Origin of the sequence: Photobacterium lutimaris, from assembly GCF_003025555.1 — a bacterium.
GTDB classification, from domain to species: domain Bacteria; phylum Pseudomonadota; class Gammaproteobacteria; order Enterobacterales; family Vibrionaceae; genus Photobacterium; species Photobacterium lutimaris.
Map to the genome: position 1 here is coordinate 1 of NZ_PYMH01000002.1, position 54,906 is coordinate 54,906.

65 protein-coding genes, 2 tRNA genes and 3 pseudogenes (1 of these 70 only partly in view) are annotated in these 54,906 nt (G+C 42.9%); 43 read left to right on the plus strand and 27 right to left on the minus strand.

Features of this window, described 5'->3' with window-relative positions:
- Positions 1-142 precede the first annotated feature (142 nt).
- The 6 genes from C9I99_RS05495 (at position 143) to C9I99_RS05520 (ending at position 3,577) form a co-directional block, all read left to right on the plus strand.
- On the plus strand, positions 143-589 hold the full coding sequence (locus C9I99_RS05495; RefSeq protein ID WP_107347880.1) for a GNAT family N-acetyltransferase: 447 nt from the start codon (positions 143-145) through the stop codon (positions 587-589).
- 479 nt (positions 590-1,068) lie between these two features.
- Complete coding sequence (locus C9I99_RS05500; RefSeq protein WP_107347881.1) at positions 1,069-1,443, plus strand: nuclear transport factor 2 family protein; 375 nt, start codon at positions 1,069-1,071, stop codon at positions 1,441-1,443.
- A 141-nt stretch (positions 1,444-1,584) separates the two neighbouring features.
- Positions 1,585-1,965: a hypothetical protein gene (locus C9I99_RS05505; protein ID WP_107347882.1), complete on the plus strand. Its 381-nt coding sequence runs from the start codon at positions 1,585-1,587 to the stop codon at positions 1,963-1,965.
- Between the two features lie 47 nt (positions 1,966-2,012).
- Complete coding sequence (locus tag C9I99_RS05510) at positions 2,013-2,501, plus strand: hypothetical protein (protein ID WP_166645529.1); 489 nt, start codon at positions 2,013-2,015, stop codon at positions 2,499-2,501.
- A 143-nt stretch (positions 2,502-2,644) separates the two neighbouring features.
- Complete coding sequence (locus tag C9I99_RS05515) at positions 2,645-2,995, plus strand: hypothetical protein (RefSeq protein ID WP_107347884.1); 351 nt, start codon at positions 2,645-2,647, stop codon at positions 2,993-2,995.
- 156 nt (positions 2,996-3,151) lie between these two features.
- Positions 3,152-3,577, plus strand: a complete 426-nt coding sequence (locus tag C9I99_RS05520) for a GNAT family N-acetyltransferase (protein WP_107347885.1) — start codon at positions 3,152-3,154, stop codon at positions 3,575-3,577.
- Between the two features lie 723 nt (positions 3,578-4,300).
- On the opposite strand, the pseudogene C9I99_RS05530 reads toward C9I99_RS05520, so the two are convergent.
- Positions 4,301-5,325 (minus strand): annotated as a pseudogene (locus tag C9I99_RS05530) (IS110 family RNA-guided transposase).
- Positions 5,326-5,433: 108 nt separating this feature from the next.
- Between C9I99_RS05530 and C9I99_RS05535 the strand changes: the two are divergent.
- Complete coding sequence (locus C9I99_RS05535) at positions 5,434-5,862, plus strand: hypothetical protein (RefSeq protein WP_107347886.1); 429 nt, start codon at positions 5,434-5,436, stop codon at positions 5,860-5,862.
- Between the two features lie 113 nt (positions 5,863-5,975).
- On the opposite strand, the gene C9I99_RS05540 is transcribed toward C9I99_RS05535, so the two are convergent.
- Positions 5,976-7,163, minus strand: a complete 1,188-nt coding sequence (locus C9I99_RS05540) for an IS4 family transposase (RefSeq protein ID WP_107347887.1) — start codon at positions 7,161-7,163, stop codon at positions 5,976-5,978.
- A 243-nt stretch (positions 7,164-7,406) separates the two neighbouring features.
- Between C9I99_RS05540 and C9I99_RS05545 the strand changes: the two genes are divergently transcribed.
- A complete protein-coding gene (locus tag C9I99_RS05545) occupies positions 7,407-7,823 on the plus strand; it encodes a hypothetical protein (protein ID WP_107347888.1) in 417 nt (138 codons plus the stop codon).
- A 19-nt stretch (positions 7,824-7,842) separates the two neighbouring features.
- Complete coding sequence (locus C9I99_RS05550; protein WP_107347889.1) at positions 7,843-8,283, plus strand: hypothetical protein; 441 nt, start codon at positions 7,843-7,845, stop codon at positions 8,281-8,283.
- A 273-nt stretch (positions 8,284-8,556) separates the two neighbouring features.
- Here C9I99_RS05550 and C9I99_RS05555 read toward each other — a convergent pair whose 3' ends face one another.
- Both C9I99_RS05555 and C9I99_RS05560 read right to left on the minus strand, forming a co-directional pair.
- Positions 8,557-9,054 carry an IS91 family transposase gene (locus C9I99_RS05555; protein ID WP_107347890.1) on the minus strand — a complete coding sequence of 166 codons (498 nt, stop codon included), beginning with the start codon at positions 9,052-9,054 and terminating at the stop codon, positions 8,557-8,559.
- Positions 8,961-9,821 carry a site-specific integrase gene (locus tag C9I99_RS05560; protein WP_107347891.1) on the minus strand — a complete coding sequence of 287 codons (861 nt, stop codon included), beginning with the start codon at positions 9,819-9,821 and terminating at the stop codon, positions 8,961-8,963. Before C9I99_RS05560 ends, C9I99_RS05555 begins: the two co-directional genes overlap by 94 nt.
- Before the next feature lie 45 nt (positions 9,822-9,866).
- Between C9I99_RS05560 and C9I99_RS05565 the strand changes: the two genes are divergently transcribed.
- A complete protein-coding gene (locus C9I99_RS05565) occupies positions 9,867-10,598 on the plus strand; it encodes an NAD(P)H-dependent oxidoreductase (RefSeq protein WP_243734690.1) in 732 nt (243 codons plus the stop codon).
- Positions 10,599-10,729: 131 nt separating this feature from the next.
- Positions 10,730-11,086: a hypothetical protein gene (locus C9I99_RS05570; RefSeq protein ID WP_107347892.1), complete on the plus strand. Its 357-nt coding sequence runs from the start codon at positions 10,730-10,732 to the stop codon at positions 11,084-11,086.
- Positions 11,087-11,441: 355 nt separating this feature from the next.
- Here C9I99_RS05570 and C9I99_RS05575 read toward each other — a convergent pair.
- Positions 11,442-11,639, minus strand: a pseudogene (locus tag C9I99_RS05575) (IS110 family transposase); the annotation flags it as partial.
- A gap of 5 nt (positions 11,640-11,644) precedes the next feature.
- On the opposite strand from C9I99_RS05575, the gene C9I99_RS05580 reads away from it, so the two are divergent.
- A complete protein-coding gene (locus C9I99_RS05580) occupies positions 11,645-12,001 on the plus strand; it encodes a hypothetical protein (protein ID WP_107347893.1) in 357 nt (118 codons plus the stop codon).
- 251 nt (positions 12,002-12,252) lie between these two features.
- Here C9I99_RS05580 and C9I99_RS27405 read toward each other — a convergent pair.
- Positions 12,253-12,519, minus strand: a pseudogene (locus C9I99_RS27405) (transposase); the annotation flags it as partial.
- Positions 12,520-12,832: 313 nt separating this feature from the next.
- Between C9I99_RS27405 and C9I99_RS05590 the strand changes: the two are divergent.
- The 6 genes from C9I99_RS05590 (at position 12,833) to C9I99_RS05615 (ending at position 16,310) form a co-directional block, all read left to right on the plus strand.
- Complete coding sequence (locus C9I99_RS05590) at positions 12,833-13,324, plus strand: rod shape-determining protein (protein WP_107347894.1); 492 nt, start codon at positions 12,833-12,835, stop codon at positions 13,322-13,324.
- A gap of 102 nt (positions 13,325-13,426) precedes the next feature.
- Entirely contained in the window at positions 13,427-13,780 is a 354-nt protein-coding gene (locus tag C9I99_RS05595; RefSeq protein WP_107347895.1) for a DUF6404 family protein, read from the plus strand.
- Between the two features lie 337 nt (positions 13,781-14,117).
- Complete coding sequence (locus tag C9I99_RS05600) at positions 14,118-14,600, plus strand: hypothetical protein (protein WP_107347896.1); 483 nt, start codon at positions 14,118-14,120, stop codon at positions 14,598-14,600.
- Positions 14,601-14,738: 138 nt separating this feature from the next.
- A complete protein-coding gene (locus C9I99_RS05605; RefSeq protein ID WP_107347897.1) occupies positions 14,739-15,182 on the plus strand; it encodes a GNAT family N-acetyltransferase in 444 nt (147 codons plus the stop codon).
- Positions 15,183-15,305: 123 nt separating this feature from the next.
- Complete coding sequence (locus tag C9I99_RS05610; RefSeq protein ID WP_107347898.1) at positions 15,306-15,650, plus strand: hypothetical protein; 345 nt, start codon at positions 15,306-15,308, stop codon at positions 15,648-15,650.
- A gap of 183 nt (positions 15,651-15,833) precedes the next feature.
- The gene (locus tag C9I99_RS05615) at positions 15,834-16,310 is read left to right on the plus strand and encodes a pyridoxamine 5'-phosphate oxidase family protein (RefSeq protein WP_107347899.1); all 477 of its coding nucleotides are present in this window, start codon (positions 15,834-15,836) and stop codon (positions 16,308-16,310) included.
- 176 nt (positions 16,311-16,486) lie between these two features.
- Here the strand turns inward: C9I99_RS05615 and C9I99_RS05620 are convergent, their stop codons facing one another.
- Positions 16,487-16,879 carry a YkgJ family cysteine cluster protein gene (locus tag C9I99_RS05620; RefSeq protein ID WP_107347900.1) on the minus strand — a complete coding sequence of 131 codons (393 nt, stop codon included), beginning with the start codon at positions 16,877-16,879 and terminating at the stop codon, positions 16,487-16,489.
- A 271-nt stretch (positions 16,880-17,150) separates the two neighbouring features.
- On the opposite strand from C9I99_RS05620, the gene C9I99_RS05625 reads away from it, so the two are divergent.
- Positions 17,151-17,447, plus strand: a complete 297-nt coding sequence (locus tag C9I99_RS05625) for a YkgJ family cysteine cluster protein (RefSeq protein ID WP_107347901.1) — start codon at positions 17,151-17,153, stop codon at positions 17,445-17,447.
- Here the strand turns inward: C9I99_RS05625 and C9I99_RS05630 are convergent.
- Together C9I99_RS05630 and C9I99_RS05635 are read right to left on the minus strand one after the other, a co-directional pair.
- The gene (locus tag C9I99_RS05630; RefSeq protein ID WP_107347902.1) at positions 17,444-18,109 is read right to left on the minus strand and encodes a glutathione S-transferase; all 666 of its coding nucleotides are present in this window, start codon (positions 18,107-18,109) and stop codon (positions 17,444-17,446) included. The two genes, C9I99_RS05625 and C9I99_RS05630, sit on opposite strands and share 4 nt — an antisense overlap.
- A gap of 40 nt (positions 18,110-18,149) precedes the next feature.
- Positions 18,150-19,424, minus strand: a complete 1,275-nt coding sequence (locus C9I99_RS05635) for a protein kinase domain-containing protein (protein ID WP_107347903.1) — start codon at positions 19,422-19,424, stop codon at positions 18,150-18,152.
- 105 nt (positions 19,425-19,529) lie between these two features.
- Here C9I99_RS05635 and C9I99_RS27410 point away from each other — a divergent pair, with 105 nt between their 5' ends.
- Both C9I99_RS27410 and C9I99_RS05645 read left to right on the plus strand, forming a co-directional pair.
- On the plus strand, positions 19,530-19,766 hold the full coding sequence (locus C9I99_RS27410) for a hypothetical protein (RefSeq protein WP_107348506.1): 237 nt from the start codon (positions 19,530-19,532) through the stop codon (positions 19,764-19,766).
- A 79-nt stretch (positions 19,767-19,845) separates the two neighbouring features.
- On the plus strand, positions 19,846-20,475 hold the full coding sequence (locus tag C9I99_RS05645) for a LysE family translocator (RefSeq protein ID WP_107347904.1): 630 nt from the start codon (positions 19,846-19,848) through the stop codon (positions 20,473-20,475).
- A gap of 233 nt (positions 20,476-20,708) precedes the next feature.
- On the opposite strand, the gene C9I99_RS05650 is transcribed toward C9I99_RS05645, so the two are convergent.
- Positions 20,709-20,795 (minus strand) — tRNA-Leu (locus C9I99_RS05650).
- A 44-nt stretch (positions 20,796-20,839) separates the two neighbouring features.
- Positions 20,840-20,913: transfer RNA gene (locus C9I99_RS05655), tRNA-Gly, on the minus strand.
- Between the two features lie 196 nt (positions 20,914-21,109).
- Here C9I99_RS05655 and C9I99_RS27320 point away from each other — a divergent pair.
- The 4 genes from C9I99_RS27320 (at position 21,110) to C9I99_RS05675 (ending at position 26,417) form a co-directional block, all read left to right on the plus strand.
- On the plus strand, positions 21,110-21,370 hold the full coding sequence (locus C9I99_RS27320) for a serine protease (RefSeq protein ID WP_208113458.1): 261 nt from the start codon (positions 21,110-21,112) through the stop codon (positions 21,368-21,370).
- Positions 21,371-21,682: 312 nt separating this feature from the next.
- Entirely contained in the window at positions 21,683-23,092 is a 1,410-nt protein-coding gene (locus tag C9I99_RS05665) for an aminotransferase class V-fold PLP-dependent enzyme (RefSeq protein WP_107347905.1), read from the plus strand.
- Positions 23,093-23,238: 146 nt separating this feature from the next.
- A complete protein-coding gene (locus C9I99_RS05670; RefSeq protein ID WP_243734692.1) occupies positions 23,239-24,117 on the plus strand; it encodes a transporter substrate-binding domain-containing protein in 879 nt (292 codons plus the stop codon).
- Complete coding sequence (locus C9I99_RS05675; protein ID WP_107347906.1) at positions 24,114-26,417, plus strand: bifunctional diguanylate cyclase/phosphodiesterase; 2,304 nt, start codon at positions 24,114-24,116, stop codon at positions 26,415-26,417. Before C9I99_RS05670 ends, C9I99_RS05675 begins: the two co-directional genes overlap by 4 nt.
- Before the next feature lie 83 nt (positions 26,418-26,500).
- Here the strand turns inward: C9I99_RS05675 and pdxY are convergent, their stop codons facing one another.
- Positions 26,501-27,355, minus strand: a complete 855-nt coding sequence (gene pdxY / locus C9I99_RS05680) for a pyridoxal kinase PdxY (RefSeq protein WP_107347907.1) — start codon at positions 27,353-27,355, stop codon at positions 26,501-26,503.
- 411 nt (positions 27,356-27,766) lie between these two features.
- On the opposite strand from pdxY, the gene C9I99_RS05685 reads away from it, so the two are divergent.
- Both C9I99_RS05685 and C9I99_RS05690 read left to right on the plus strand, forming a co-directional pair.
- Positions 27,767-29,275: a peptide MFS transporter gene (locus C9I99_RS05685; protein ID WP_107347908.1), complete on the plus strand. Its 1,509-nt coding sequence runs from the start codon at positions 27,767-27,769 to the stop codon at positions 29,273-29,275.
- 180 nt (positions 29,276-29,455) lie between these two features.
- Positions 29,456-29,818 (plus strand): spore gernimation protein, encoded by a 363-nt coding sequence (locus C9I99_RS05690; protein WP_243734689.1) that lies wholly within the window; start codon positions 29,456-29,458, stop codon positions 29,816-29,818.
- Between the two features lie 4 nt (positions 29,819-29,822).
- Here the strand turns inward: C9I99_RS05690 and C9I99_RS05695 are convergent, their stop codons facing one another.
- Positions 29,823-30,218 carry a nitrous oxide-stimulated promoter family protein gene (locus C9I99_RS05695; RefSeq protein ID WP_420849264.1) on the minus strand — a complete coding sequence of 132 codons (396 nt, stop codon included), beginning with the start codon at positions 30,216-30,218 and terminating at the stop codon, positions 29,823-29,825.
- A gap of 231 nt (positions 30,219-30,449) precedes the next feature.
- On the opposite strand from C9I99_RS05695, the gene C9I99_RS05700 reads away from it, so the two are divergent.
- Positions 30,450-30,743 carry a hypothetical protein gene (locus C9I99_RS05700; RefSeq protein WP_107348508.1) on the plus strand — a complete coding sequence of 98 codons (294 nt, stop codon included), beginning with the start codon at positions 30,450-30,452 and terminating at the stop codon, positions 30,741-30,743.
- A 334-nt stretch (positions 30,744-31,077) separates the two neighbouring features.
- The gene (locus C9I99_RS05705) at positions 31,078-31,725 is read left to right on the plus strand and encodes a thiopurine S-methyltransferase (RefSeq protein WP_107347911.1); all 648 of its coding nucleotides are present in this window, start codon (positions 31,078-31,080) and stop codon (positions 31,723-31,725) included.
- A 93-nt stretch (positions 31,726-31,818) separates the two neighbouring features.
- Here C9I99_RS05705 and purT read toward each other — a convergent pair whose 3' ends face one another.
- The gene (gene purT, locus C9I99_RS05710; protein ID WP_107347912.1) at positions 31,819-32,994 is read right to left on the minus strand and encodes a formate-dependent phosphoribosylglycinamide formyltransferase; all 1,176 of its coding nucleotides are present in this window, start codon (positions 32,992-32,994) and stop codon (positions 31,819-31,821) included.
- Positions 32,995-33,317: 323 nt separating this feature from the next.
- Here purT and C9I99_RS05715 point away from each other — a divergent pair, with 323 nt between their 5' ends.
- Entirely contained in the window at positions 33,318-33,722 is a 405-nt protein-coding gene (locus C9I99_RS05715; RefSeq protein ID WP_166645511.1) for a hypothetical protein, read from the plus strand.
- A 107-nt stretch (positions 33,723-33,829) separates the two neighbouring features.
- Here the strand turns inward: C9I99_RS05715 and C9I99_RS05720 are convergent, their stop codons facing one another.
- The 7 genes from C9I99_RS05720 to sbcB form a co-directional block, all read right to left on the minus strand.
- Entirely contained in the window at positions 33,830-34,804 is a 975-nt protein-coding gene (locus C9I99_RS05720; protein ID WP_107347913.1) for a TAXI family TRAP transporter solute-binding subunit, read from the minus strand.
- 187 nt (positions 34,805-34,991) lie between these two features.
- Positions 34,992-35,882, minus strand: coding sequence for a DMT family transporter (locus C9I99_RS05725; RefSeq protein ID WP_107347914.1), 891 nt, complete (start codon positions 35,880-35,882; stop codon positions 34,992-34,994).
- Positions 35,883-36,017: 135 nt separating this feature from the next.
- Positions 36,018-36,905 (minus strand): cytidine deaminase, encoded by an 888-nt coding sequence (cdd, locus tag C9I99_RS05730; RefSeq protein WP_107347915.1) that lies wholly within the window; start codon positions 36,903-36,905, stop codon positions 36,018-36,020.
- Between the two features lie 189 nt (positions 36,906-37,094).
- Positions 37,095-37,775 (minus strand): CidB/LrgB family autolysis modulator, encoded by a 681-nt coding sequence (locus tag C9I99_RS05735; RefSeq protein WP_107347916.1) that lies wholly within the window; start codon positions 37,773-37,775, stop codon positions 37,095-37,097.
- Positions 37,772-38,113 carry a CidA/LrgA family protein gene (locus C9I99_RS05740; RefSeq protein ID WP_107347917.1) on the minus strand — a complete coding sequence of 114 codons (342 nt, stop codon included), beginning with the start codon at positions 38,111-38,113 and terminating at the stop codon, positions 37,772-37,774. Before C9I99_RS05740 ends, C9I99_RS05735 begins: the two co-directional genes overlap by 4 nt.
- A gap of 88 nt (positions 38,114-38,201) precedes the next feature.
- A complete protein-coding gene (locus C9I99_RS05745; protein WP_107348509.1) occupies positions 38,202-38,744 on the minus strand; it encodes a winged helix-turn-helix domain-containing protein in 543 nt (180 codons plus the stop codon).
- 213 nt (positions 38,745-38,957) lie between these two features.
- Positions 38,958-40,379 carry an exodeoxyribonuclease I gene (gene sbcB / locus C9I99_RS05750; RefSeq protein ID WP_107347918.1) on the minus strand — a complete coding sequence of 474 codons (1,422 nt, stop codon included), beginning with the start codon at positions 40,377-40,379 and terminating at the stop codon, positions 38,958-38,960.
- A gap of 175 nt (positions 40,380-40,554) precedes the next feature.
- On the opposite strand from sbcB, the gene C9I99_RS05755 reads away from it, so the two are divergent.
- From C9I99_RS05755 to C9I99_RS05770, 4 genes are all read left to right on the plus strand, one after another.
- A complete protein-coding gene (locus C9I99_RS05755) occupies positions 40,555-41,511 on the plus strand; it encodes a tyrosine-type recombinase/integrase (RefSeq protein WP_243734688.1) in 957 nt (318 codons plus the stop codon).
- A gap of 283 nt (positions 41,512-41,794) precedes the next feature.
- Positions 41,795-44,185, plus strand: coding sequence for a GMC family oxidoreductase N-terminal domain-containing protein (locus C9I99_RS05760; RefSeq protein ID WP_107347920.1), 2,391 nt, complete (start codon positions 41,795-41,797; stop codon positions 44,183-44,185).
- A gap of 2 nt (positions 44,186-44,187) precedes the next feature.
- The gene (locus C9I99_RS05765; protein ID WP_208113456.1) at positions 44,188-45,219 is read left to right on the plus strand and encodes an esterase/lipase family protein; all 1,032 of its coding nucleotides are present in this window, start codon (positions 44,188-44,190) and stop codon (positions 45,217-45,219) included.
- A 149-nt stretch (positions 45,220-45,368) separates the two neighbouring features.
- Complete coding sequence (locus C9I99_RS05770) at positions 45,369-46,775, plus strand: alkaline phosphatase D family protein (protein WP_107347921.1); 1,407 nt, start codon at positions 45,369-45,371, stop codon at positions 46,773-46,775.
- Positions 46,776-46,877: 102 nt separating this feature from the next.
- On the opposite strand, the gene C9I99_RS05775 is transcribed toward C9I99_RS05770, so the two are convergent.
- The 5 genes from C9I99_RS05775 to C9I99_RS27155 form a co-directional block, all read right to left on the minus strand.
- Positions 46,878-47,207, minus strand: coding sequence for a helix-turn-helix transcriptional regulator (locus C9I99_RS05775; protein WP_107347922.1), 330 nt, complete (start codon positions 47,205-47,207; stop codon positions 46,878-46,880).
- A complete protein-coding gene (locus C9I99_RS05780) occupies positions 47,191-47,403 on the minus strand; it encodes a hypothetical protein (RefSeq protein WP_107347923.1) in 213 nt (70 codons plus the stop codon). Before C9I99_RS05780 ends, C9I99_RS05775 begins: the two co-directional genes overlap by 17 nt.
- A gap of 88 nt (positions 47,404-47,491) precedes the next feature.
- Positions 47,492-47,887 carry a hypothetical protein gene (locus C9I99_RS05785; protein ID WP_107347924.1) on the minus strand — a complete coding sequence of 132 codons (396 nt, stop codon included), beginning with the start codon at positions 47,885-47,887 and terminating at the stop codon, positions 47,492-47,494.
- Positions 47,888-48,143: 256 nt separating this feature from the next.
- Entirely contained in the window at positions 48,144-49,070 is a 927-nt protein-coding gene (locus C9I99_RS05790) for a hypothetical protein (RefSeq protein ID WP_107347925.1), read from the minus strand.
- A 102-nt stretch (positions 49,071-49,172) separates the two neighbouring features.
- Positions 49,173-49,460, minus strand: coding sequence for a hypothetical protein (locus C9I99_RS27155; protein ID WP_166645510.1), 288 nt, complete (start codon positions 49,458-49,460; stop codon positions 49,173-49,175).
- Positions 49,461-49,645: 185 nt separating this feature from the next.
- On the opposite strand from C9I99_RS27155, the gene C9I99_RS05795 reads away from it, so the two are divergent.
- From C9I99_RS05795 to C9I99_RS05840, 9 genes are all read left to right on the plus strand, one after another.
- A complete protein-coding gene (locus tag C9I99_RS05795; protein WP_107347926.1) occupies positions 49,646-49,876 on the plus strand; it encodes a hypothetical protein in 231 nt (76 codons plus the stop codon).
- Between the two features lie 24 nt (positions 49,877-49,900).
- Positions 49,901-50,446 carry a hypothetical protein gene (locus tag C9I99_RS05800; RefSeq protein WP_107347927.1) on the plus strand — a complete coding sequence of 182 codons (546 nt, stop codon included), beginning with the start codon at positions 49,901-49,903 and terminating at the stop codon, positions 50,444-50,446.
- A gap of 402 nt (positions 50,447-50,848) precedes the next feature.
- Positions 50,849-51,235, plus strand: a complete 387-nt coding sequence (locus C9I99_RS05810; protein WP_243734687.1) for a hypothetical protein — start codon at positions 50,849-50,851, stop codon at positions 51,233-51,235.
- Between the two features lie 25 nt (positions 51,236-51,260).
- Positions 51,261-51,818 (plus strand): phage tail sheath protein, encoded by a 558-nt coding sequence (locus C9I99_RS05815; protein ID WP_243734686.1) that lies wholly within the window; start codon positions 51,261-51,263, stop codon positions 51,816-51,818.
- Positions 51,811-52,302, plus strand: coding sequence for a phage major tail tube protein (locus tag C9I99_RS05820; RefSeq protein ID WP_107347929.1), 492 nt, complete (start codon positions 51,811-51,813; stop codon positions 52,300-52,302). Before C9I99_RS05815 ends, C9I99_RS05820 begins: the two co-directional genes overlap by 8 nt.
- A gap of 121 nt (positions 52,303-52,423) precedes the next feature.
- Positions 52,424-52,882: a hypothetical protein gene (locus C9I99_RS05825; protein ID WP_107347930.1), complete on the plus strand. Its 459-nt coding sequence runs from the start codon at positions 52,424-52,426 to the stop codon at positions 52,880-52,882.
- A gap of 60 nt (positions 52,883-52,942) precedes the next feature.
- The gene (locus C9I99_RS05830; protein ID WP_107347931.1) at positions 52,943-53,593 is read left to right on the plus strand and encodes a site-specific integrase; all 651 of its coding nucleotides are present in this window, start codon (positions 52,943-52,945) and stop codon (positions 53,591-53,593) included.
- A gap of 61 nt (positions 53,594-53,654) precedes the next feature.
- On the plus strand, positions 53,655-53,942 hold the full coding sequence (locus tag C9I99_RS05835; RefSeq protein WP_107348511.1) for a MarR family transcriptional regulator: 288 nt from the start codon (positions 53,655-53,657) through the stop codon (positions 53,940-53,942).
- Positions 53,943-53,974: 32 nt separating this feature from the next.
- Positions 53,975-54,601 (plus strand): hypothetical protein, encoded by a 627-nt coding sequence (locus tag C9I99_RS05840; RefSeq protein ID WP_107347932.1) that lies wholly within the window; start codon positions 53,975-53,977, stop codon positions 54,599-54,601.
- 277 nt (positions 54,602-54,878) lie between these two features.
- Here the strand turns inward: C9I99_RS05840 and C9I99_RS05845 are convergent, their stop codons facing one another.
- Positions 54,879-54,906: the 3' end of a hypothetical protein gene (locus tag C9I99_RS05845; RefSeq protein ID WP_107347933.1), read on the minus strand. Its footprint extends 464 nt past the window's final position; 28 of the gene's 492 nt are visible here — the last part of the coding sequence; its start codon lies beyond the right edge, outside the window; it ends in the stop codon at positions 54,879-54,881.

Genomic DNA, 54,906 nt, shown 5'->3' on the forward strand with positions numbered 1-54,906 from the left:
TACTGAACGAATGTTTGGCTAAATCAATGCCATAAATTGATTGTGACATGGTGGCCTCCAGCATTTGTTAATCAGACTTACCAAGTGTGGCAGAGCCTGATGAGGGGGAGTCCATGTCATTCGTTATGTGCTTGGAGAAAATATGCAATATATCGAAGTCAAAAGTAGCGATATTCCACTAGATTTATTGCTTGAAGCTGATCCTTCTGAAGTTAACATCGCTTCATATTTATCTGAATCATGGTGCTTTGCTGCATCAGACCATGGGCAAATTTTAGCTGCTTGTATCGTTAAAGCGCAGACTAACTGCTTTGCTGAGATATTTAATGTATCAGTATCTCCAGAACTTCAAGGCCAAGGTATTGGCTCTAAGCTGCTAAAGTTCGTTCTATCTCAGTTACCAAGTAAGGGAATTAATCGTGTAGAGCTTGGTACGGGTACATTTGGTTATCAACTGACTTATTATCAGCGTTTAGGCTTTCGAGTAGACTCAATCATCAAAGACCATTTTTTGTTAAACTACCCTGAGCCAATCTATGAAAATGGTATTCAACACAAAGACATGCTGAGGCTGTACGTAGATGTTTAGTACGCACATAACAAACGCTTCAAGTCGATTCGTAACGCTCGGCACTTTTAGCATTAATTTCGACTTATGTGACTACGGTGACCAAGCTAAGTCCCGTGGTGCGTCACTCACAACTTAAGCGGGCGTTATGTACTGGTATTTGAACGTACACGTTAGTTAGCAATTTGAAGCGCAATCGGTCTTTGCTTGGTTAGCATTTTGGGGGTTCTTTGTTGGATCGCCTGTTGGCTATGAAGTCACGCAAACAAGCCTTCGGTTGCCAGCCCAAATTGAACGTCGAGCAGGCTGTTTGCAAGGGTGCTTGTCGAGGTTGGGCTAGTCGGCAAAGTACGTCGTCATTACATAACAATGTCTTCAAGGCGGACGAAAAACGCACCCGCAATTTTTGTTAAATCAACATTTGGCGTTAAGGTGGTATTTTTGCGTGAGGTTGGCGTTTTTCGCCCCTTAAAACGACGTTATGTGCTTAGGAGAATACAATGGATTCAAAGGAAGTCGTCCTAGCTTTTTGGGATGCGATGAAAACTAATGATTTTGCCAAAGCAAGTGAGTGGCTAAGTACAGATTTTGAGGGCTACTGGCCTCAATCAGGTGAGCTTACAATAGGTAGAGACAATTTTACGGCAATTAATTCTTATTACCCTGCTGATGGAGTTTGGATATTCGATATACATTCAGTTGTGAGTGAAGGCTCGATAGTCGTTACAGATGTTTCAATTACAGATGGTGTCCAAAAAGCCCGCGCAATTACATTTCACAACGTTGAAAATGGGCTAATTGTAAAGCAAAAAGAATTTTGGCCTGATCCGATGGAAGCGCAAGAGTGGCGCTCTAAATGGGTTAAGCTGGTGTAAGAATAAAAACGCACATAACAAGGCGCTCAAGTCTGATTCGTGAACGCGTGCCATTTTCGCTTCGCTCCAATTTTGGCACACTTTCACTCACAGCTTAGCTTGGCGTTATAAGCACCCAATAATTCAGAATAAGGAGTAATTTTGAGTAATTGCGAATGTGATGGAACAACAAAAATAAAAACGTTACACATATGTAGTAAATGCAATAAGCCAATAAAAGGTTGGCAACTAAAGAAAAAGCTTAAGTACGCTGGGATTATTGGTGTCATTGGATACGGTGTTGGTCAAGCTACTGAGGCTGTTATATTTGATAATAGGTACCCAATGGAAGTAGAGTTTTCACTTACTGATGCGTGTATTAATAGTTCGGGAAGGTCATTAAGTTCAAGCCAATATCAGAAAAAACAAACTCTGTGTTTGTGTGCAGTTGAAGGAGCGATCAACGATGTCAGCTATGCGGATTTTAAATCCTCGAAGCATCTTTTTGATCAAAGCTTACGACGTAATCTTAATGAGTGCTAGGCACAAGTACCTAGCACTCATTAACTTATTTGGTTCGTGGAGGATTGTTGCCACGACCACCGCCTGATGGATTACCAGTTTTGCTTGGACCATTTGGTGGAGTGTTATTAGCCATAGTCTTTTCCTTAAGTTTGTTAGTTTTGGTGTCTAAATCAGACATAGATAATTTAGAACAGTGCATTGGGACATTCGGGGACAAAATGGACGTCATTGAAATTCAAAGTGAAATTAAGTCACAACTTGACTTACTTGGTTGGTCTCAAAAGAAGCTAGCTCGTGAACTTTATATGGATGAATTTGAGTATGATGATGAGTTGGAGATAAGGCGCTATGAGGAAAGGGTTAAAAAGGCATTATCTCGTTCAACGACTAAATTTGAACTTCTTCGGGGGTATTTGAATTTCATTAGATCTCACCCAACATTCTGTAAGCAACGCTTGGTAGCAAATACCTTCCAACCAAGAGAGTGCCTTACATCTGAACAGTTGGATGTTATGAAAGAATTTTCAAGTTCGGTCGACAAAAAAATTACGTAATGTGCTTATAACAAATTGCTTAAGAGTGACGGCTAACCTTCGGCATTTTTGGTTCGGTTGGGCTTAGTGATTACGGTGGCTTTGCTCAAGTTTCGTGGCAGTTAGCCGCACCTTAGCAAAGCGTTATGCTCTAGGAGGGAATTGTGATCAATTTGCTGAAGAAAATAATCCTAATTAACCTTGCTGCGGCATTGGTAGTCGTAGTGCTATCACAATTTGTTTCTTTGTTTGCTACGACAGAACTCGTTGATTTCCTTTTCTTTGTTGTCATCGTTATTTGGGTTCTGGCGAAGCTCATGTGGGAAGGCGGAGTTCATAGTAAAACAACGCGTCTTGATGACCCTCGTACTGATAAAGTGTACAAAATGGTAAAAGGGCATGATTTTGAGAAAGACCAGCAAGACCACTACCGAATGAACTATCAAACAGGTTTAGTCTTTTTCATTGCGGGCATACCAGCTTTTATCACTTGTTTGGTTCTTCAATTTTTTTGATAATGAGCATAACAAACTGCTCAAACGGACAAATAAACGCGTGGCATTTTTGGTCTGGTTGGCTATTGTGTTTACGGTGCAAATTTTAAGTTAAGTGGCTGGTTTATTTGCCGCTTAGCAAAGCGTTAGTTGTTTAATCAGATTACGGAGAAATCATTGGATATCATTTTTACTCATTCGCCAAATTCTGAGGACATCGATTGCATCTATCAAGGGTTAGGCGATTTTAATCAAAGATTTCTACCAGAAATAACAGACGAGTCTTTTGCTATTTTTGTTCGGGATAAATCAGGAGAAATTCTCGGTGGTTTGACTGGTCTTATCTATATTACGTTAGTTCAAATTAGATTTTTGTGGCTATCAGAAAAGCTTAGAAATCAAGGGGTTGGAAGTGCGCTAATGGAGAGAATAGAACTAATATGTAAAGAGCGAGAAATAAGTAATATCGCAGTTGATACGTATACGTTTCAAGCTCCCAAATTTTATGAGTCTCATGGTTTTAAGGAAATTGGTCGTTATAAGGACTATTTGAGAAAAGGCGTGGATAAAATTTTTTATCAAAAGGTGCTTATAGACAACTAACAAAAGCTTCAAACCGACAAACAACGCGTGGCATTTTTTGTTTTCGGTGAATTTGGTGTTTAAGGTGCAATGCAGCGGCTTGATTTGTGCGTTGTCTGCGGTTTAAGCTGGCGTTAGCAGGCACCACTTGTTCTTGTTTTTAAAGTGCTTGGCTAGTTAGTTTTTTCATCGCAAAGGATTGGCGCTTTTCTCTTTTTCTTCCTTTGTTTTGGCAAGCTTTAGTTTTTATTGTTGATTGGTAAGCATTTTTTGTTATTGTTTATCAATCACGGTTTGGTGGCTAAGTGGTGCAGCAGTATTTTTTGCTTCTCACATCCATCAATTTTACTTAGGTGTTTTTGGCAAATTCAGTGTATTTAATTCACTTTGCTGCTAACAAGCATTTAAACAGGGACAAAAAACAGTTTGCTGTTTTCGTTCCTCAACATTTTAGCCAACAATTTTTTGCCCATTATTAGGGCTACATGGACTCCCCGTTGTCAAGCAATAGCGGTTTCGGACAACAAGAAGATCTGACAGCAGCTCTACATTCGGCGTTTATTAGCTTTGTTACGCTATCGCCCTGATGATTTGCGCTTGAGCAATGCCTCATTCGTTAAACAGAGTTGTTAACTCTTCCCGATTAAACAGGCTTTCTTGCTCTCGGTCTGACCGTGTTATCGTCAATTGCTATTACTGCGACTCGGTGGGGTTAACCGTTTAATTAACTTTATTTACTTAAACTTACTTCACATAATCTACCTGATATTCTTTTTCTGAGTGTAACAGTGCCCAAATTAATCGGGCATTTTTAGCGGCCAGAGCAACGGTCGCTCGTTTAAAACCTCGTCGTTCAACAAGCTCTTTTATCCACATACTGGTGCGGTCGGTTTTGTTTTTACAATGAGCAATGACGGCTCTTGCGCCATGAATGAGTGAGGTACGAATATGCTTTTCCCCTCGCTTGCTAATGCGACCTAATCGGGCAACGCCACCTGTGGTGTATTGTCTTGGTACTAAACCAATCCATGCGGCAAATGAACGACTCGTTTTAAAGTGTTTGGCATCATTTACGGTAGCCACTACGGCGGTTGCGGTGATTTCACCAATACCAGGAATACTCATTAAGCGTTTAGCGCTTTTCATTTGATTAGCCAAAGCGTATAGCTTTCTGTCGTATTTGAGTATTTCTTCATTTAAGTTGTGAATACTTTGCCAAGTATCGTGTAATAGTTCTCTTGCCAACATTGGTAAGCCGTTTCTGCATCTTCTAAAATTCCGCCAATAGTATTTTGAGCGGGGTAGCGGCCTTTAGGCATAATCAAACCAAACTCAGCGAGTAAGCCTCGAAGGCGGTTAATGCGTGCAGTTCTGTCTTTGATTAACCCTTGTCTAATGCGGTGAAGACAAAGCACAGCCTGTTGCTCCTCACTTTTAATACTGACGAAGCGTGTTTTAGGTCTGGTGGCTGCTTCGCAGATAGCTTCAGCATCGTTAGCGTCATTCTTCTCGTTTTGTCGATAAGGAATAACAAACTTCGATGCCATGATACGTACCTCATGACCGAGCTTAGTGAACTCTCTTGCCCAGTAGTGTGCACCAGAGCATGCTTCCATTCCCATAATGCACGGTGGCAACTTTGCTATTTCAGCTAAGAGTTTGTTTCGCTTAACTGTTTTACGTAATTTACACTTGTCATTAGCATCAACACCGTGGATACTAAAAACTAATCTGGCTAAATCGATGCCAACTGCTTTAATTGGATACATATGGACTCTCCTTTTATTGATAGTGTTAACACCTTTCAATATGGCACATAGATGCCGTTATGCAGGGGAGTCCATATCATTCGTTAGCCCTATCACAAGGATGGTCGCATGAAAAAAGGTTTTATCTTAGCAATCTCATTATTTTGTTCTCTGGCAACTGCGAATGAAAATAAAGTTATAAATTATTCAAGCGAATCACGAGCCGGTCAAGAACAATTTTTTTTGATTGGTACGCAGGAAGGTAGCTATACAATTAAGTCTTGGCAATTCGATATGGAAAAGGCTACCTGGAATGGTAAAGGAGAGCCTAAGTTAGCTATCGGTAAGGCTATCGATAAAGCATATAAGTATTTTAACAAAACAGAGTTAGAACTTGGTGTTAAAGAAGTCGAATTTAGACCTGCTTTTAGTCGTGAGGGAACAATCATTTGGTATTATCTTGTCACTCTTACTACTTTACCATATAAATTTAACGCTGATGAATTTGAAATTGTAGTTTTATTAAGTGGAGAATATCTTAAGGCTAATGGTAAATAGAGCTAACAAGAACTTCAAACGGAAAAAGTACAGTTGGCTGTTTTCACTCCGTTCAACATTTTAGCCAACTATATTTTTCCGCTTAAGTAGGCGCTGGCGGATCCCCACATAATTTAAGCACGATAACTGCTCCTCGCCATGAGAATAAGGGTATGCTGTGCCCAACATATTGCTGATTCGTTGACGTGATATTCAAGTCGTCGAAAAACTTCTTTTCCTAATCTAACGAACGATAGAACTCGGCGGTCTTTTATTGAATTAGCCTGAAAATGATGGTGCCAGCCGTTGTGCTCAGCAATTATCCCAAACCACCAATAGACGATAAAGGCGAGCAAGCCGATGAGAAGTAGGATGTCGAATCGTTTAGGGTCATGAGTCCGGCTTTGACGTAAGCCAAAACCATATTGTGGACTCTTTAAGTCTCGGAACGTTTCTTCGATTTGCATTCGCTTGGTGTATAGCCTGACGATACACCGGGCTGAAAAGATATTTGTTGGGACATTGGTAGCCAGTAACCAAGGCTCAATTGCTGATTTTCGATGGACAGCTTGGGCAGAGAAGTGCTCTCGACCTTTTGGGCGATCTTTACGTTTTGTTGGTGTTTGTTTTTTATAGAGATGAAGATGGCAAAGTAATGGTTTTCGTTTGGCGAGTTGTGAGAGCCCTAGGTGTTTAGCTTTGCTATTTGCTTTATCAAACAACGCCTTAATGTGCATCCATTGCTTGTTGTGAAAAACATTCACATCGCCACGAACTCTGCCTAAGTAGCACCACCCTAAGCTTTCAACTTGTCGAAACCAGGTGTTACGAAAGCCTGCATCGGTGACGATAATAGGGATGATATGCGACGGTAAAACGGCTTTGAAATTGTCGATAAATTGCTGGTGACTGCGCGGAGAGTTATAATTTTTGAAGGTGAAAGTTTGCTCGAACAGTGTCACGGATCGACCGTCAACGGCAACGGATGCTCTGAGTACCATGAGCCGTTTATATTCACGAATATCAGCCCAATCGACTAAGACAATGGGCTGTGGATTAACCGAACAAAACTGATGGCAGTGCCAACGATAAATATCGAGTCTGTCATGATGCAGGTGATTGTTACCTAATAAACGATCAACACGTTTAATACAGTGCTTCGTTTTTGCCTTTGATGGAAGCGAACGGCCGAGCAAGGTTAGTGTAAGTGCATCATTGCTAAGCAATGCTTGTACCGAGTCCATGAGTGATTTGAGTCTCTTTTTATGCATGTTAGGGCATTGATTTTCCAGCGACTCGTGTAGTATTTGAATATCACGCATTTTGCTTTCAATCTTTTAAGTTTGTAGTGAATTCATTAGATCAGAAGGTAAGGTGTGTGTCTACTTATTGAACTACAAAGGTATTTTGTGGGGATTCATAAGTTGCAGGCGTTAGCTCAAGGGGTTAAATTTCATGTATGTCAATTTCATTTTTATTTGAAGTGCCATGAAAATTAGAAAAGTCAAATGTTTATATTTATACATTAGGTATATTCTTACTGCTTATTCAACTCGGAGGCTAAGATGAGTAAGCAATTAGAGCTTAAAGTTAAAATACTAAAGTATATCGAAATGTCTTATAAGCAAGATAGGCGTTTGACTACAAAAATAATAAGTGGTGGTAAAAACTTTAAATTATCTGTGGATAATAATGGAAAAATTCAACTTTCAGGACAAGTTGGTGTTTTAAAGTTTGACGGCCTAAAAAAGATAGAAAGTATGGGAATACAATTAAAAACTGTATCAGTAACTTTTAAAACAACAGATGATGGTGCATTGTCATATAGCGGAAATGTATCATTTTACGGCGCAGTTACTTTTGGTGTAACTGGTGAAGTAAATTTAATAGAATTGATTAAACAATGTGAGTGGGGATTGTGTAAATATAGATTCGATCCTGAGAAAATTGATAAAGCTCTCATGGAAAGTGGTGCATATTGATCTATTGTGAGGTTACATTATGAAGTTTATAATTATATTGCTCTTCTCGATTGTATATCCACAAGTGGCTATCGCGAATGAGTTACATGACTCTTATATGAAGTACCGAGATGGTTATTATAAAAATGACTTATCTGATATGTTAGCAATGATATCAAAAGAGAACCTCGAAGATATAGATATTAAAGGTGTAACGACGAGTCCAATAAAGTTTGATTTACAATTTCCATTTATCTCATCAATAACAACCTCACTAGTTAAAGAGCTATCCTATTTTGAAACAATTGATGAGACATTAGGGTGCTTGACTGTGAATGGGCTAAGTGCTGATTACGCTCCGATAACAATTTCGCTTAAGTACATTTTAGAAGGTGGGTATTGGAAGATGGGCTATGTAAAAATTGAATATTTGTCGGGGTATTCAGATTTTGCTAAAGAAGCAGTGTGTCCACGTGCATAGTATATGAATTCGGTCGAGCTAACAAATAAGGATACGTGTCGCGCAGCCGACACTTCTATCCGGTTGTTGGACAAGCCCGTATAACCTTATTAAGTAAATTGCTCGGAGGGAGTTTGATGGGCCTTGCGCCCGTGACTTTGCTCAAGACGAGCGCAGCCCAGAAGTGATAACAATGCTGTTAACTTCAGTAGCTTACTGCCTAAGTTCGGTGTTACGTTGGCGTTCTCCTCGTAGGTGTTGAGTGCCATTATCCTTATTCAGTCTGCCTTGCGGCTATCTCGGTCGGGTGGCGCCGACACAGCGCATAGCATGCTGGCAACATGGGCAGTCCCGTTTTGCTTTCTGGGGCTTGGTTTGTTCAGGTAACTGCCATGTCGGCAAGCTGAGCAACATCAACTGGATGGTCAGCCTCAGCGTCTTCGTACTGCCATGTAGCAAGCCATAATCCCGTACCCTCTGTAATCCTTTTGGCAGCACATGCTGTAAGATAAGCCACAAGAACTGCACAACCGGCAAGGTACGCGTTGCCGGTCGCTGGGTCTGGCTATCGGTATAGCGGAATGTCACCTGATGGTCATTGAACTTGATAATATCTTTGTCGGGTAAAACGCCCCGGTATAGGTAGCGTGATAGGTATTGCAGCGCCGGCAAGCCCCGGCCAACGTTGCGACAGTCGACTACCCACTCGGTGGGGAGCGGCCCCGGAGGAAGCCTAAGTGTAGGGTGATGGGCAAGGGTGTCGAGCAGTCGTGCCCGCCAGACTTTTGCCAAGGCTTTATGATGATAGAGGAAGCCCTTCTTACCCTTGTGCCACTGCCTGCGTTGTGGGTGGCATAACAGTGGCGTAATGAGTGCGGGCTGATCCGTTTATTGATCCCACAGTCCCGGCAGACTTGTTTCATCGCCTTTTGTACACCCCCGCGATCCATCGGTTCGGTGGTGCCAACACCCGGGAAGATCCACTGAGGGTGGTGGTGTGAACGCCAGTGTTGGCGCATTACTGCCAAGGTTCGTTCTGGAAGCGGCACCCGCCTGTCTTTGCCGCCTTTTCCTTCCCGGATATGAACCTGCATGGTGCGGGCATCGATATCGGCTGTCGTCAGGTTCAGTCCCTCGTCGAGCCGGAGCCCGAGGCTGTAGAGGGTAAAGAAAAAGGCTTGGTAACGTGACTGGCGAGTCATGGTGATGAGCAGTCCTACTTCATCAGGCGTCAAAAGATCAGGCAGTCGTTTGACCTGCGGCGGTTTGACGATATTGAGCCAGATCCATTGTTTACTGAGGGTATAGCGGTAGAAGAATTGCAAGCCGTTGCGGTCGAGTTTGACGGCACTCCATGAGTGGGTGCGGATGAGTTGGCGGAAGTAGGTACGTAACTGTTCGGTTGTCAGGTGATCTGGCGGGCAGTCAAAGAAGGCAGAAATACGACGTACCGCACGGCTGTAGGCATCGATGGTCGCCGGGCGCTTGCCTTGTAGGATAAGATTATCAAGGTGTTGCTGGTATAGCGCCTCGAAATGGCGCTGTTGTTGGGTGTTCATGGTTCGCCTCCAAGTCTTACCGGGAAGGAAGGGTCTTAGAGGTCAGTGTATGGAATCAAAGGACTCTGCCGCGCAGCGGCTTGGTTCAACAAGGCGCTTAACAGTGACCCAAAACGCGTGGCATTTTTGCTTTGCAAAAGTGTATGCCACGGTTTCGGGCACGTTAGCTTGGCGTTAGAATTTAAGGAGAGTTCTGTGAAATGTTTAGTCGTATTAGCACATCCACTTGAAAATAGCCTTTGCCGTTATTTATCTGATGAAACGGTCGATCATTTAAGTTCAAAAGGGTATGAAGTAACTGTAAAAGATCTTTATCAAGATGAATTTGATCCAGTTTTAAGTGAGTCGGAAAGACAGAGTTATTATGAAAACCGATTCGATGTAAGGCGATTGAACAGCGAAATTTCTCAACTAAGAGAAACTGAATCCCTTGTTCTAATATTTCCGACGTGGTGGTTTGGATTTCCTGCCATTTTGAAAGGTTGGTTTGACCGAGTATGGGCCCCTGGCCATGCATATAATCATGCATCAGATCTTGGTGCGATAACACCGTGTTTAGACAATTTAAAAGAAGTTAAAGTGATAACAACTTTAGGATCGCCATGGTGGGTTGATGTTTTTGTTCTATGGAAACCAGTAAATAGAATCCTCAAAATTGCTTTATTAGGAGCTTGTACAAAAGGGTGCAAGTTAAAAATGCTTTCATTTTACAAAAGTGAAGACGCATCAAAATCTAGAGTTGATGGTTTTGTAAGAAAAATCAGGGCTCAGTTTTAGCCATTGTAAAAAAATTCTAATAAGAACATCACGCGTTACACTCGGCGGTTTTGGTACGGAGTTCGGTGCGCTTTTCTGGCTCAGTGGGGCGCACCTTATGGCTTGGCGTTAGCTTAAAGGAGTGCGCAAATATGGATATCATTGCAATCATCGTTTTCGTTTTGTGCGCAACATTTATTTTTCCTGTCTTGTTTGGTTTGTTCGAATTGAAAACCGCCAAGCTCAAAGCAATTATTGAGGTTGAGGACAGTAAAATAACGGTCCGTAAGTCTGCAGTGGAACGGCTCCTTAGTTTAAAAGGCAATACGGTATGTACTGCCAGTATTGTCCGTATTCAGTTTGCGACAAACCCGATTAGAGGAACATGTGTAACTCTTTTTAATAAATCTGATGGCGCTTTGGATTTTTGGGTTCCAGGGCACTTAGAAAATGCTGTAAAAAGTAAGCTCAAAATCGCTTGCTCACATGCGAAATTCGTAGAAGTTTAAGCTAACAAGTTGTTCAACAGGGACAAAAAACGTATGCCATTTTTCGCTTTGCTACAAAGTATGGCACACTAGTCTTTTTTCCCGTTAACAACGGCTACATGGACTCCCTCGGTTGTCAACAACAGCGTCAGGTAATGGAAGGTTGGGACTGCCGCTCTACATTCGGTCTGTTTACTGGCTTTGTTGCCATGACCCTGATGACACTACGCGGTTGCGGTTCCTCATTCGTTAGAAGGCATCTAAAGTGCCCGCCGCATTATCAGGTTTTGCCGCAAAAGGTCTGAACCCTACATCATCATTGGCTATTGCAATGACCCGGTGAAGCTATTTATTCCTTTAGAAATTGGTTTGGTTTTTACATTGGTTGGTATTCGGTGTCGTTACTCAATAACGACCAGATAATTCTCGCGTTCTTGGCTGCAAGGGCAACAATGGCTCGCTTGAAGCCTCGTCGTTCGACCAGACTTTTGCACCATAGGCTAAGCCGATCGGTTTTATTGCCAATGGCCGAGATAACAGCCCTGGCACCGTGAACCAATAATGTCCTGAGGTATACATATGAGTAATCTTGATAATTTCGGTAAATTACTGACGTTGAGTTTACGAGATAGTGCTCTTAATCGTTGTTTAGATATTGAATCTGGGAAAATGCGCTCTCCTGAGTGTAAAGAGTTAACAAGCGAGTTGTCAGAGTTCTCTGAAAGCCAAATAAAAGTTGTGAAGCGGCTATTAACTCAATGTGTAGATACAGGCATTCATGACTTTTTATTTGCGTTAGAAGAAGCGCAAGATGAATTAACCGTGTTAGTTAATGGTGATGATATTGTGAATGAATCAGATGGCATACAAGGAGAAATTTTCACCGAGGATGGTTGGTTTGAAAAATTCAGTGAGCACAAGGAAAACGGCATATAACAAATAAGGATACGTGTCGCGCAGTCTACACTTCTATCCGGTTGTTGGACAAGCCCGTATAACCTTATTAAGTAAATTGCTCGGAGGGAGTTTGATGGGCGTTGCGCCCGTGACTTTGCTCAAGACGAGCGCAGCCTAGAAGTGATAACAATGCTATTCACTTCAGTGGCTTACTGCCTGAGTTCGGTATTACGTTGGCGTTCTCCTCGTAGGTGTTGAGTGCCATTATCCTTATTCAGTCTGCCTTGCGGCTATCTCGGTCGGGTGGCGCCGACACAGCGCATAGCATGCTGGCAACATGGGCAGTCCCGTTTTGCTTTCTGGGGCTTGGTTTGTTCAGGTAACTGCCATGTCGGCAAGCTGAGCAACATCAGCTGGATGGTCAGCCGCAGTGCTTTCGCACTGCCATGTAGCAAGCCATAATCCCGCACCCGCTGTAATCCTTTTGGCTGCACATGCTGCAAGATAAGCCACAAGAACTGCACAACCGGCAAGGTACGCGTTGCCGGTCGCTGTGTAAACATTGTCAGTGACTTTCAAGGTCAAGGTTTAGGGCTCAAATTTCTACAAGCATATCGGTTTCAAAGAAGTTACAGAAAGTCTGTATCCCGAGTTTCTACAGCAACGTTGTGAAAAGTATCGTGAATGGGTTATTCGATAACTACAATGCGTCGTGAAAAATTTGCATACAAGTGTTTAAGACAGATTTGAATACGACACATCTATGGTATTAATTGGCTTTTGTATTTACAGCGGCCTATTTGTGTTTTGTATCGGGAAATTTATGGCTGCATTAAATAGCTATGGCACTCTAAGGGGAGTAGTAAAGCAATGAGTATTTTGATTAGAGGGCTCTTTTCTAATGATTTATTAGTGGAGTTGAGTGAAAAGAAAATAGTCATTCGAACGATAGGAAATGGACCTAAACTCGAGTATGAGCCATATTTAGCCTTTGAAACCGTGGGCAAAAAAAGCTTGATTAAAAGTGTTGGGTCGGAGGCTAAGTTACAGTCAGGAAAAAGTATTCAGGTGATTAACCCATTTTCGCACCCACGTTCTTTTGTTGCTGATTTTTATGTCGCTGAAAAATTGATACAGCATGGCCTACGTGAAATGCATAAAGAAAAATTTTTCAAACCGGCACCTCGAATCATTATGCACCAATTGGAGAAAACGGAAGGTGGCTTAACAAATATAGAGGAAAGAGTTTTAAGAGAGCTTGCTGCTGGTAGCGGTGCTCGAGAAGTTGTCATTTACGTTGGGGAAAAGTTAGACTCAGATAGAATTAGTTTTGATGACGTGAAGAGAAAAATGGCCATTTAACAATGGATACATGGACATAATCAATTTGTTCTTACTAATTATGGGGCGTATGGCTAGCGTTGTTTTTTCTGTGGTAAATATGCGATTTGAGGAATTGATGTTATGGATTATGAAAAAAAGGTCGAATTTGCTCATAAGGAGCTGAATGATAAGGGGGTAGGGAAATCAAACTATAACCCACCAATAGCGAGACTACTGCGTAAGCTAGGATTGTGTTTCCCACCGCCTTATTACCGGAGTTTTTTTACTAACTTTGCACTTAATATGATTTTCTTTGCGCCTGTCTGGGGAGTCATTCAATGGTATCTCACTTGGAGTGAGTTGGATAAACCAATCCTAGAAGCCGTTTTTGCTTCATTGCTTACTGGGGCTTTGTTTGGGTTGGCAATGGCGTTCTTCTACGCCATTCGACGAAAGCAATTGAAGTTGACGGCTTGGAGATCTTTGGGTGAATAACTCCAAAACCGACAAAGCGTTCGAGACGTATTGCTGAGAGCACAGGTTTTACCGTTCAATGTGTAGAACAGTATTATGAAATTAAACAGGAAAACTTCGATGGTGTTGAAGTGTCGTATCCACTGTTTCTTTTCGTTGTGAGAAAATAAAATTAATCAACCATATAATCAATATGGATACGTGTTGCGCAGCGACTTTCTTCAAGACGAACGTAGCCTAAAAGTGATAATTGATATTTTCACTTCAATGGGTTAGCGCCTGAATGTGGGATTGAGTAGAGTCTCTCCTAGTCGTCGGTAAATGCCTTACTGGCATGGTAAGTCCTAAAGATAATTGTATGTTTCAATTTGACCTTGAGAGGAAGCGAGTGAAAGAATACCTTGATGCGACTGTAAATGAAGCTGTTGCAACATTTCTTTTGCCTCTATCGGGCGTTTGTATCGGAGGGTGGTTTTGGTCAAACGGCCAGATACTTTATACATTATGCGTCGCATTAATGAGTGTTGCATTCTTCTGGAAGTCTCGACGTAATTTACAGCTATTAGATACAGGATATCCAGCTAGCGAAAAAAACTTTACTAACTGTCAACGTGTCGCTGTATTGCATTGCTGGAAAACCGTGAGTTCGCTGAACATGGTTAGACTTGAATTTGAAACCAGTGCTTCATCAGGTAGCTGGGGAGAGCTTATAACGATTATCTTTACACCTGAAGGAATCAAGATAAATAGCCGGCCATCCCCATATAAGCGGTATTCAATAGCTAGTTTTGGGCGCAATCGGAAAAATGTCCAAATGGTCTTAGACATACTGGACTATTGAAGTCGTGCACCATAAAAATCTGTTATGTTTTTTAAGAAAACAACAAGTGGCTTATTACAGGGTTTGCTACTTCTGGTAAAGCTTGGTGAGTTCGGTATGTTGGAATTTATTATTGAGCGTTAGGCTACCGGAGAAAAAATGGACATTTTCCTTAGAAAAGCGACTGAAGCGGACATTCCCTTCTTGCTGTCTTTGCGAAATAAAACGATGAGAAAGTACTTAGAAGAAGCCGGTATGCCAACATCTATAGACGAGTATGAAAAGCGAATTCGCTACGAATTTAGGCATGCACAAGTTGTTGAGCTAGATGGTCAAGCCATTGGTTTGTTTAAAGCGACCTACAATGAACAACTCAATTATTGGTATTTAGTGCAAATTCAAATTGAACCTGAATATCAAGGGAGACAAATTGGCAGCAAGCTCATTCGCAACCTCATCGAGCAAGTTCGGATCACGAAGGCGACAGTTGGATTGAGTGTGATTGAAACAAATCCAGCTAAGCAGTTGTATTTGAGATTTGGTTTTAATGTTATGAGTAAATCAGGTGCAGAGTACTTGATGGAGCTACAACCAAAATACTAAGAATGCGTGTCGTGAAGGTGATATGGTGGTCTCCAGTGTTTGGTAATCAGACTTACTAAGGGGATACCATGCCATTCATTATACAGATTGATCTGTAATGTCTATGAACAGAAGGAACGTTGAATGAGTGTTGTTTTCTTCGTAATCGTTAGTAATGCACTTCTACTTGGAATTTTGTATCTATTCGAACAAATTACGGGTGTTCTTAGCGCAAATTATTTAAGTGATTATTTCTTCTATTCTTTGATGATTCAATGGTTATTAGGAACATTCTTCATGGTCTCTGTACCAAGCTATAATAGTCACTTAAAACACAGCCCAAACCAAGCCACACGCATGTCAGCTTCTTTGTTGAATAACAGTAATAAAGATTCTCAAAATTATCAAAATAAAGCTAATGATATGAGATTTAGCCATAAGTGCTTCATATCCGGTGCATTTAGTTTGCTAATGTGTATAGTGCTGTAAAGTTTGTATAACATATATGAGCCTTTCGAGGTTAATGGCATAAACGAATGTGGTACGGTAGCCTTCAAAAATGTGGTAACCAGAGTCATTAAGAATACTGGTAGGGAAAAGTCCATCTCATTCGTTATGATTTATTTTTGAAATTTTAAGTGTATTAAGGATCACTTTCGAGGAGAAATTTAAATGAGTAAGTATGATGATGCAATAAACTTGATGGAAGAGCGCTGTGGTAAAGATAAGGAAATAGTTTTGGCGCTCGCGACGATATCACACACAGGTCACGCTAGCGGTTCCCCAGTCCCTGCTGTACGTATGGTTTGTGCTTATTACGACAAGGGTGCATTTTATGTTTCTACGGATGCGACGACAAATAAAGTGACTCAAATTGAAAAAAATAATGAAGTTTCTGTTGGCAGCTTAGATTGGTATTCTCTTCAAGGTTACGCAGAAAATCTCGGTTGGGTCAAAGATGAAAACAACTCGCAAATCAGGTCAAAGTTTAGCAAGGTTTTCGACTGGTTTGCTGAAGTTGGTGATGAGAATAACCGTAATTCAATTGTTTTGCGCATTACTCCGACAAAGGGCACGATTATTGACAATGACAGAAAGTATGGTGAATCGAAGTATGAGGTTGATTTTATAAACAGGGTGGCACGGTAAATATTTTGAGCCACTGACAATTCAGCGTTATATCACACGGCGTTCGTGTCCATGTTAGTTTTTAGGCATTAGGGGATAGTTGGTGGCTTTAACACAAATTCAAGTAATTCAGTCGCTTGGTGAGTCAATGTCTTGGTTAGAGCGTGAGCTTAACTGGGGAGTACCCATTACTGAGCTTAGACATATCTGCTTGATTTCATCAATAGATCCAATCGTTGCTGTGCTTTTTTGGGGTTCTCTAGATCTACAATTTCGATCATTTCGCACTCATCACGTACCATCTCACTGATTAGGCTGGGGTAGTGGCGGCAATCTTCAGGTCTGTCGAGATAGATCTTACAGGTGTACTTATCGTTGTCATTGGCATTATCTTTAGGTGCAATCTCGAGAAATGGACATCGGCTTAACCTTTTTCCTGTGGTTGGTTCAAACCATATTTCTCCGTTTTTCACAAACTCAAAAATCTCAGGGTTAAATAGCTCCCAGAGTTCAATCTCTTCTTGAGTCGCAGCGATGTCACCACCTCCGTACTTGATGCAGCATTTACCGCATTGGTTACATTCTTTCATGGTTAAACAATCATCCTTTAAAGTCTTGTCGAGATTGTAGCATCGATAGCATTGCTGGGCTGCTGTTCGTTGATCGTGACACTGTTTGGGTGATGATGCCCAATTTAGCCGGTATGGGTACATACTGTTGAATATCAATACTCACTTTAACTCACCTAATTGCCAGTGGAGTGTCATTCTTGTGGCTCATAAGGCGACTATTTTCTAGTAATTTAAGATCGGCATACTAGATTTGAGGTATCATGTGCAATTGATGAAATTGTAGTTACTCATGAATATACCGATTGAAAGCCCTACCAACTCACAAGTATCGTGCTCAAACTGCAAAGCGTGTTGTTGCCGTCTTGAAGTTATGATCATTTCAGATACTGGTGTTCCAGAACAATTTATTTTACGTGACCAGTACGGCGGCGAGACCATGAAGAGACTTGATGATGGTTGGTGTGCCGCTTTAGATAGAGAAACGTTCATGTGCACCATTTACGAAAACAGACCTTGGATATGTCGTTACTTCGAAATGGGGTCTTATGAGTGCATCGATGAGCGCGTAGATTTCTTTAACTCTTAAAGCCGTCCAAATAAAAATTCTTCATGGCTATCAAGCCATAGAGGGAATTTAGTCATAGCCGTTGAATACAGTGGGTTTTGATAATGTGCTGTCAGCCAGCGCTGAAGGTTTGGATAGGGTGTGTTTAAGCCTGATTTCAGATAAGAACAGCGATCAACCCGGGAGAATTGGCTTATGAAGGGCAGTATTGCGTAGTCAGCCAAACTGGGTTTGTTACCCATAAAGTAATCGTGTTTGGTTAGGCGTTGCTCGAGGTCACTAATAAACCGTACGCACTGCTCACGATAATCGACGACATCATTGTGGTGGTACCGTGATGCAATCTTGTACTTATCCAAAGAAACGACAAACTCAGCATCATTACGGTTGATCAACGCCATCATGATTTGATGGGCATTGGGGCGGTCACTTAGCAGCAAGTTGCTTGGATCGCTTTGTTTTAGTGCCCAAATCATAATATCGAGGCTTTCATCGATAACCGATGAATCATCACATACCAATACCGGCACCGTTCCTTTTGGGGACGCTTTTAGCATGTCATCGGGAAGATTGACTGTTACAACGTCACGCAGCATAACGGGCTGCTGGGCCAGCAGTAATACAAGTCTGGCCCTTACGCAATAAGGGCACCGACGGAGAGAGTACAATGTGGGTAATGACATGTGCTTTCCCTCGCAATATCTAACACTCTAATAGTTATGACTATAGTCCTGTTATTTGGGCATTAGCATTACGAGGCGAACTTTTCTTCTGCTTGAGGCGGAAGAATGCTTCACTATTCTTATCTTCTTTACGACAAATGCTCAGTAAGTCATCAATAAAATGATGAAGGGCGCGATGCTCGATCTGCTTAACTTGATCTCGCTGTTGCTCCTTAAGCATGTGATACATGGTCGCGGCACCGAAGTCGCCAAAAATAATATTGGCTTGTTCATCAAACAGGGTGTTGTGGGCATACAAATCACCGTGACAGACTTGGTTTGCATGCAAGTGCTCGAATACGTCTTCCATCTGGGCAACGATTTTATTAATTTGCGTAATGGGCAGCGTAAAGTCTGGCCAAAAGGTATCGCGGGTACAGCTGTTGAAGCAAGGCGGCAGGCCAAGGTTACGGTAGTGAGAGGGGATAAGGTTCATGATCAGTGCCAAATACCCATTCTCATTTACCTGTGCCAAGGATTGTACAAGGTTGGGATGGTTGCCGACTTTTAAACACGCTTGCAATTCGTCCTTAGGGTAGCCATCGCTGGTGATTTCCCCTTTGAATACCTTGACCGCAATCTCTACTGGCAAGTCGGGATGAGGTTGATTCCAGGTCGCTTTAGATATGACCCCAGAGGCACCTTGTCCCAGTACTTGCAGCAAGGAATAGCTGGAAGATGGTACTTCTGGCACGGATTCAATTGTCACCTGCGATTGGCAAAACGGGTTGCCGGCAAAGGCAAACCAGGCAAGCTTGGGTAAGTTGAGCAATTGGTCTGGGCACTCAGTCAGTTCATTCGCGGAAATACGTAAGAGTTCTAGGTTGCACAATTGCGCCATGCTTTGCGGCAGGTGGGTTAGGCAATTGCCTGCTAAAGCTAACTTTTGCAGCCGTGGACGTTCGCCTAATGATTCCGGTAGGGTTTCAATCCGGTTATTCGTCAAGATCAGCCAGCGTAGTTTAGGTGGTAATGAGTTCGCTGGAACCTGTTTAATCTTGTTTGATTTGAACCCTATCATCTCTAGTTCAAGACATTGACCCAGCACTTCAGGCAGAGACTCAAAGTGGTTATTCGAGGCAAACAAGATCTTGAGTTTATGCAGTTGGCTTAGCTCGTCTGGTAGTGCGTTGAGTTGATTATTGGATAAATCAAGAATTTCTAAGCTATCTGCGAGTGAGAGGATCTCTAATGGGAATTCGGTTAAGTCTTCCGACAACTTCAAGTGCTGAATGCCTGATAGTTCGCCTGATTTTAGCTGAGAAAGTGAATGCAAAATGATAAATCCGTACTTTGAGAGATACAAAAAGGCGAGTAGTCTACTAGAAAAGTGAAGCTGATTGGTAGCTGTCACCGAGCTTAATTCATGGAGGAAGCGACGTTGTCATTGCAGAGAGAAGTTCGTCTGTGCCCATGTTGTCGGGTAGAAACATATCATGTTGTCGTTTTGGTTAGAAAGCCAAGCGTATATAGAAATCAAAATCACTCTAATATGAAAGAATTCATATCGGGATTCATTAAAGGCTGGGCGCTTGGGGCATTTGTGGCTTCAATGGATGAGTTTTCCCATCATTTTGTTTGTGAAAACTGTGGCGAGAAAACGATCGAGGATTCGTGATTTGGGGTTATTTATTTACCCTGTCACTTTTAATACAGCTAAACTTGAGAACTTAACGATAGGGAAAAGGAGCATCCTAATGACAATAGAGCTATGGATTTACTATGTTCTTGCCGTACTGGTGCTTACGGCTTCCCCGGGACCGAGCTCATTGCTGTGCATGACCAAAGGCGTTACCGGCGGGTGGAAAGTGGGGGCCTATACCGCTCTGGGTAGCTTGGCCGCAATCACCTCAATCTTGACCTTATCGTTTACTGGGCTTGGGGTGATTATCATTTCCTCCGAAGTGATCTTTAATGCCATTAAGTGGATAGGTGCGGGGTATTTAGTCTATTTGGGGCTTAAGGCATTAACATCGAAAGAGAAGAGCTACGTAAAACCCGCGCTTAACAAGTCGGCTAACTCAGACTTTACCAGTTATTTTGTGAGTGGGCTTATCGTTGGGGCCAGTAACCCGAAGGCTATTTTGTTTTTTACCGCTCTTTTCCCACAGTTCATCAACCCATCAGAAGCGTTGTTTATCCAGTATGTTGTGTTTGCTCTTACCTTTGTTGTGTTGGAACTATCGTGGCTGCTGCTCTATGCCTATTTAGGTTCGAGGTCGTCCAGTTGGGTGTTCGCATCGGGCAGGGCGACGCTGTTTAATCGATTAACTGGCGGCGTATTTATTGGTGCTGGGGCGTTGCTGTCAACGACAAGCCGAGTCTAGATCATCTCTTCGACCGTCAACGTGACATACCCTCGGTTATTGCCATATAACCTCCACGCATCATTTACATTGGTCGTAGCAAGCTCTCTACCATTACAACACACAATTAAGTAAGCCGTCGTACTCTCCTTGTTTGGCGTAGTGAGTCTACAAGAAGCGTAGCGGGTAGGTTGTGAATCAGTATGGTATCGATTCAGAATATGGGGAAAGAAAGAGAAGGTGATAGGTAAGATTGGTGCGGAGGGAGGGACTTGAACCCTCACGTCCTTGCGGACACTAGCACCTGAAGCTAGCGCGTCTACCAATTCCGCCACCACCGCATGTCATCTTACTTATCAGTGCTTATTCTTTGCGCCAGAGCGCTTGGAGCGAACAACGGGAATCGAACCCGTGTCATTAGCTTGGGAAGCTAAGGTAATACCATTATACGATGCTCGCGTATAAGTCACTGATTACAAAGAAACAATAAGCCTGTGATGACTTTCTCGCAATCGTGAAAGATAAATTTTGTTACCCCTATCACGCTTTAACGACTATTTTATGGGGAGTTGATTGTAATTTAGGCAGATTATTTATCTTGGGGCTTAAATTCGTGCCTATCCTTAATGTTTCATGTTGGCCTGAGGAGTAGGGTATGGTACGCCGTCTTTTCACATCATCAGCGTTAGTTTTGCTGTTCATATTCAGTGGTATGTTGTTGGTGGGCTGTAATGACTCTTCAGAATCGAGGGTAGGTGCAGATGAAGATGAACATGGATGTAAAACCTCTGCAGGATATAGCTGGTGCGAAAAAACCAAGCAGTGTGAGCGTCCTTGGGAGTTAGCCGAGCGTGAAGGCTTTGATATTATGGAACAAGGCTTTGCTCTTTATTGCGTACAGGAAGAAAAAAACTAAGGAAAACCGTATCCAAATCGTATACCAGATTCTGTTGCGATCAGCGCCCTGCCAATGCAGGGCGTTTTTATATCTGAAATCGATTATGTCAATCGGGAGTTTTTGGTCTACCTATTTATAGTGTGCAGAATAATGAATATGGCCCTCTTAGGTATGGCTATTTTGTAATCTCATTGTGGTCTTTGCACCAGGATAATTTGATATTGCTCAGTATTTGTGAAAAGAATAATTACATTTGGTAACACTTTGTGATTTTATTGACCGAATTATTAATTGTTCTCGACTTTGCGTGCATGACACAGGGAGATAAAAATGAGTCATTCAGATTTGGTTCTGAAAAATCTTAAACGTCGACAGTTTTTGAAAACAACCACAGGGCTTGCCGTTGCAAGTGTAGGCAGTGCGCTGCTTAGTCGCACTGCAAGTGCCGCAACGGAAGTCACTGATTGGCAGTCACTTCATATTGATGGAAATGAGAGTGATTTTTGGCGAAATGTAAGACGGCAGTTTGTTCTCGATAACAACACAACGTATATGAATATCGGAACAACAGGCTCTATGCCTAAGTCAGTGCTGCAAGCATTTCATGAAAATAATAAAACCGTCGCGAAATACCCATGGGATATGGATGGTAAATTTGGTGGTTGGCCATATGTTTCCGAGATGGTTACGGATATTGCCGCTGGGTTTGGTGCTGATCCTCATGAAATTATTTTAAGCCGCAATACCACCGATGGGATGTGTTCAATTATTAACGGTCTGCACTTTGAGCCGGGGGATGTCATTCTCACGACCTATCATGAACATGTTGCCGCTTCATCGCCATTTAATGTGGTCAAACAACGTTTCGGGGTTGACGTTGTTGAGGTTGAATTGCCTGTCTATACCGGAACAGAAAATGTGACAGAGCAAGACTATGTGAAGGCATTTAGAAAGGCGCTAAACGAAAACAGTAATGTTAGGTTGATGGTGTTTTCACATATTACGTACAAGACCGGAACGCGTTTGCCTGCGAAAAAGTTATGTAAGCTCGCGAAAAAATATGCGGTGCCAACCCTTGTCGATGGGGCACACACCGTAGGAATGATGGATTTGGACTTCCACGATATCGACTGTGATTTCTACGCTGGCTCGGGACATAAGTGGCAGTGCGGCCCTGGAGCGACAGGGATATTGTATGTGCGTGACAATGCTACACGACTAGATGAGTATTGGCCTGATCGGGAAAACCCACTTTGGTATGTCAACTCTTCGCTATCCCATGCCGGTTATCTTGGTACCCAATTGCAGATGCAGTACATCGGTAATGATAATTATCCTGCGAAACAAGCGTTGGCTGATAGTTGCAAAATGTGGGATGAAATAGGCCGTCGTCGTATTGAGTCTCGCGTGTTGTATTTAAGCAAGTTATGCAAAAGCTTACTGTCTGATGCACTGCCACAAGCTTTGGTGTTCTCACCGGATGTAGAGGGATTAGACAGTGGCTTAACGACATTCAACCCGTTTCCATTCAATGCCTCTGATGGCGATTTGCTGACCGAGTTCAGAGACAGGTTGCGTGAGGAGTATGGCTACATAATTCGTACCACCGACTTCAAGCTGCACAAAGACGATGCCGACTCGACTTACTCACTGCGTATTTCAACTCATTTATTCCACAATGAGAAAGACGTGAAGGGGTTGGTGAAGGCAATAAAACAACTGTATGACGTAATGGTATAAATTCAAGCGCCCAGCTTGCTGGGCGTAGATACGCAAGCCCCTCGAGGGGCTGGGGTACAGTACTGCAAGGATGAGGAAAGGGCTTAATGAAGAGTATGAGACAATTATTACGATCCTTGATTGCCGCAACGGTACTTGGTGCAGGGATGTTGGCTAGCCCTTTGGTAACAGCTGATGATTTATCCGAAATTAAGGAGCGGGGCGTATTGCGCCATATCGGTGTTCCTTATGCAAACTTTGTTTCATATATAAAAACAGAGGAATTTGAGTCTCTTAGCGGGCTCGATGTTGAAATTGTAAAAGGTTTTGCCAAATCGTTAGGTGTTAAATACCAATATGTCCCCGCCCAATGGGATACTGTTGTCGGAAAGCTGAACGGCCAAAATGCCTTGTACTTGAATAGCGAAATTGTGCTGGGAGAGAAGTCGCCGATAGAAGGCGACATTATCGCAAATGGTGTGACGGTTTTAGATTGGCGTGAAGAATTAGCTGATTTTTCAATAGACTATTTTCCTTCAGCTGTATGGCTAGTGGCGCGTTCTGATTCAACTTTGACGCCAATTAAACCAAGCGGCGATATAAATAAAGATATTAATCTTGTAAAAAAATTGATTAAAAACAAAGATGTACTGGCAATGGAACAGTCTTGTCTTGACCCTCATTTGTATAACTTGTATGACACTGGTGCAAATATCATTCTTCCAGAACCGGGGCGTAAGTTAAATGAAATGGTGCCAGCAATTTTAAACAATGATGCTGAAACCACGTTATTAGACGTAGCAGATACATTAATTGCCTTAGAAAAATGGCCTGGAGAGATCAAAGTTATTGGACCAATCTCACAAGATCAAAGAATGGCGGCAGCATTTAGGAAAAATAGCCCCAAATTACGTCATGCATTTAATCAATACTTAACTAAGATTAGAAAAGATGGAACTTATCAGAAGCTTATAGAAAAGCATTATCCATCGGTATTTTATTTTTATGGTGATTACTTTAGTGAAAGCAATGAAGCTGATTTATGAAAAAATGGATACAAAAACTATCAAGCAGTAATCTCATTATACTCGCAGCAGTATTGCTAGCGGCGTATTTGATATTGATATTGGCTGTTACCAATTTAGGTCAAACCAGATTAAATGAATCTCAGCATCGTGAATTGACGCTGAAAGTACAAAGTTATGCCAGTATGTTGGAATACTTCTTTAGCGTGTCCAGTGAAGAGGTGAACGACTTTGCTACAAGCAGGGCCATGACAACTTTTTTTGCCAATTTGGCATCGGGAATGTCGATGGAGTATGGTCTCGGTTCTAGCCTGATGAAGCTCGATCATGAGCTGGATAAACTGATTGAAACTAAGCTAATCAATGATATACCCGTGTATAAGCGCTTCATTCTTGCCAGTTATGATGGTTCCGTTATTGTCGACACAGCGGAGAGTATAACCCAGCATGTTGACACCGAGCGATTTGACAGCGCTGCCGATGGTGTACATGTTTTACATACTAGCTATCTTTCCAGAAAACCGCATATTGAAATATACAAAACAGTCTATTTTTCCGGGCGGCCGGTTGCTTATTTAATTGCCGATATAAACATATCAGTCATAATTGAACAGCTTACTGCGCAAGAGTATGAAGGTAGCAGAAGTAGAATGTTGTTATCAACTGATAGTGACAATATATTAGTATGGAATTCAATTACGGATGATACTTTAGCGCAGTCAGGTATTATATTTTTTGAGTTTCCAATTGAGAAAACACCATACCAGCTTAAAGGCTGGTTTTCACCGGTCAATGAAAAAGACATCTTTACTTCAGGGTGGTTTGTTGCAGGTATTTCCTTTTTGGCTGTACCAGTCATTATCGGCCTTATTTATACCTTTAGTATTAATAGCGCAAATATTATTTTAAAAACAAAATTTGAAGAGTCTCATAAGCAACAACGTTTACTTTCGGTACAGAATGAACGACTGGTAGAAGAAATCGATCGTAGAAAATCCTCTGAGCAGAAATTGGCTTATCAGGCTATGCATGATGTGTTAACGGGGTTACCCAATCGAAAATATGGTAATGAGCAATTGGAGTTGATCATTGCCGATGCGACTGATACCAAGACTGCAGTGTTAGTCATGTTTATTGATCTTGATAATTTTAAGCAAATCAATGATACGTTGGGCCATTTAGCGGGAGACTTCATTCTTACCGATAGTAGCCAACGCTTATCGTCAGTCATTGGGGGATCAAGTGTATTAGCACGTTTAGGGGGGGATGAGTTTTTGCTCATTATTCCCAATCTCAGTGATGAAGAGTATGCCCAATCATTGTCATCAGCGATTTTGTCTTTGTTTGATCGTCCGTTTACCTGGAACAGTCAAGAGTTCTTTATTACGGCCAGTATTGGTATGGCGGTTTATCCGCGGGATGGCATCAATACTCATCAGTTGCTGGCGGCAGCTGATACGGCTATGTACCGGGTTAAGCAAGATGGACGTAATGCTTACCGGTTCTATGACATTAGTATGACGACTGACGTACAGCGTACAATGGACCTCGACAGTCGGTTGCGCCAGGCCATTAAAAATAATCGTATCGAGATGTATTACCAGCCAATATTGGATTTGGAAACGAAGCAAATCGTCGGTGCGGAAGCGCTTATGCGTTGGGAAGATGAAAAGTTAGGTTTTATTCCACCGGATGAGTTTATTCTGCTGGCCGAGAAAAATGGTTTGATTCACCGACTGGGTGAGATTGCCATTTCCCAAGCTTGTTATCATGCTGCCCATTGGCAAAGCATTGCGCCAATCAAAATTTCGATTAATTTTTCCAGTGTGCAGTTCAGGTATTGCGATACGTTATTAGCTCAAATCAAAAAGGGATTAAAATCCTCGGGGCTTGCTGCAAATAAACTCGACATTGAAGTGACGGAAAGTTTGTTATTCAATCACAATGATGAGGTTGTTTCTTTGCTTGAAGATCTGCGACGTCAGGGGGTTGAGTTGACGATTGATGATTTTGGTACCGGATATTCAGCATTGAGTTACCTGCAAAAATTTCCGTTCGACAAGTTAAAAATAGACCGATCATTTCTGATAGATATCGACCAAAATGCATCTAACCGTGAGTTGGTCAGTGCTATTATTGCGATGGCAAAAGCATTGAACATTCGAATTGTTGCCGAAGGGGTCGAAACGAAGTGGCATACCGAATATCTGTTGCAGCGAGGCTGTGACTATGGGCAAGGTTATTACTTCAGTAAGCCTTTGCCAGCCGATGAGTTTGAGGTACTGCTTACTCATTCTCGAATGCCGCAGTCGGTGGCCTAGCGTCAATAATATGATGTCTAAGGCGATTCAACGCAGAGAGCAGACTGCTACCTCTGCGTTGAATGCCATTGGCTAATAAGCGATTAGAGTGCTTCTAGTGGGAAGTGCTCAAAAGGCTTAACAATTTCATTCTGGGCCGCAATGGTCTGCAGCTCCCACTCGCCACGTAGCGAGGTTTCTTTCAATACCGCGTAACAAGCATCGTTACAGTGGCTGAATGCAGCCTCTGCGCTGCCTTTTGCTAAATACTGGCCGGTAAAAAGGGCAGAGATCAGATCGCCAACACCTACAGGCTGCTTATCGAACTCAAGGTGAGGGCGTTGGGCTAACCAGCAACCTTCTTGGGTGGCCAGCATCATCGAGAACATCTCACTCGACACACTGTGTAAGTGTTTCACCAATACCATCTTAGGGCCTTTCGCTAGAGCAACTTGGCAAGCCTTGACTGCGTCTTCCAAAGCGTTAATTTCCATGCCGGCAAATTGGCTAAGCTCAAACTGGTTAGGCACGATGATATCTGCCATCGGCATGAGGGTATTGATCAGGTGTTCGGCAATGCCAGGTGCAACAATACAACCCTTATCAGGTGCACCCATTACAGGGTCGCATACATATAGCGCTTCAGGGTTGGCTGCTTTTACTTTCTTGACCGTTTCTTCAATGGCAAGGCATTGCTCGGCACTGCCTTGGTATCCACTAAGAACAGCCTCACAATGACTCAGTTGGCCAATTGCCTCCATACCCGATACTAAGCTGGTGATATCTTCTGCGGCAAAAGCACGTCCTGTCCAACCTTCTTTGTACTGAGTGTGGTTAGAGAATTGAACGGTATGGATTGGCCATACTTCAAAGCCCATACGCTGTAGCGGAAAAACGGCTGAGCTGTTTCCTGCGTGTCCATAAACGACATGTGACTGAACAGAAAGAATGCCTTTCATTATTTTTATCCTGTTGGGGTATGTATACGACATCGATAATAATGTGACAGGCGGCTTATCACAATGAATTAATAGGTAGTTGTTGCAATACGATAATGGGAAGTATTGGCGTTGTTGTGGTGAGAGATTTCTTATCTCGATACCACTTTTGGTCAATAAGTGACCGAGGAGTGATTTGTGAATAATATTTATTATACAAATTACACTCTAAATCAAGGGCGTCATTTTAATTAATAATTTTATTATTTTCTTTTTAATCATGGGGTTAATGGTTGATTTTATATCAATGTCACAGATATGCAAAAAAATGCGCCTAGCATAGGTGTTTTGTTGAATAAGTTGCTATCGATCATGAAATTAAAAGTTGCAAATTGCTAGTTTACGCAGTGCATAATATTAAAGGAGTATAATATGCAAGACGCAAACTCTAGATTTCCATTTATTGCCAGAGTACTTATCTTACGACAGTTCCTGTGGGGTGCAGCATTCTACGGCACCTACGTTCTGCTAACTAAATTTTTCCTCGTTGAACTTAATTACAGTGAAGCCGATACCATTATGATGATGGGGGCTTTCGGTGCTGTAGGACCTGTTTTCTCGGCTGTGGGTGGTTTTGTTGCTGATCGTTATATCGGTTCATTCCGTGCGGTGTATATTGGTTACACAGTCTATACCATCGGTTTCTTTACTCTGGGGTATGGGGCGAGTTCGCTAAATGTACCGCTGAGTATTTTTGCTATTGCGCTTATCGGATACGCGAGGGGACTTTCTGCAACAAGCCCAACGGTATTATTGGGTAATTCTTATGCGGCAGATAACCGAGATGCATTCCAGCAGGGCCTGACAGTTAACTATTCGATAAACAACTTAGGTTCATTTGCATCGAAATACCTTTTCCCGTTCATGGTCGCTTTCTTGGCTTATCAAGGGAATTTCTATATTGCTTCAGGGCTGATGTCGATCACTCTGGTGTTATTTGTTTTATTCCGTGATCGCTTTATTGGTGTAGGTAATGATATTGACCGCCGATCAGTATCAATGAAAGTGTGGATGGCATTTGTTCTGGGTTCGGCGGTTATGCTGGGTCTGGTATTTTGGGTATTCTCTAACCTTGATGAAGGTAAATACCTGTTATATGCACTAGGTGCTGGCGCTATTGGTTACTTCATTTATGAAATTACCCGTGCAACCACAGCCTTTAAATACAAAATGTGTGGGGTGTTGATCCTCATTTTCATCATGATCGTGTTCTATTTCTACTATGGTCAGATGCTAACCTCGATGAACATTTATGCTATCAACCTAATGGGTGACCATCTGTTTGGTTTGATTCCAATTCGTCCTGAGTCAAATGCTGCATTTAACCCGTTATGGTGTTTTGTGTTGGGTGGTCCGGTTATTTTTATCTACGGGTGGTTAGAAAGAAAAGGCATTTCACCGTCAATCCCAACTAAATTTGCAGCGGCTTTCATCTTCAGTGCCATTGCATTCTCGTTACTTGGCTTGTCAACTAGCTTTGTTGGTGACAATGGTAAGATCTCTGCAGACTGGATTCTATGGGTGCACTTCTTCCAGTCACTGGCTGAGTTGATTGTCGGTGCGCTAGGGGCTGGCTTTATCTTTGAAATGGTGCCGCGTTATTTGTCGGCTTTCTCTATCGGCCTTCGTTCTGTCGCTTTGTCACTCAGTGGTATTCTGGCCGCAGTTATTTCAACCAAGATTGCATTGCCGAAGGATGTTGAGCTAACCCAAGAGATTATCGAAAGTGTTTACGCGAGCTATTTCTTTAACCTCGCCATACTGGCTGTGGTGATGGCGTTTGTGACGTTGGCGCTATCGAAAGTGATCACCAAACTGATCCGTAAAGGGGAAGAGCTAGAGAAAGAAGATGACGTTAAGCCGATGGCTCCTCAGCTCTAACTCTTTTCATGTTTTAAGTCTCAGCTCAATACTGTGATCGCGATGAAACGCCAGCAATTGCTGGCGTTTTTTTGTGTGAGATTGTCGGTCACGACAGCTTGAATAAATCACGATAGGTTGCACAATGATGGTTATTGGTGTGATATTAATTTTCTGAAATGCAAAAGAGGATGACGTTGCGTGAAACGACTGATGTTGGCTGTAATCGTAGGGGCGTTTTTACTGTCAGGGTGTGGCGAAGAGTTACAAATAACGGCGCATCCCGTAAAGAACGTTGAGAATGTGAAATATGAAGATGGCAACCTTGATGTCTACTGCTTAACTGGGATTTGCCAGTTTGAGCTGTCTTCCAACCAAGATGTGGATTTGAACGTTACCATGCATTACAGCGAGTCCCGGTCTTTCGAAAAGATAGAGGGAGTCAGCGTGACAGGGCATGGCGGATCAACCGTGCAGATGCAAGGTGGCAAAAGCTTCCAGTTATCCCTTGAAGCGAACACTCCACCAAGCACCATTCAGGTTGTCGATTACTACAGAAACTAATGCGTTATCGGCTGTGCGATTTCCGTTTATGGCGGTTGGAAGCATTGGGTGCTGGTTTGACTGGCACCGGCTTCTTGCCAGCAACAAGGTGCCGAATCGCGAGAATAGGGTGGTAGTATAGCATTTTGGGGCCGCTATAGCGCATGATCATACGGGAGCGTTCTTTGTAGTCGGCTTTGTAACAGTGGATTGGACAGAGTTTGCAGGTCGGTTTTTCCTCGCCATAGGGGCAACGATCGAGCTTGGTTAGGGCATAGGCCAAAAAATCGACACACGCTTCACACAATGCGTCAGTGCCATGGTGATCCCTGCAGTAAATCTTCACCATTGCCTCGATGGTTTTATACTCAGTTTTTAGGCTATCCATTAAGACGGTTACGTCTATTTTTTGGTCGCTCATGGTCATTTCTCTTGCTTTAAATCAAGGCGGCAATACTAAAGTTATATTTTTAATGTAACTTAATGGCAGGGTGAAAAATATGACATAAGTCGTCATTTTCCTTATAAACGTCCCGAATCATGTTACGAGAACGAAAAAATTACAGGTTTCTGCCAAGAATAGACCCCCGATGGGTTGATTTCAGTGAGTATGAGCAGTAGTATCCGCACCTCTTTTTTTGTGGTGGTGTATATGAGCAGATTTGAGTGCCTAGAAAGAATCGTCGAAGAATATCGTAAGAAAGTTCGCGACGCGGAGTTTAATAAACAGAATGACAGTGAAGTCGCTAAAGTGTTGGTTCTGCTTGTTGGAAACTCTATGTTCAACTTGGCAGATGAATTTGCAGATTGGGTAAATCGTGGTGGTGATCGTAGCTACGGCGGTAAGTTTTTTGTTTCTAAGCAGCTAATGACGTTACTTGAGCCTGTGACTTTCCGCGGTGTGACTGTTCGCCGTGACTCGATTAAGCTATTCCGAATTTCTTAATTCGCTAGCATTTATCGTTTATTCAATGACTCTCATAAAAGAAAATTGAAGAACAGATTTTTAGCTGGATTTGCCTTTGAAATTTGGCTAACGAGAAAAGATGCTTCGGCATCTTTTTTTGTATGTACGAGTGGTTAATTTGTGTTCGTTGTGCTTGTTTCGCACACGCCGTAATGGCGCGCTGTAAGCTTGGACTAATACCGTCACCTCAGTTTGGGACAGAAAACCCTCCTAGATGCCTTCCAGGCCTTCTATTGGCGTGGCTGGATTAGCTATATCAAGTCAAGTTTGATATAAAGCCAATCAGTCAGTCATAAGAAAGAGAAAACAATAAATGGATGCAGAGTTTTGGCATAGTCGCTGGGCTGAAAATCGAATTGGTTTTCACCTGGATGATACCAACCCGGTACTTGAAAAATACTGGCCGGAAGTAAAACCGACCCGAGAAGATACGGTGCTGGTTCCTATGTGTGGTAAATCTGTCGATCTGTCATGGTTGGCGGCGAAACACAACAAAGTCGTTGGTATTGAACTGAGTGAAATTGCGGTACGCGCATTCTTTGCTGAGCACCTTTACACCCCATTGGTTATTCCGGTCGGCAATGGCCAATCCATTTACGAGTTTGACGAAATCACGATTCATTGTGGTGATTACTTTACGGCTAATATTGATCCTGTCGACATAGTGTATGATCGCGCTGCACTGATTGCGATGCCGCAGTCAATGCGCCAGAGCTATACCCAGAAGCTGCTATCGATGGTGAAGCCGGGTGGTCGTATCTTGCTAGTGACATTGGATTACCCACAGCATGAAATGGACGGTCCTCCATTTTCTGTGGTGAAGGACGAAATTGAAGCCTTGTTCGACGGTTGCGATATTCGCCATTTAGCCCGTGATGATGCAGATGAGTCACACCCTCGCCGCAAGCGCGGCCTAACCCGCTTTGCTGAAGAAGCGTGGTTGATTACCGTCGCCGCTTAAGTTTGCCGTTATGACAGATAATATAAAAGGAGCCTGATGGCTCCTTTTTTGATTGATACAATTTGTACGAGCGACTTCGTCATTGCTCTGGTATCAGTACACAACCTTGATATCAGATGCAGTAGCAAGAGCATCTTCGATAGCGCCTTCGATGCTATCACGGCGGGTAAGGGCGACACCTAAACGGCGGCGGCCATTGATTTCTGGCTTACCAAACAGGCGAGCTTGCGTGTTAGGACGAGCAAGTGCTGCCGCGAGGTTATCAAAACGGATATTTTCGGAGACGCCTTCGCCCAGCACAACCGCAGAAGCGGATGGGCCGTATTGGTGAATGGTGTGGATTGGAAGCCCTAGGAAAGCTCGCACGTGTAGGGCGAATTCTGATAACTCTTGAGAGATCAGCGTTACCATACCAGTGTCGTGTGGACGAGGAGAGACTTCATTGAAGATAACGAGATCGCCTTTTACAAACAGCTCTACACCGAAGATGCCATAACCACCCAGTGCGTTCACAACTTTACCAGCAGCGTGCTCAGCCGCTTTAAGTGCTTGCTCTGTCATGGCTTGTGGCTGCCACGATTCACGGTAGTCACCATCTTCCTGGCGGTGTCCGATAGGCGCACAGAAATGAGTGCCATCAACAGCACGCACCGTCAGCAGGGTTATTTCATAATCAAAGTCGATGAAGCCTTCAACGATCACTCGGCCAGCACCGGTTCGGCCGCCTTCTTGTGCATAGCTCCACGCTTTTTCGATATCTTCTTGTGTTTTAATAACGCTTTGGCCTTTGCCAGAAGAGCTCATAACAGGTTTCACGACACATGGGATACCTACATGCTCTACAGCTGCTTTAAAGTCGTCGTAGTTATCGGCAAAGCGGTAAGGGGAGGTTGTCAGCCCAAGCTCTTCTGCTGCCAAGCGACGGATGCCTTCGCGATTCATCGTAAGTTTGGTGGCATTGGCGGTTGGGACAACATTCAAGCCGTTGGCTTCGAGCTCAACCAGTGTATCGGTGGCAATCGCTTCGATTTCAGGGACAACGTAATCAGGTTTTTCATCGGCAATAAGCTGCTTTAAGGCTTCACCGTCAAGCATGTCGATAACATGGCTACGGTGGGCAACTTGCATGGCAGGCGCATCGGCATAACGGTCAACAGCGATAACTTCCAGGCCAAGGCGTTGGCATTCAATAGCCACTTCTTTACCAAGCTCGCCAGAGCCAAGAAGAAGTACACGCGTTGCGTTTAAGCGGGTTGCAGATCCTAACATTGGAATTCCTTACTGGAGGTGACGTGAAACTAGTGCGGATCATACAGGAAATTCACCCTCACGCAAACGTTTGCTTTTGGGTTTTATCTGATCGTCAGGGTTGCTGTACCCATGGGTAACTCGCTAATGGGAATAGTGTTTATAGCTCGTGCAAGCTGGTTGTTTTATCATCGGTTTGGCAGGGGGGGGGCGACAACAAAACCACAGTAATATTCTGTCATGATTGTCAAAGTTCTGTCATTAGTCACGCAGAAGGGTCGAATTTACCCCGTTTTACCGTTAGATTAGCCGCAGTTTTGTTAAGCAACGACAATGAATACATCATGAAAAAATATCTGCTAGCTCTGGGCCTGATGATGGCGGTGCCGTTTTCAGCTCATGCATCTCAAGCTGTTGGTATCTTCTTTGGTAGCCCAATGTCGGGTATCCAATATAAGCACAATGACTTGCGCTTCTCACTCGGTATCGACGATTTTGGTCTCGCGTTCGATAAAACCTTTAACCTTGGCTCTCTGACCCAAGATCCAGGTATGAATAACCTCTACACCTTTGTCGGCGCTCAGTACGTAGACAACAAGTACAACAAGCTTGGTGTACGTGGTGGTATTGGCTTCCAAGTGCCGGTGAACAGTTTTGAGTTCTACGGTGAGGTTGGTCCGACACTGTATGTTGTCGAAGATGTCGATCTTGATCTGGAAGGTCAGTTGGGTTTCCGTATTCGCTTCTAAACGAACGCCGCGACTCTCAATAGATGACGCAATAAACGAGGAGCCACGTTAGAAAACGTGGCTCCTCGTTTTGTTTTGGGCCTCTGTTAACCGTGTAGGTCGACAGCTTATTCCTCTTGGATTAATCCCGTCTCAAGGTAATATTTTCTCGCGCCGTCATGGAGGGGAGCGGTAAGACCACCGGTCACGATTTCCTCTTTGTTCAGAATGACAAAAGCCGGATGGAGCTTTTTGAAATGATCGAAGTTATCGAATACCGACTTCACTATGTCGTAAATGATTTTCTCGTCCACGGCTACCGATGACACAAAGGTGGCACCCACCCCAAAGGTTTGTACGTCACTGGCATTACCGCGGTACATTCCACCAGGCACGGTTGTCCTGCGATAAAAACTGTTCTCTTCAATGAGTTTATCAACGACAGGTCCAGAGACGTTGACGATGACACTCTCACAAGCCGTTGTCGCTTCTTTGATGGCCCCGCTCGGATGACCAACGGTATAGACGATGGCATCGATTTTGTTATCACAGAGCGCTCTGGATTGCTCAGACGCTTTGAGCTCTGATACCAAGGCAAAATCCTTTTCGGTCCAGTTATAGGCTTTCATCAATAACGCCATTGTCCCGCGTTGGCCTGAGCCAGGATTCCCGATATTTACCCGTTTTCCTGTTAGATCTTCAATATTCTTGATACCTGAATCAGTACGTGCAACCACAGTAAAAGGTTCTGGGTGGATAGAGAACAAAGCGCGAAGTGATTTGAAAGGGCCTTTATCTTCAAACTTACTGGTACCGTTGTAAGCGTGATATTGCCAGTCCGACTGGGCGATGCCAAGTTCCAAATCGCCGGTACGGATGCTGTTGATGTTATGGATAGAGCCATCCGTAGATTCGACCGAGCATCTCACCCCGTGTCTTTTTCGGTCTTGATTTACCAGCAGGCAAATAGCACCCCCGGCGGGGTAGTAAACACCGGTGACACCACCCGTACCAATCGTAACGAAAGACTGGGCGTGTGAAACCGAAGATAGCGATAGCAGAGTGCCACCAATAAACGAAAGAGCGAAAACGCGCCAAGACATTCCGTAAACCTCACATGTTGTTGTTCATACATGGCGAATCAACCTTTAATTTAACAATAGGTTGGGCGGTTTAGGGAGAGTGTAGACGGTGGTGAGATGAGACTTGTCGTGGGATTAAGACAACCCCCGAGCATACCGATATTTCACATGTATGCACGAGGGTTAGGTTTAATATTATGGTAAATTGCTAGCTTCTTGCCGTTGCACCTTTTTTATTTTCCCATTGGGTGATGAAGGCAACGGAGATAATAATAATCGCGGCACCAAGCCATAACCTGCCCGGCGGTACCCAGCCGAAGACGAGCCAACCGGCGAGCACATTCAGAGGAAGTTTGGCATGATCAAAAGGCTGAACAAAAGAGGCGTCAGCCACCGCATAGGCTTTGGCTATTGCCCATTGTGCCAGTGCCGTCAGCAAGCCCGCCCCCCCGAGCAAGAGCCAAGTGAGTCCCGTCTGCGGCAGCGTAAATTCGGGTACGGCAAGAAACAGGTTATATGGGGTGATAAGGATCAGCAAATAGACCACTATGGTGGTTGGTGATTCACTGGATGACATTTTCTTCACCATCAGCGAGTAACACGCCCAGAAGAACGCGGCAGCTACCGGTAGCAAGGTTGCCCAGCTAAAACCGTCTGACCAAGGTTCTAGGATGATCATTGCCCCGCTGAAGCCTGCAAGTGTCGCTATCCAGCGTGCGGTACCGACGTTTTCTTTAAGGAACATACCTGCGCCAATCGTGGCGAACAGCGGTGAGGTCATCAGCAGCGCGATACCCTGCCAGATTGGTACGGGGTAGGCCAGAGCCCAAAGCCACAATTGAATACCGATTACCGCTAGCAATACGCGAAAACAGTGCTGGGAAAAATATTGGGTGCGCAGTGCATTGCGAATACCCAAGGTTCTTAACCAAGGGAAAATAGCCACTAAGGCAATGAAGTACTGAAATAAAGCAACAGTGGTTGATGGAAGATGCAAAACCATACTGAGGTACTGTGCCAGGCTGTTGACTATCGCGAAAGCCAAGCCGGCAGTGACCATCCAGCTAGCTCCTTGAAGCGGGTTGTGTTGATGAGACATGTTATTAAGGTTTATTGAGTTTATAACTGGAAAATCATACTCCTACCTATGGTAAGAGAAAACCGCTTTCTGTCCGCTAAGCGATAACGGAGACAAAAAAAACCGCCAATTGGCGGTTTTTTATAGTCATTGCGCTTATGCAGCAACATAAGACAGTGGAATGTCTGGGTTCAGTGCTTCCAGTGTTGCCTGTGTATCAGAAAGGTGGCTGATTGTGCTATCCGCCTTTTCAACCAATGCCGCTTCTACTATGTCAGCAAGTGGGTATCCCGCCATGTTCATGTTAACCAATGCCACCTGCAGCGGTGGAAGGCTAGGGTTGAACGCTGCATTTTCAGCATACATACCGATGAACGTTTGACCGTCTTTTGCTTTCAGTGCCACGCCGCTGAAATTTTTGGTGTAAGGTGCATGGGCACGGTTAGCCGCTTGGCAAGCTTGCTGAATGAGCGCTTCAGATGCTTCGGTTTCCATTCCGTTATCAACTTTAGATAGCAGCGCATCAGTAACATTCAGGTCGGCAGGGCCAAAAGACTCAGGCAAGTATTCTTGCAGTGACTTTGCAGCACGCTCTGGCAATTGAACAACCAACTCGTTCGCCGTTGTCAGTTCGTTCATGAACTGGCGACAGTGGCCACAAGGACTGTAGTTAATGGTGATATCAGAAATGCCGGTTTCGCCTTTTACCCAAGCATGGCTGATGGCGGATTGTTCTGCGTGAATCGTTTGAGAAAGGCAAGCACCCACAAATTCCATGTTAGCACCAAAATACAGTGTGCCAGATTGACCACGGACGATTGCGCCAACAAAGAAATTAGAAATAGGGGCAACAGAATAAGCAGCGGCAAGCGGAAGTAATGCAACACGCAGTTCACTGTCAGTCATGTTGGTTTTCGACATTAACTGAGCAAACACCTCTGGGCTTAAGGTGGCATCGAAATTCTCAGCTTCTAGCACAGGTTTAATTGCAGAAGCCAGATCAGCGGGTAGAGCGCCTAAAGCATCCATTACTTTAGTGTGCATGAGTTTTCACTCCGTCTTGTGTATGGAGAAACATTGTAGGCTTGGTAACTATATATTTGAGTGACCCAGATCACACTTGAGGATAACCTGTTGCATCATTTGCATTAATGCGAGTCGGGTCACACGGGTTATAAAAAAATTATAGATGATAATCAATTATTTATTTTTGTATTCGATTACTAGCACACCTTAACGAAATACTGTCATGATGAGTGGAAACAATAGTGGTGCCAAAATCGAGGTGAACACCCCACAAATCACTAAGGCCAACGAACTGAATGCGCCTTCTTGATAATTTTCTTCTGCTGCTTTCGCGGTACCTAATGCGTGAGAAACCGTGCCCATGGTTAGCCCTTTGGCGATAGGTGCTTTGACACCGATCAGACGAAACAGGGGGTAACCCAATACCGCCCCAAATAACCCGGCAATAATAACCATAATAGCCGCAACTGAAGGCAGGCCGCCAACTTGTTCTGCCACGGCCATCGCGATAGGGGTTGTCACCGACTTAGGGAGAATGGATGCAGTAAGTTGGGCATCTGCCCCGAGCATCAGTGCGATGCCTGCGCCGGTGACCATCGATAACAAGCTACCGATTAGACAGACAGAGAAAATCACCTTCCATTTTTTGCGGATCTGGCTGAGTTGCTCATAAAGAGGAAACGCCAATGCAACCACAGCCGGTTCAAGCAACGCATTAAGCCATTTGTTCTGCTCGAAATAGGTTTCATAAGGAATTTCAAGCCACATCAGCAAAGGGATGATCACCAGCAAGCAAATGAGAAGCGGATTAACAATCGGGTGCTGGATATGTTTGGAAATATAGCGGGCCGTGTAGAACACAACCAAGGTAGTCAGCAGCCAGATCATTGTTTTTCCTTATAGTGTGTTGCCAAACCTATGGTGACGAAGACCACCACACTACTGCCTATCGTGCTAAGTAGAATGATAAGGGCGTTATTGGTAAGAAGATCGAGGTAGTTCATCAGTCCGATGCCAACAGGGACGAACAATAAAGCCATATGACGGATCAGAAAATGACAGCCTTGCATAGCCCAGTGGGCAGGAATAAGCCCCATAGAAAGTATGGTGAACAAAATGAGCATGCCGATGATGCTACCGGGGATGGCTAAACCAGTAAGGTGCTGGATGCCTTTGCCTAACAGTAGGCAGGCAAAGATAATAAAGAAAGATCGTAGATATGCCATGAGCCGTTCAGGAGTGGTAGGAGAAACTGATTCATCATACAAAATAAATGTGATCTAAGCCACACTTAGTTGTGGTGACTTTGGTACGTTATAAATACTCCAAAAATGAAGCGGTAATGATACCCACTGCCAGCAATGTCAATATGACGACAGAGATTTTGTGTATCACACTGGTTTTGACTATCTCCTCGGTAGCCGATCTAAATTCGCTATCTTCGTTGTCTATCTCTGAAGGAGGGGCCTCTTCGCCTTTAGTTTCGTCTGGTTCATGGACCAGTCGGCAGGTTTTTTCAGGCAGTGGCACCCTAAAGCCATAATGGGGAACCACTTCGATAGGGATAGCCATTTTTCCCTGAAGGTTTAGCTTTGCTGCTAAAGGCTTGAGTATGTTGTTAAGGTCGTAGTGTTGATCGGTGCCGTCTTCATAAGGGTCAAGGTGGCTGAACGTTTTGTTGTGCAACTGCTCATGGCTGATCACTTCCCCGGCACAATAGCACAATGCCTCGAGTAACCGAGACTCATGCAACGTGAGTGGTGTTTCTGTTTTGTCTCGCCACACCAGCAGGTGTACATCTGGCTCGAAGTCGACGTCTGGGAACCGGAAACAGCGTGTTAAAGATTGTGTTGTCATATCAATCACTACAATTCACCTTTCGAATCCATGAATGACAATTTAATATCCGTCACTATTTAGTGTTGGTGCTCATGCCCAGTTGCGCAATCTTACATAAAAGAATCATGAATGTTAAAAAGCCCCTTGGCTGTATCAGCTCAAGGGGCTTTAAATTTGTCTTTCCATATCAGCAGACTAGCGGAATAACAAGACTCCGCTTCATTGTCTGACTTATACGAGTGTTTGTACGTAATCGTAGACAGCTTTTAGGATTTTCATCTTCTTCTCGTTTGACTGGTGCTCCATGGCAACCGCTTCGAGGTTTTCCATATAGCTTGGCAGGTTTTCTTCGAAGAAGTCCTGGCAGTGGTGTTTCCACTGTTGTTGCTCTTGGAAATCAAGCGACATTGGGAAGTTACGGGCACGGTAGCGAAACAGCAATGGCTTGATACGTTTATCGCTAACATTTAACTCCAACTTGCCAAGCTCGGCTTCTGGCGTCTTCTGTATGATATCGATAGTAGAGCGATCGGCATTTGAGAAGAAGCCGTCATAAAGCATGGCATCGACATTATCTTTCTTTTCAAACTCGCGCTCGACGCTATAAATCGCCAGCAGCTTTTCACGTATTTCCGGATGTGCTTTTAACGTCGCGAGGTTTTTCAGGCAAGCTTCACGGTCGATACCAATACGGGCCGCATCTTCGGCGCGCAGGGTTTTCGCCGGAGCAAGTACCGGGCACTTATTAAGATGAATAAGCTTAAGTGGTACAGGCTTTTCGTCAGGACCAAGTTCAGCACGTTTGGTATACAGACGCTCACGCAACTCATCGGCAGAGAGCTCGATAAGCGGAGTAGGGTCCATTGCTAGATTCACCGTAATAACGGCGTTCTTGTTATCAGGGTGCCAGGCCATTGGCACAATCCAGCTGGTATTGCCACACTCGACACCGAACATGCCTGACACATGCATCAGCGGTGTCATCTCTACGATATCAACCAGCTCCTGAAGCTTACGTTTGTTACGTAGCTTGAAGAAGTAATCAAACAGTTTAGGCTGGTTTTGCTTGATGATTTTTGCCAATTCGATGGTGGCGTAGACATCGGCCATCGCATCGTGCGCATTGGCGTGTTCGATACCATTTTCTACCGAAAGCTTTTCAAGCTTAAAGCTTGGCTGGCCGTCTTCGTTGGTTGGCCAGTTCAAACCATCTGGACGCAGTGCATAACAGGTACGCATAATATCGAGCAGGTCCCAGCGCGAGTTACCATTCTGCCAGCTCCAGGCGTACGGGTCGTAAAAGTTACGGTAGAGGGTATAGCGAGTGACTTCGTCATCGAAGCGTACATTGTTATAGCCAATCACACAGGTATTCGGCTTTGACAGCTCTTTATGGATTTGGGCAATAAACTCAGGCTCAGACAAGCCTTTCTCATGCGCTTCCTGTGGTGTGATCCCTGTGATCAGGCAGGCCTCAGGCGAAGGCAGGTAGTCGACAGGTGGCTTACAGTAGATCACCAGCGGCTCACCGATAATGTTCATGTCCATGTCGGTACGTACACCGGCAAACTGGCATGGGCGATCTAGTGCCGGATTGGCACCGAAGGTTTCATAATCCAGCCAAAACAGGGTTGGCTGATTTGTATCATTCATAGTAGTTTCCAGAAGCCATCGCATTGGTATTAAGTGTTTGTTCTTACGACAGCTTTAAATTGGTTGGTATTTAAGCTCTGATGCAACTTATATTTTTAACCATCAGCACCTAAAACTCAGATTAGCTAAGTATCCCGCAACAAGCCTTAAAGAGGCAAGGCGGAAACATAAAATCATGATGGAATTGAGGGAATCTGGCCGAAATCCTGAAATTGCTAATGGTGTTTCAGGTAGTGGTGAACAAGATTTCGTCACTTTAGATGACTGCATAAACTACTGGTTGAAACACTATGTCCCCAACTTAAAGAAGGGGACGCAAGAGCTTTACCGATCCTTTTCCAGAAATTATTACCTTGGTGCCTTCCCAGATAGAAACGTCGAAACCATACCTGCAAGGGAGTGGATGCAGTGGCTAGATGACATAGGTTCTGAAAAGCCCAAAACGGCCAACTCCGTTTTTACCACGCTTCGTGCCTGCCTTAACTTCTGCAAAAGTAAATTCATCATTGATAGAACCGACCTCGACAGAATTAAAAAGCAAAACGTTGGGATGAGGCCAGAGAACGGAAGCCGCGTACCCACCTGGTCCGAACTAGGGCAAATTTGGTTAGCCATCGAGCGTAGCCGCGCCAGCACTGCAAACAAAACCCTCCATCAACTCACCATGCTATGGGGAAATCGCCTCTCAGAGCTGCGACTAGCAAGGCGATCCCACTTCGACATGAAAGCCGGCATTTGGACAGTCCCCAAAGAGTTGAGCAAAACCAATAAGCCTATCCGCCGACCAATCCCCACCAAAGCTCGGGCCATACTAGAACGTGTCATGGAAACTTACGATGATGTGTTATTCCCAGGGCAAGACCTCAACACCCCAATTACCATTTCAGCCGCCAACCGCTATATACGGCGTATACGCGCAAGCTTGCCATTAGAAGAGTGGCGTACTCATGATTTCAGGCGTTCGCTATCTACAGGTGCGTCAGAGCTTGGAGTAATGCCACATGTGGTAGAGAAGATGCTAGGCCATGAGCTGGGTGGGGTACTGGCCGTGTACAACAAGCATGATTGGTTAGATGAGCAGTTGGAGGGGTATGAGAAGTATGCGGAGAGGTTGGTAAACTTTCTGGACTAAAAGGTACATAAAGTTTCGATTTGAGCTATATTTTATTTGTTTTGAATTGAAAGGTTCTTGATGAAAATAACTTTGATCAAGGTGTCAGAAAGATAGTCAATTTTGATTACTCATTTTCTTATTGTCTTACGGGCATATAAGGCATGAACGTTAAAGTAATTCTGAAAGCAACATTGAGATAAGGAACAAGAAAGAGATTCAGGAAATTTTTAGTTGTTAATTAACTATTTTATTGGTTGATAAAAAATATGTATATATAAAAACTCTATATGGAGTATTGATAATGGCTCTTTTTTCCTCCTCTATATCTCAATTGAAAGCGCATTACGATGTCATAATTATTGGTTCTGGATATGGCGGTTCTGTCAATGCTTCACGTCTTGCAAGGGCGAGTAAATCAGATGGCTCAAAAGTACGAGTATGTGTTCTGGAGAGAGGTAGAGAAATTCCAAGCGGTGAATTTCCAAACTCAGTTAGCTCTGCACTTTCAACTTTACAAATGGATTCACCAGTTGGTCATGTGGGTCAGCGGGATGCTCTATATCATATACGCTATCAGGATGATATTTCGGTGTTTAGTGGGTGTGCTCTGGGGGGCACATCTCAGGTGAATGCAAGTGTTTCTCTGAGGGCAGATGAGCGATTATTCACAAAAAAAATGGGTTGGCCGCTGGCTTTGGTTGATGATTTACACGGTGGATTAGCGAAAGGTTTCGAACGTGCTCTGGAAATGTTGAAACCGAGCACTTATCCAAAAAATCTACCAAATCTATATAAGCACAATAGTTTGCAAAACTCAGCATCGAAGTTAGGCGAGGCAGGTAAGTGGAAATTTACTCCCATCAATGTAAGCTTTGATGATGGAGTTAATCACGTGGGTGTTAAACAAACGGCATGCAACGGTTGTGGTGACTGTGTTTCAGGATGCAATTTTGGCTCGAAAAATACTTTGACAAAAAACTATATTCCTGATGCACGAAGCCATGGCGCCGAAATTTATTGTAGCTTAGACGTACGTTATGTTTTACCCAAATCAAACTGTTGGGCTGTGTATTATCAGCCAATAGGCTGCCATCGAGATAAATTCAACGCACCACTTCAGTTTATTACTGCCGACGTAGTAATTGTTTCGGCCGGCACCTTAGGAACAAATGAATTATTGTTACGCTCGCGTATTAAAGGGCTGACTATTTCATCTAAGTTGGGCAAGGGCTTCACTGGTAACGGTGATGTGTTAGCCTTTGGTTACAACATGGATAAAATCATCAATGGTATCGGAGCCGGTAAACGTGATATGTCTGTTAATGATAAACCTTGTGGTCCCTGCATCACCAGTGCTATAGACTTGCGTGATACAGGCGATGTACAACAAGGTATGATAATTGAAGAAGGTAGTCTTCCCGGTGCTTTAGCACCCACTTTACCTGCCGCTTTTAGTGTAGCAGCAGCATTATCTGGTGTTGATACCGACCGTGGTTTTTGGGATCGGATAAAGGAGAAAGCGCGTGAATTGGAAAGTAAATTCATCACAAGTGCTTATGGTGGAGCAATCGCTAATACCCAAACCTACTTGGTAATGTCTCACGATAATTCAAATGGGTGTATTGAGCTAGATCCAAGTGAAGAAACCATCATCTTTAAATGTAGTAACCTAGCCAAGAAACCTCTCTTAAAGGCTATTGAGCAGAACCTGAAAACCGCTACTAGTGCCGATGGAGGTACGTACGTACCCAATCCATTGTTTACGGAATTGTTCGATTTTAATTTAATTACAGTTCATCCGTTAGGTGGTTGCGCATCTGCTGATAATGCACTAGAAGGGGTAGTTGACCACATGGGGAGAGTTTTCAACTCTAATACAGGTCAAGAAGTACATAACGGATTATATGTTAGCGACGGATCAATAATGCCAAGATCGTTGGGTGTGAACCCGTTGTTAACCATCACTGCTTTGGCTGAGCGTAATGTAGCCCTGCTTGCCGAAGAGCGTAATTGGATTATCGACTATGGTATGGATGAAGGGCCTGCTAAATTTGACGGTGAGCGTGATGAACTTGATAAGTGCGCCCTCCAGTTTACTGAGAAAATGTCTGGCCATGTTTCCGACTATAAGCTGAATGACTATAAGGAAGCTGAGAGGCATGGTGAAGAAAAGAATCTAAGTGCTAGCTTTGTTCTGACGATTCATAGTACTGACTTAGACTTAATGTTGAAAGAACATAGCCATACTGCTGGTCTTTTTGGAACAGTCAGCATACCTGTACTTTCAAGTGAGCCCATGAGCACTAGTGATGGTCACTTTAACCTTTTCCGTCCGACTAGCAATCACTCTAAACAGATGCGATACAGCATGCGTTTGCACAGTGTTGAAGGGACAAATTATTATATGGAAGGCTTTAAAGATATTCGTGATGATCCTGGTTTCGACATATGGGATGATACGACAACCTTGTATATAACTGTCTGGAAAGGTGGCGATAAATCTGGAAATGTGGTCGTCAAAGGTATCCTCCATATCACGAAGGGGAATTTGAAGCGACAAATTACTACTATCGAGGCGAAACGACCCGGTAAGGGGGTGTCAGTCACAGATATTTGCAAATTTGGAAAATTCTTCTTATGTGAGCTTTGGGACATTTATGGTGTGAATGGCAATCGACGACCAAGGAACTAATTGTGATTTTAGAAGAGCGTGTCATTCCTTATACATCTAAAGATAATATGGTGTTGAATTTGATCAACGTACGCGGTGCTAAGGAGGCTCATCAAGGCCCTGTGATTCTAGTACATGGCGCTGGTGTTAGGGCTAATATCTTTCGTCCCCCAGTGAGACGAAATCTTGTCCATGCTCTCGTAGATCATGGTTATGACGTATGGTTGAGCAACTGGCGTGGAAGTATTGATCTTCCTCCGAATGAATGGACTCTTGACCAAGCTGCTTGCTTCGACCATCCAGAAGCGGTAAAGAAAATACAAGCAGAAACAGGTGCAAGTAAGGTAAAAGCGATAATTCACTGCCAAGGCTCAACTAGTTTTACTATGTCGGTTCTAGCTGGGCTGCTACCACAAGTAGAAACCATTATCAGTAATGCTGTTTCTCTTTTTACAATCGTTCCACAATGGTCTCGAGTAAAATTAAAATATGCTGTTCCGTTGGTTGCCGAACTGACACCTTTTATAAGCCCTGCTTGGGGTGACAACCCGCCAACAGTTTTTGCTAAACTCATCCGTGCAATGGTAAAGATGGGTCATCATGAATGTGACAATGATGTGTGTAAGATGGTGAGTTTTACCTATGGTGCTGGCTGTCCTGCATTGTGGCGCCATAAAAATATCAATGAACAAACACATGAATGGGTGCGAAAGGAGTTTGCGGATGTGCCACTTAGCTTTTTCAAGCAAATGGCACGTTGTGTACACAGAGGTAATTTAATCAGTTATGATCCTATTGTTTCAGGCTTACCATTGGATTTTTCTGTCCACAAACCGCAAACTGATGCCCGATTCATTTTTTACACAGGAAAGCTTAACAGATGTTTTCTCCCTGAAAGTCAGATCCGCGCATTCAAATTTTTTGATAAATTGCGACCAAACTATCACGCGCTAGAGGTATTGGAACATTATAGTCATTTGGATATTTTCATTGGAGAGCGTGCTGATAAAGATATATTCCCCAAGATGCTCGCTTATCTTGATGGTAAAATTTAAGCATTTTTAAAATGTGCATTATATAAATATTTTGCCTAGATCCATTTAAACTATTCCCCATGTGATTGCACCAATAATGAGGAGCTTTTAATAATCATTTACCCGTGCAGCGATAAAATTAAATATCATTGTTACTTGAGGAAAAGACGATGCCAGTAATTGAAAAATTATCTGTCGGACCAATTGTTGGACACGTAGATGTTGATACAGCACGTGTTTGGGGGCGCGCTATATATCAAAAACTTAGTAATGGCACGCTAAGAAGGACTTTTGGAATCGCAAGGATAAAAGAAGTTGGTGGTAGATACCAGGCTCCTGTTTTTTTTAAGATGAACCCAAATTTTGATATGAGTGGTATAGCCATCTTTCAAGAGTTAGAACCAGACACAACTTATGTCTATCAAGTTGGTTGGTTTTTTTCTGATAAAGAGTTAGATGAATTCCGTTTCTCGGAAAGATGGGATTGGAAAGAGGCGGATCAGGGAGAGTTTAAAACAGCTAGTAATGATAATTACTCAGAAAAGCAGTTTATATTTGGTTCGTGTAGATATCTTTTACGTTTATTAGGTGGAAGTTGGTTTGACAATAGGGGAGATAAAACGTTTCGTTCTATTTTGAGACAGATTCAACAAGGCTCTCCAATAGATAAGTTTCTTATGGTAGGAGACCAAATATATGCTGATGATCTTAATTGCTTCAAACCAGATGAGCATGTAGATCAATACTTTTCTCGGTATCGTGATGTGTTTAGCCAACAATATATCAAAGAGTTAATGAGTAAAGTATCTACATATATGACCTTGGACGATCATGAAATTGAGGATAATTGGCCAAATAAAGCTGATTCAGAAGATATGATGTGGAAATACCCTGCTGCGATCCATTCATATCAAACATATCAAATCAGTCATAGTCCAATATTATCAATTAATGAAGATGGAAAGTTAACTGGTACTCCTAAAAAATATTATTACATATTTAAAGACGGTTGTTGTGATTTTTTTGTAACAGATACACGTACTGAAAGGGATCATGCGGTAGAAGAAATTATTAGTGATACTCAATTGGCTGACCTGTTAAACTGGTTAGGTGATGGTTCTGAAAGGGTAAAGTTTGTTGTAACTTCAGTTCCATTTTTTCCAGATACAAGAAAAGAAAATAAAGATAAGTGGAGCGGTTATAAGCATCAAAGAGATAAAATAATTAGCTACATCCGTGACAATAATGTACAAAAAGTTGTTTTTCTTTCAGGTGATGTACACTGTTCTATGTCTGCAGAGCTCGATATAGGAAATTCTAATAGTGGCTCATTGAAAATTTACTCAATTATCTCATCCTCGTTCTATTGGCCTTACCCTCATATGAAAAGACGGCAGTTTCAACTATCAGGTTCAGTTTCTTCTGCTGAAAATAACAGTGCTTATAGTCTTGGGCATGTAACAGATGTTTTTTCTGGTGATAACTTTACTAGAGTTAGTGTATCTACGGATAGCATACAGGTTAAAGTATATGAACGTAAAGGCGAAGAAGTGAGCTCAGTTGTGTATAGATTTTAGGTTTTTATAAAAAGCTTATAACTTATAATAAGATGCTAAAAGTTGAGAAACCTTGCTAGAGTGATGTTTAACCTAAGCGGCCACCCGGCCGCTTTCCTTCCATTACCGCCCACAGCCCCCAATATTCACCTTCCATTCTTCAACCGCTGACCTTAACCAACGCAATGGCATCAGTGTAACCGGATCTGGGAACCCACGGTTTTGACGCCACTTGTAGATGGTGGCTTTGCTGCTGATGTGGAACATGGCCAACACTTCCTTGTGGCTGATCAGTTGTGGTGATGACTGCTCATCTAAGGTTGGTACAGGTTGTGATTGTTCGAGTGATTGCTCATCGTTTTTATCAGATTTTAGCGGTGACGGTGTCACTTTAATGTTTGATTTAACACGATAAGAGACATCAACAGTGGGGTAGTTAGTGTAATTGTGCATTATTTTGCTCCTTATCCACCTCGAACCAGGCTATTCCGCCGTCGGTTTCAATTTCACCAGTGGCACCGCAGTCTAAACATTGAGCTTTGTCACCATCATAAAGCCATTCATCATTGCCTTGTTCGGTGGTAACTTCGATTTTGTTGCTATCGCACTTGGCGCAGTTAAACCATGAAAGTCTCATCGTTATACTCATCACTTATTCCTCTTGCTGGCGGCCAGTAGGTAACCGATGTAAAACACAACACATCCGGTGGAGTAGATGAGTGGGGCTAAATATTCCATCATGAAACCTCCGTTGTTTTTGGTAGTGGCAGCGGAACGAAAATCCTGACTCTGTTGGTGGTGTGCCAGCAACGGGCATCACCTTTGAAGAGCCCACCTTGTTTTAAGTTGGCGCAGCCTTCGGGTAATGACTCACCGCAATATTTGCAGGTGCCGAGCTTTTCTTTGATCACCGGAATCTCGGCGTGAACGCGGTGGATCAATAACTGCAATGCTTCAGCTTGTTTGCATGGCGTACCTGGTTGCGAGAAGAAACGGCAAATCTCGTTGAGCTGTCCCACTTCCTTTTCTTCCAAGGGCAGGGGAAAGTTAGTCACACCATTACTCTTTTGATTGTCACGAAAACGTTGGGCTCTGCGTCGGCCCTGTTCGCGAAGGCGCTCTTCTTTATTCATGCTGCCGCCTTTTTCTTTTTATTACTGCGAGTGGCGGCTTTCTTCGTTGGCTTAATAAGATGACGCGCCTTTTATACAGGCTTCAAGCGTTACTCAACGGTCTGAACAAGTTGGTGGCATGGTTAGTAGGCCAGAGAACGGAGGTGGTGTTAGCAGTGTAGGCTAGGGTGGAGCGGGAGAAGGAATAAGTGAGGGAGGTGGCTTAGGGGAAGTAAAAGCCGACGAGAGTCGGCTTTTGTTGTTTGTACACGAAAAACTAGCTAGTAGTTTTCTTTGAGGAATCATCTGGCTTTTGAGTAATATAACCCTCAAGTTCAGAAATATAGCTTTCTAGTTTTGAATCATGCTGTATTTCTTCTAAACCAGTTTCAAATTTTTCGATTACAGTTGGTGGAACAAACATGAATGTATTTTTAGTGATTGATATTGCTTCTACTAGTTTATTTCCACTAATACAAGGTTTCGCGCTAAAAGCTTTAGCCGATTCGGCGGTAGTCGTTTCAATTAAAAGAGCACTTACAATTGGCATTCCTAGTAAATGTTCACAAACAAAGATAATTGTACCAACGTTTTGATTTTCATCTGAGCTTTTAGAGCTAAGTGATAGTCCAGCATTACCAATTGAATTAATCATACCAGCAGCAAATGGTAAATCATCACCTGTCGCCAAACCAAGCACAGATTCGATTAATTCTTTACTGAAATTAACCCCTGAAGAGCTGAGCTTAATCGATAAGTCTTCTGTCGTAACATTAACGAATAGCTTAGAACTATCGATAACTTTTTTTATTGAAGATGTATCGTATAAACTTTTACCTGTATTGGATAAAGCTGCAGTTAATGCCATAAAGAAAACAGATACTTGCTCAAAGGTAGCTTGAGTATCTTGTGAGATCTCATCAGAACCATCAACAGTTGTTGAAATTAGTATATTTCCTGTTTGATTGAAAATATATTTTGTATCAGCTTTAGTGACAGTACCGCTAGAAGTTGGTGGGTTTGTAATATTCACAGCTGGTACTTTGGTTACTTCTCCTATTTTTTCAGTGCTTTCATTGTTTGTTAGTGCTGCAGGATCTTTATTGAGATCTTGAACTTCACTGCCTGGGGTATCACCAAGTATTGACTCATCTTGAAGCTTTTTCTTTAAGTTTTCAAACGTGCCTTTGACTGTATCTACCATGTTACTTTCCCTAGTTTATGTGATTGCATGCATATAAATTGTGTGAATATTAAGGTTGGTCTTTAGATTTGAAACTGTCAAATTATAACGTCGAAAAAAGACCTAGCAGCGGGGAGGGTAACCAGCAAACACCGTGTTGCCCAGTATGTGCCCATGCTGCAAAGAAGGCCGGATAGAGTGGACGACAGAAACCGCTTTGCTGTGTTCGGCCAAACCTTGCCTATCACCTATACACGCTTCAAGCGATACTCGACAGTGCTGAACAAGTTGGTTGTAGTGGAATATTTCAGTTGGACAGGAAAGGTAAAGAGGTGGGTTCTTCTGTAGCTCTGAACTACACATACGCGGCGACAGCGTGAGGAATAGAAATTTTTCGAGCTCTTTGGTCACCACCAACACTCACAATGCTTAAGTTCATTATTTATTTTTAGGAATTTGAGTTATACGTAACAGCCTTAAAAATAATTAGGCATTATTGATTTAATATTTCGATATAAATTTGTGATTTACATCTCAAATTTATACCACAATAATACTATGGTTATTGTAATTGGTGTTATTGGCTGGAGGCAATAATGAGTGATAATAAGATTAGTCGTCAGGATTTTGAGCAAATTTACTACGATATGCGTGAGGCTGTTGAAACCACTGAACCTGAAGAAGGACCGGATGGTACGCAAATGTACACCATTGTAGATTCAGGTGAGCCTTCTAGTTTAAGTGAACAAGAAACCGATACAGATACCGATACTGGCTCAGACTCAGGCTCCTCAAGTAGTGATGATAGCGGCTGGGATAGTTGGTAGGAATTGTTAGAGTTTGGTTGGTTAATGATGAAAAATAGAAACTATTACTTATGGTTGTTTATTACTTTTTTATTGTTAAGTTTTGATGTTTTAGCTGACTACAAAAAAGTAGATAAAGGAGCTGCTACGTGGGATAAGAATGACGGATACTATATTGTATTTGTTGCTCGAGATTATGTGCCAGGACATGCTTTTGTTATATGGAGTGTGCGAGACAGAATTAACAAAGAGTGGAAAGAAAGTTTAGCGTTTGGCCTGTACCCGAAAAGTGGTGGTAAAGACACTGTATTTGGCACAGTTCCCGGAAAGTTAAAAAGAGAAGGGATAAAGAGTATTAGCTCTATCAATAACGGGCTAGCAGTTGCTGTATCTAAGAAGATGTATGATTATTCGTTAATGAATACAAAAGCAATTCGAACAGGCGATTATCCTTATAATTTATCTGCGCAAAATTGTGTACATTTCACTGATATGGTTGCTCGTTCAATTAGCTTGAAGACGCCTAATGTAGTAGGGATAGAGAATCACCCTCAAAAATATATAGCTAAATTACTAGAGTTAAATGATTAATTTCTTTTCACATATACCATGTGATTGGTTTTAATAAAAATGTATTTAATCTCTCAGCAATAGAAAAATTCAAGAGCGAAACTTTAGGTGTGAAAGGTTTGATTCCTTTTTTATTTTTTGATGTGTCCTGGTTTTTTACATGGCTATATATATTTATTAAATCAATGCCTTGAGTTGTTATTTTCATAATCCAGCCAAAACAGGGTTGGCTGATTTGTATCATTCATAGTAGTTTCCAGAAGCCATCGCATTGGTATTAAGTGTTTGTTCTTACGACAGCTTTAAATTGGTTGGTATTTAAGCTCTGATGCAACTTATATTTTTAACCATCAGCACCTAAAACTTAGATTAGCTAAGTATCCCGCAACAAGCCTGAAAGAGGCAAGGCGGAAACATAAAATCATGATGGAATTGAGAGAATCTGGCCGAAATCCAGAAATTGCCAACGGGGTTGGCGGTAGTGGTGAACAAGATTTCGTCAGTTTAGATGACTGCATAAACTACTGGTTGAAACACTATGTCCCCACCTTAAAGAAGGGGACTCAAGAACTTTACCGATCCTTTTCCAGAAACTACTACTTTGGCGCCTTCCCAGACAGAAACGTCGAAACCATACCTGCAAGGGAGTGGATGCAATGGCTGGATGATATCGGCGCTGAAAAGCCCAAAACAGCTAACTCGCTTTTTACCACACTGCGCGCCTGCCTTAACTTCTGCAAAAGTAAATTCATCATTGATAGAACCGACCTCGACCGAATCAAAAAGCAAAATCGATCCTTGGTTTATTAAGACTTATGACGGCGCTCAATTATTGATGCCAGCCTCTATTGCGTTAGTGGCGGCGATGGCTTCTGTGGATGGTTGGGTAAGCCCGCAAAACCGTTCGGTGCTTTGTGATGAAACTGCCCGTAACGTGTCTTACAAGATCAATGATAAAACTACTCAGGCTAACTTCCTCAATAAGCACGGTGTTGTGACCATTGCCCGTACCCGTATGGGCGGTTATTCCATTATTGGAAACCGAACCAATACCGGGCGTTTTATCTCTCATGTTGGCCTTGAAGATTTGATGGCGCGAAAGCTGGAAGAAACCAGTCAGCCGTTAATGGGTAAACAGCTCACTGAAGAGTTTATGCAGCAGGTGATTGATCGCTTGACCAACTGGGGACAAGACCTGGTTGCTCAGGGCGTGATTCCTGTATTCAAAGCCTTCTTGCACCCAGGTAAGAACAATCTTGAGAGCTACATCTCTGGCCGCTGGTTCTTGTGCGTTAACTATGGCCGTTACTCACCGAATGAACACATGGTGTATGAGATGAGTGTAGATAATGGCTTGATTACAGCTTGGCTTGAGGTGGTGGTAAATGGCTGATCGTATTCGCATGCGGATTAAGGCGCAGGTAGAATCTGTGCCTTTGATGAATGAGATTGTTGATTTCACACCGCCAGAAATCAAAGCCAAGCTAGCTAACAACGAAGGCTCATTTGTTGTCTCGGAAGACACTGTTGGGCTTGAGAAGCTAAGTTGGTCGCTCAAGGTTCGCGGTGAGCATGGAACGCTCTCTAAAGCGCTGGGTAAGTTCACCATGGGTAATGCTCAGGTGAATGTGACCGAGAAAGGCAAAAGTACGGAAGGTGTGGCGTATGTTGAGGAGTATTCAATGTACGGGCCAATCACTGGGATCAAGAAAGATCCTGTGAAAATGGGTGAGAAGCCGACGGTCACTATTGAAGGTACCTGCAAGGCTTATACCCAACGTGATACCGGCACTGTTGTTCATGACATCAATGTAAACACCGGGAAAACCATTGTCGGTGGTGTCGATTTGATGGGTGAGGCGGGTATTGGGTCGTAATGGAGGGGCTGTATGCCCCTTATTCGACTTTAATTGTGCAATGTGACGCTTATTTTTACTTACCAGCTAATTTTTAGATATTATGTCTAACATGGCAACAGGGTGTAGTTAGAGGACATTAATGGAATATATTTTATCTGGAATATTGGTTGTTTTATTTGTCTTACTTATTCTTGGGTTGTGGCAACTTAAGAGTGATAAATATATCAAATCTTTAGATTCTGGTGATTGCACAACAATCGTTTATAAAGGAAACAGTCAGTATGTACATAGTGCATACGCCATACTCAGTATGTGTATTTTGCTGGCAATATTGCTTTTAATAATGCCATTAACCTCTTTTGGATTTATTGATAATTCAGTTTTTATAACCTTAGTTCTGGCAACCTTTCTTACTTGTTTTTTAATTGTTCATTTCGTATTAAAAGTAAAATGTGATAGCTGTAATAGAAGCCTCTACTTTTCAGAAGAAAAGCGCGATTCGAACTTTAAAAACATCATGATTTCTATTTTTAGAGCGAAGGAGTTTAATTGCTACAACTGTGGTCAGCATTACTCTCAGGAGGTTGATGCTAAATGAAAGCATTAGATTGTTAGGTGAAAAAGTTAAAATCCTAACGAGTTTTTCTAATCATAAGTAATGCCTTTATCACTAAGCCCCAATAGGGGCTTTTTTTATGGAGGTTGCCGTTTCAATACAGATCAACTTCCTGAAGCGCTGATGGCCATTCAAAAGGTGGATCCAGATAAGCGGTTGCTGCTTACTTTAATCATTGCCCACGGTACCCGGATAGGAGAAACCAGAAAAGCCAAGTGGGAATACATCGATTTGACTCAGAAGCGCTGGACCATTCCTGCAGAAGACACCAAGAACGGTAAGCCTGTTGTCTATCCTCTAACAGATGGCATGGTTGAGCTCTTACGTTCATACCAAGAGTGGCAAGCTGTGCAAGGATATCAAACTGGTATGTTGTTCCCTCTGTCCAAACGAAGCCGAAAGCCGATCCACAGTACTACGGCGAGCACATGGGTGAGGGATATCTCAAAAAGGAAGTGGTCGGCCCATGACCTAAGGAAGCGGGCAAGGACAATCTGGCTTGAATTGGGCATCGACTATATTGTTTGTGAAGCATTACTGAATCACGCTCGCGACAAGCTTGACCAGGCATATATTCACACTCATATGGAGTTGCAGAAGAAAGATGCCCTCAAAACGTACCATCAATGGCTAAATTCTTGCTGGCACAACTGGTTATTACCTATTTCAATTCCAGAACCAACCCTCCACTAAGCCTTATCACGACTGGATCCTTAAGCGATCCGATCCTAAACCTCAGAGGATGATAAAAAATATGGATAATTTGGCTCAAAGCGGCTTAATCGACCCGAATTTGGTTCGTGCAGCTCGGGCTGTACCGCATCAAGTTGGCTTAGTTAAATTGAGTAAGACGCAGTTGAGAGTGCTTCAGTCTATTAGGTGTGGGGAAGAGGTTACTGCGGGTGATATTGCAGAGCGATGTGAATTGTCCTCTGCTTGGGCGAGTTCGTTATTAAGACGGCTCACAGAAAAGGGATATTTGAGTAGGATTACCGGAAAACAAGATACTGGGGGGATTGAGTTTCAGTATTTAAAGCGATAATAATGGTGTTTTATTAATACAATTAGTTAGTTATGAACATAGTATCCAAAAGCACAAAGCAAAAGATAGTTGTCACACTCATCATAGTAGCTTTCTTGATGCCTGTAATCCTTTATGCATGCAACTTTGGAGTTGGAATCTGGAGGACACAAGAAGAATGGGCGAAGATGGGTAGTGCTTTAGGAGGTATCTATGCACCAATATTAAGTTTGCTAACTTTGATTGTCATAGTTAGACAATTAAACCTTCAGTGGCAAATGAACAAGTTTCAACATGACCAATGGTATATTGATAAATGTATGTCTCAAGGGCATAAAGCATTAGTTAACTTGAAATGCATACTGTCAGCTGAGATCAAGGGTCAGGACGGGGTCACTTGCCAAGAGCTATTTGAAAAGATACATGAGCGTGGAAAGAAACATGAAATAGATGTTTTTTTGCAGTGTAATTTACAACTTCAGTCAGCAACTACCTTTTTCTTCTCAAACCTTGAAGGCCTTCGAAGCTCAAATGAACCAATCTATAAAACATCATATATGGATTTGGTAACTGAGGGTTCAAGTGTATTAGGGTATGTACAAATGCAGATGCTTGAAGAACAGATAATGTTTAAAGTGAATGGTCGCCCGCTTAGTCACTACCCAAAGGCTAGCAAGTAGGTTCTTCTGAGAGCCTAAATCCTGCTTACGATGCTACATCGCGGGAAATAAAATTTTTTCGATCCTGTTAGTCACCACCACTGGGGTTACGGCAAAAGTAGCTGAGTATTATTTAGGTTATAAGCGTTATGCGTAACAATGATTTGCCATACCTTCTGATAGCCGGTATGTAACCTAGAGTAATCAGGATTAACAGATTTTGGGATATTCCGGAGTAATATAGGCTGTCTAATAATTGAGTGAATGCAACCTTTAAAAGGAAGGAAAGAGTTTCGTTCTATGAAAAATCTGGGCCTGAGATATCA

Coding starts and splice junctions, on each gene's coding strand:
- C9I99_RS05795 (WP_107347926.1), top strand. CDS start 49,646: ATGAGTGATAATAAGATTAGTCGTCAGGATTTTGAGCAAATTTACTAC.
- C9I99_RS05700 (WP_107348508.1), top strand. CDS start 30,450: ATGAGCAGATTTGAGTGCCTAGAAAGAATCGTCGAAGAATATCGTAAG.
- C9I99_RS05685 (WP_107347908.1), top strand. CDS start 27,767: ATGCAAGACGCAAACTCTAGATTTCCATTTATTGCCAGAGTACTTATC.
- C9I99_RS05620 (WP_107347900.1), bottom strand. CDS start 16,879: ATGAAAGAATGTAACCAATGCGGTAAATGCTGCATCAAGTACGGAGGT.
- C9I99_RS05755 (WP_243734688.1), top strand. CDS start 40,555: ATGATGGAATTGAGGGAATCTGGCCGAAATCCTGAAATTGCTAATGGT.
- C9I99_RS05820 (WP_107347929.1), top strand. CDS start 51,811: ATGGCTGATCGTATTCGCATGCGGATTAAGGCGCAGGTAGAATCTGTG.
- C9I99_RS05630 (WP_107347902.1), bottom strand. CDS start 18,109: ATGTCATTACCCACATTGTACTCTCTCCGTCGGTGCCCTTATTGCGTA.
- C9I99_RS05590 (WP_107347894.1), top strand. CDS start 12,833: ATGAGTATTTTGATTAGAGGGCTCTTTTCTAATGATTTATTAGTGGAG.
- pdxY (WP_107347907.1), bottom strand. CDS start 27,355: ATGAAAGGCATTCTTTCTGTTCAGTCACATGTCGTTTATGGACACGCA.
- C9I99_RS05665 (WP_107347905.1), top strand. CDS start 21,683: ATGAGTCATTCAGATTTGGTTCTGAAAAATCTTAAACGTCGACAGTTT.
- C9I99_RS05810 (WP_243734687.1), top strand. CDS start 50,849: ATGATGGAATTGAGAGAATCTGGCCGAAATCCAGAAATTGCCAACGGG.
- C9I99_RS05715 (WP_166645511.1), top strand. CDS start 33,318: ATGAAAAAATATCTGCTAGCTCTGGGCCTGATGATGGCGGTGCCGTTT.
- sbcB (WP_107347918.1), bottom strand. CDS start 40,379: ATGAATGATACAAATCAGCCAACCCTGTTTTGGCTGGATTATGAAACC.
- C9I99_RS05720 (WP_107347913.1), bottom strand. CDS start 34,804: ATGTCTTGGCGCGTTTTCGCTCTTTCGTTTATTGGTGGCACTCTGCTA.
- C9I99_RS05580 (WP_107347893.1), top strand. CDS start 11,645: ATGAGTAATCTTGATAATTTCGGTAAATTACTGACGTTGAGTTTACGA.
- C9I99_RS05830 (WP_107347931.1), top strand. CDS start 52,943: ATGCCTTTATCACTAAGCCCCAATAGGGGCTTTTTTTATGGAGGTTGC.
- C9I99_RS05740 (WP_107347917.1), bottom strand. CDS start 38,113: ATGGCATATCTACGATCTTTCTTTATTATCTTTGCCTGCCTACTGTTA.
- C9I99_RS05645 (WP_107347904.1), top strand. CDS start 19,846: ATGACAATAGAGCTATGGATTTACTATGTTCTTGCCGTACTGGTGCTT.
- C9I99_RS05610 (WP_107347898.1), top strand. CDS start 15,306: ATGAGTGTTGTTTTCTTCGTAATCGTTAGTAATGCACTTCTACTTGGA.
- C9I99_RS05840 (WP_107347932.1), top strand. CDS start 53,975: ATGAACATAGTATCCAAAAGCACAAAGCAAAAGATAGTTGTCACACTC.
- C9I99_RS05550 (WP_107347889.1), top strand. CDS start 7,843: ATGAAGTTTATAATTATATTGCTCTTCTCGATTGTATATCCACAAGTG.
- C9I99_RS05545 (WP_107347888.1), top strand. CDS start 7,407: ATGAGTAAGCAATTAGAGCTTAAAGTTAAAATACTAAAGTATATCGAA.
- C9I99_RS05560 (WP_107347891.1), bottom strand. CDS start 9,821: ATGAACACCCAACAACAGCGCCATTTCGAGGCGCTATACCAGCAACAC.
- C9I99_RS05605 (WP_107347897.1), top strand. CDS start 14,739: ATGGACATTTTCCTTAGAAAAGCGACTGAAGCGGACATTCCCTTCTTG.
- C9I99_RS05825 (WP_107347930.1), top strand. CDS start 52,424: ATGGAATATATTTTATCTGGAATATTGGTTGTTTTATTTGTCTTACTT.
- C9I99_RS05625 (WP_107347901.1), top strand. CDS start 17,151: ATGAATATACCGATTGAAAGCCCTACCAACTCACAAGTATCGTGCTCA.
- C9I99_RS05790 (WP_107347925.1), bottom strand. CDS start 49,070: ATGGTAGATACAGTCAAAGGCACGTTTGAAAACTTAAAGAAAAAGCTT.
- C9I99_RS05540 (WP_107347887.1), bottom strand. CDS start 7,163: ATGCGTGATATTCAAATACTACACGAGTCGCTGGAAAATCAATGCCCT.
- C9I99_RS05600 (WP_107347896.1), top strand. CDS start 14,118: ATGTTTCAATTTGACCTTGAGAGGAAGCGAGTGAAAGAATACCTTGAT.
- C9I99_RS05675 (WP_107347906.1), top strand. CDS start 24,114: ATGAAAAAATGGATACAAAAACTATCAAGCAGTAATCTCATTATACTC.
- C9I99_RS05785 (WP_107347924.1), bottom strand. CDS start 47,887: ATGAATAAAGAAGAGCGCCTTCGCGAACAGGGCCGACGCAGAGCCCAA.
- C9I99_RS05615 (WP_107347899.1), top strand. CDS start 15,834: ATGAGTAAGTATGATGATGCAATAAACTTGATGGAAGAGCGCTGTGGT.
- C9I99_RS05735 (WP_107347916.1), bottom strand. CDS start 37,775: ATGATCTGGCTGCTGACTACCTTGGTTGTGTTCTACACGGCCCGCTAT.
- C9I99_RS05760 (WP_107347920.1), top strand. CDS start 41,795: ATGGCTCTTTTTTCCTCCTCTATATCTCAATTGAAAGCGCATTACGAT.
- C9I99_RS05725 (WP_107347914.1), bottom strand. CDS start 35,882: ATGTCTCATCAACACAACCCGCTTCAAGGAGCTAGCTGGATGGTCACT.
- C9I99_RS05670 (WP_243734692.1), top strand. CDS start 23,239: ATGTTGGCTAGCCCTTTGGTAACAGCTGATGATTTATCCGAAATTAAG.
- C9I99_RS05775 (WP_107347922.1), bottom strand. CDS start 47,207: ATGCACAATTACACTAACTACCCCACTGTTGATGTCTCTTATCGTGTT.
- C9I99_RS05770 (WP_107347921.1), top strand. CDS start 45,369: ATGCCAGTAATTGAAAAATTATCTGTCGGACCAATTGTTGGACACGTA.
- C9I99_RS05705 (WP_107347911.1), top strand. CDS start 31,078: ATGGATGCAGAGTTTTGGCATAGTCGCTGGGCTGAAAATCGAATTGGT.
- C9I99_RS27320 (WP_208113458.1), top strand. CDS start 21,110: ATGGTACGCCGTCTTTTCACATCATCAGCGTTAGTTTTGCTGTTCATA.
- C9I99_RS05800 (WP_107347927.1), top strand. CDS start 49,901: ATGATGAAAAATAGAAACTATTACTTATGGTTGTTTATTACTTTTTTA.
- C9I99_RS05835 (WP_107348511.1), top strand. CDS start 53,655: ATGGATAATTTGGCTCAAAGCGGCTTAATCGACCCGAATTTGGTTCGT.
- C9I99_RS05570 (WP_107347892.1), top strand. CDS start 10,730: ATGGATATCATTGCAATCATCGTTTTCGTTTTGTGCGCAACATTTATT.
- C9I99_RS05695 (WP_420849264.1), bottom strand. CDS start 30,218: ATGAGCGACCAAAAAATAGACGTAACCGTCTTAATGGATAGCCTAAAA.
- C9I99_RS05595 (WP_107347895.1), top strand. CDS start 13,427: ATGGATTATGAAAAAAAGGTCGAATTTGCTCATAAGGAGCTGAATGAT.
- C9I99_RS05535 (WP_107347886.1), top strand. CDS start 5,434: ATGAAAAAAGGTTTTATCTTAGCAATCTCATTATTTTGTTCTCTGGCA.
- C9I99_RS05745 (WP_107348509.1), bottom strand. CDS start 38,744: ATGACAACACAATCTTTAACACGCTGTTTCCGGTTCCCAGACGTCGAC.
- C9I99_RS05815 (WP_243734686.1), top strand. CDS start 51,261: ATGCCAGCCTCTATTGCGTTAGTGGCGGCGATGGCTTCTGTGGATGGT.
- C9I99_RS05495 (WP_107347880.1), top strand. CDS start 143: ATGCAATATATCGAAGTCAAAAGTAGCGATATTCCACTAGATTTATTG.
- purT (WP_107347912.1), bottom strand. CDS start 32,994: ATGTTAGGATCTGCAACCCGCTTAAACGCAACGCGTGTACTTCTTCTT.
- cdd (WP_107347915.1), bottom strand. CDS start 36,905: ATGCACACTAAAGTAATGGATGCTTTAGGCGCTCTACCCGCTGATCTG.
- C9I99_RS05780 (WP_107347923.1), bottom strand. CDS start 47,403: ATGAGTATAACGATGAGACTTTCATGGTTTAACTGCGCCAAGTGCGAT.
- C9I99_RS05500 (WP_107347881.1), top strand. CDS start 1,069: ATGGATTCAAAGGAAGTCGTCCTAGCTTTTTGGGATGCGATGAAAACT.